We start from the raw sequence: 54,142 nt of genomic DNA, 5'->3' as shown, positions 1-54,142 counted from the left end.
TATAATAACCGTTATAATGATGATATATTCGAAATTGTAGTTTCTTATCTAACTAATTTGGTGGAAAATCGTTTATAATTCCCAAATTTTAAGCAGCTTTTAACGCTTCAATTATAGCAAATATAAAATAGTAAATCACTTTTTTTGCGACCCAAATCTTTATATAAGAGATATCGCTACCAAGTGGCGAATAAAAACTAATAGGAGAATACCATCCCTTAAAATTTAAGCATACTGTCAGAGAATTTATGAATTCTTGATAACGACAAAAAAGGATTGACAACATTCCCGTTAACTGAGATGGTGTAGGTCAAAGTCCAATTGATTGGGGGGGGATTAAAATGTCAAGGTCTATATTTTTAACGCCCCAAAAATCGGAGAAGCTCCACGAGGCCTCGATAAGGGTCCTCGTGCGGACCGGCGTAAAGCTTGACCACGAGGAGTCTGTGGACCTCTTTTTGAGCGCAGGCGCGACAATGGACGACGAGAAGAAAGTCCTTATACCGAGAAAGCTGGTGGACGAGACGATCGAGAAAGTCAAGATCGTAAGGGTGGGGAATGGGGGGAGGGGGGGCTTCTTGCTCTACGACAGGGACGGCGAAAACCCGATCAATATCGAGATGGGCAAAACTTGCCTGCGCAGTCCGTCCGCCCTAAAGGCGCGTGAGAAGATTATTGAATCGTATGAATGGATACTTTTTGTGGGGGGGAAGGCGGCCGTGCGCTTTGAGATATAAGCAGATACTGCTCGACGATAGATACCCTAACATAACGTCGCTCTTCAAAGGCACGGCCGCAAACTAATTATCAAAGAGATGTCCGATGATGCGATCTATCTTTCAAAGGCCTTTCCGGAGATTGCCAACGGTTGCAACGACAAAAACAGCTATGCTCTCAATCATTGGACGTCTCCTATCCAACCCCGATGCCGAACAAAATTCCGAACTGGTAGACGATCACGGTCACAAGATAGGCGAGAACCGTCAATGCGGCGAGCTGGAACAGGGCCCACTTCCAGGAGTTGGCCTCCCTTTTGGTGATGGCGATCGTGGCCATGCAAGGCGCGCTGACGAGGCAAAACAGCATGATGCAGAAACCGATCAGTGGATTGTAGTTGCCCTGCAGTTTTTCCCTCAGCGTTTCGGATTCCTCATCCGCCTCCCCTATCGAATAGACGATCCCCATCTGGGCCACGAAGACCTCCTTTGCGGCGAAGGCGCCGATAAGGGCCGTTCCGATCTTCCAGTCAAAGCCCATAGGCTTCAGGAAAGGCTCCATGCCGTGTCCTATTCGGCCCGCGATGCTGTAGCGCAGCGAGGTCTCCGCCTCCTCGTTGTCGATTGTCCTCAGAAGCTCAGACTTCTCCTCTTCGGTCGCATCTCCTGCCTCGACCGCGAGGCGCTCCTCCTCGAAGCGGGCTACTCCACTCTCATTGAGTCCTGGAAACGTGGTCATGGCCCAGAGGATTATCGAGATGCCGAGGATTATGGTGCCCGCCTTTTTCAGGTAGAGCCAGGCCCTCTCCCACATGTGAATCAGAACGCCCTTTATCGTGGGCATCCGGTAGGGCGGGAGCTCCATCACGAACGGCGCCGATTCCCCCTTAAATAGCGTGCTCCTGAGTATCTTCGCGCTGACGATTGCCAAAAGGACGCCTGTGACGTAGATGATCCAGAGCATCGGGGCGTGCCAGACCTGCGGGAAGAAGGCGGGGATGATAAGGGCGTAGATCGGAAGCCTTGCGCCGCAGCTCATCAGGGGGGCCACGAGCATCGTGGTCAGCCGGTCGCGGCGGTTCTCTATGGTCCGGGTCGCCATTATCGCCGGAATCGTACATCCGAATCCGATGAGAAGCGGGATGAAGCTTTTGCCGTGAAGCCCGATCTTGTTCATCAGCCGGTCCATGATGAACGCGGCCCTGGCCATGTAGCCGGAGTCCTCTAATATCGCTATAGCCAGAAAGAGAAGCAGGATATTCGGGAGAAAGACCAGCACGCCGCCGACGCCCCCGATGATCCCGTCCACGAGAAGCGATTTCAAGACGCTCTCGGAGCCCGCCGGCCACCATCCCACGACCACATCGGAAAGCCAGCCGAAAAATCCATCGATCCAACCCATGAAGGGATCACCGAGGGTAAAGGTGAGCTGAAAGACGAGATACATCAGGCCAAAAAATATCGGAATCCCGAGGAGTCGGTTTACCACGACCGTGTCTATCCTGTCCGACATCGTGTGGCGGATCTCGATGGTGGAGCGCACCGCCTCCTGGCACGCGCCGGAGATGAACCCGTACCTGCTCCCCGCGATGTCGGTCTCGGGGTGATCCCCGATGAATTTCTTGATTCGAGAGACGCTCTTGTCTACCTGGTCGAGGACTTCCTTCGAGTCGATAATCGATCGCACGTCCCCGTCGTTCTCGAGGAGCTTGATGGCCAGCCAGCGGGCATTGTATCCTTCCGGCCGCGTGCCGTTAACCTTGATCATCGAAACCAACTGGCCTATCTCCTTTTCGATTTCACGGCCGTAGTCGAGCTTAAACTCACCTGTCTCTTTATCGGGGGAATCCGCCCTCTTGACAATTGCGTCGAGAAGCTCCTTCATTCCCTTTCCCTTGTGTCCAACGGTGTTGACGATCTGAAGCCCGAGGAGACCGGAGAGCTTTTCGACGTCGATCTCGTGCCCGCGGGCTCTGGCCTGGTCGCTCATGTTAAAGGCGAGGACCAGGGGCGCCCCCAGCTCCATCAGCTGCACAGCCAGGTAGAGGTTTCTCTCGAGGTTAGACGAGTCGACCACGTCCACGATGACGTCCGGCTTCTCGTGGATGATGTAGTTTCTGGCCACCAGCTCGTCGGCGGAATACGCGGTCAGGCTGTATGTCCCGGGCAGGTCGACTATCTGCATCTCCACATCTCCGTAACGACGAGAGCCGTCCTTGCTCTCCACGGTAACGCCGGGGTAGTTGCCGACATGCTGCCGGGCCCCGGTAAGGTTGTTGAATATGGTGGTCTTGCCGGAATTCGGGTTTCCGACAAGGGCTACCGTGATTTTTCGTTTCATGATTCTTTTATCCTCCTGTAATTAAAGGATCAATATTTTAGCAAAAAGTTTAGTAAGAGCAAAAATTATTAGGCATAACTAAACTTTCTTGCAAAAAAAACGCCCCATAGACTGTGAAGAGATCCATAAGGCTCCCCTGTATTCGCGACCGAAACCGGCCCCGTGACTTTGATCTTTATCCATTGGTTCGCCGCCCTCCGGCCGTATGAAATGCTACAGGCTCTCAACTTCGATGTCCTCCACCTCGTCCTTGCGAAGCGAGAGATGGTAGCCCCTGACCTTGATATCGATCGGATCGCCCAGGGGGGCCACCCTCTCTATCTCGATCACAGCCCCGGGAGTAACCCCCATCTCCACAATCCGCTTATTCGCCTCATGGTCGGACTTTACGCTCAACACCTTGCACTTTTGGCCCGGCTGCAGATCTCTCAGACTTATCTTTTCCATAGTTTTTGCACCTCCTTTTAAATTTCTTTTCTTGACTTCGTTCAATGTGCGCTCAATGCACTCGTCACAGTTATCCTGGATACGGCCGTAGTCACAGCTGTACCCGTATCCGGTAATCCATTTTGAGCCGGCCCTCGGGCAGAGCTCGATAAAATCGGCAAACTGGATGAACCGCTCCAGTATGATCTTCGGGATCGAGTGCTCCATCTGACAGGCCGCCTTGTCGGCGTTTTTTTCGTCCACAGCCAGGACATTTACGAAGAAATCGCGCAGCACCTCGTGGCGACGGATCACGTCCTTTGCGGCAACTCTCCCCTCCCTGGTAAGGGTGATGACGTCATAGGGAGCGTAGTTTATCAGCTTCTTTTCGGCCAGCGACCGAAGCGCCCCCGTCACCGATGCGTTGGTGACCTTGAGCCGCTTTGCGATCTCCTTGGGCCTCACCGCCTGTTTTTCTTTCATGATATGGAAGATGGCCTCGAGGTAATCTTCCATGCTGGCCGTCAACGTTCCCGAATACATACTATTTCCTCGAATGTTTCATAAATTTAGTAATACCTAAATATATATGGCATGCCTAATATTTTGTCAAGCTTTTTTTGCAAAAAAATAGATTTTTTCCCGATGGTCTGGAGGTTTCACATCAGAAACCGGGGGAAAAGAATCTAAAACTAACGTGTCGGCCGTGAAAAGGAGCCGCGAGAGGCCAAAATTGCGGGCAGAAAGGGAAATCCGCGTAGATCGAGTCAGGTAAAACAGGATGCAACCCTTGCTGACTTCAGGGCATCAAGGGTTTTTTGGATAAGAGAAATATCAAGCACTTTAGGAAATGGCCGGCGGTACGTTGAATTTTTAAGCGCAAACATGCTAAAGCAAATTGACAAGTCTTGTCCAAAGGGGGTAAACTATGCCATCTTGTGCCTGTGGCTTCCCTGGGCTTAATAAAATCAGGAGGTGAATAGACATATGTTTTCAAAAGAATGGTTTTTATATGTTTTCGGGCGATGGCTTATTGTGTCCGGAATTGCGGGGGCGTTGGTGCAGTACCTCTTCTCCGACCTTCTCGGCATCCATACCATCCCGGCGTTCCTTTTGAACCAATTTTGCCTGGCCTGTGTATTCTGGTACGTGGACAAATTAATCTTCAAGAGGCATCTAAGCAAGGGGCTTTCCGATTTCTTCCACTTCCCGAGGATAAAGACGGCCTACGGAATAAGGGAACAGTTTGACAAGGTCGATCAGGAGTTTAACGGTTTGAGGACGAATATAAAGGGAAACGAAGAAAAGCCCGAGATGTGGCTCAACGAGTTTGTGGATTTTGAGCACTCCGTCGAGATGATGGAGAGAATCTTAAGGGAGAGGAAGATCGATGTTGACAGGGAGTATGAAAAGGTCAGGAGGGAGAATCTTGAAAAGGGGTATTACCAGATCGAGGAGGCAAAGAAAAAGGCCGGCAAAAAGAGGGACTTCAGGTTCTTGGATGTCTTGAAGAAGGAGGTCCTCCTTGCCGACGGCGCAATGGGGACATACATACGGAGCAAGGTTGCCGACAACGCAGTCTGTATAGAATCCCTGAACCTGACCGACCCCGAAACGGTGGAGAAGGTGCACAGGGAGTATATAGAGGCTGGTGCTAAGATCATAGAGACAAACAGCTTTGCCGCAAACAGGTACCAGCTCGCCAGATACGGCCTGGACAAGGAGGTGAGGAAGATAAACCTTGCGGCGGCCGAGATCGCCAAGAGGGCCGCCGCCGCGTCCGGGGTTTTCGTGGCGGGGGCGGTGGGTCCACTGGGGGAGCTGATAAGCCCCTACGGCAGGCTTTCCTTAGTCGAGGCACACAACGCCTTTCGCGATCAAATCCAGGCCTTGATTGACGGCGGCGTCGATGTCGTGATGCTGGAGACCATGTCGAGCGTCCTGGAGGCGAAGGAGGCGGTTCTCGTTTGCAAGGAGATGACGGATATACCGATAGTCTGTCAGCTTACATTTACCGAGGAGGGGGTGACCGTTTACGGAGACGAGCTTGCCGGGGCGTTCGTGGAGCTGGAGAGGCTCGGCGCGGACGTCGTCGGCCTGAACTGCTTTCTCGGACCGCAAAAAATGTTAGAGCTTCTGAAGTCCCTTCCCGCTTCGTTTGCAGGGATGATCTCGGTTCAGCCGAACGCCGGTCTTCCGCGGTATAAGGACGGCACCAGCGAGATTTCGGAGAGTCCGGAATATTTCAGAGAGTACGCCCGGCAGTTCAGGGATCTTGGGGTGAATATAGTGGGCGGCTGCTGCGGCACCACCCCGGCCCACATAAAAAAGATGGCCGAGGTCGTGTCCGGCCCCCCCGTAAAGAGGGGCGGGTTGTAAAGCCTTTGACGGTGCCGGGCCGCCCTTCGTGATTCGCGCCATGTTATTGTTGGTGGGAAGAAAAGGGGAGGGGGGAATAAATTCCACCCTTGAAATCGTTGGTGGAGCTTGAACGGGATTGCTGCCTGTGATCTCGTGGTTTCTAAAAAGCCAAATCTTGACGGGCAAGCATCATCATTAATTTATCACACGGCTACTTCCCACCGTATTTCATAACAAAATATCCCTCCCTTCCCGCAAGTGACGTCTTCAGCACGTCGGGGCCGAACGTTATGTCCCCGAAAGCGCCGTGGTGGGCGGGGATGTAATTATTGTTGCAGCCAACGCACGGCACAGGAGGCGCGACCTCGAAGAGGGGACGCTCGGGGCGAAACTTGTTTATGTCATGGACGGAGCCACCGAAAAACGAAAATGTTTTGCCTAGACTCGGAAGGGGGTAATAGGCCTTCGTCGGCTTGCCTTTATCGAAAAGCATGGTGTCAAAAGGGCCGGTGAATGGGGCGGGGTAAAAAGCGATGAGTTCACCGTTCGGACCGATCCCTTCAACGTCATAACCGCCAAGGTCAATCTCTTTTGCCGTCGAGCCCGAGACCACAAGGTCGAAGCTCCGAGGAGAGTCATTGGGCCTGTAGCCGTCTATGCGGATATGCAGGAAGTCATGATTGCCGCGCGTCCTGATCTCGGAGTAGATCGCCTTCGTGACCGAGTCGAAAAACTCGGGCGAAATGTCGCCGAGCTCAAATCTATCGCTTGCAACCTTGCCGTCGGGGAAAATGGAAAAGACCGATAGCGACGCGTCGTCGAGTACCGTTAAGAAAAGGCGATCGCCGGCCGCTCCTTCGGATGTGGCGACAACTCTTCCATCCCATTTATCTTTATTCCAGGAGAAGACGACGGGGGCTTTGGATACGGCGTTTGCCGTCGGAGGTCTTCCCGATAGATCAACATATATTATTTTACACTCATTCAGTATCTGCCCCTCCATTACGCCGGTTGCAATGAAGGCGCCGGAGTCGATCGGAAATATCCTCTGAATTTCGTATCCTCCTTCGTTGTCCGATGGATTCAATGGATTTGATTTAAGATACTCATACAATGCCAGTTTCAGCTGGTCGGTGGTTTTGACAATTCGATCCGCATCGTGAAATGGATCGAAGGATATCGCGGGAGTTTTGGTCACATGGACGATGATCTCTTTTTGTCCGAACGGGGTGTAAAGGAGCAGGGTGTGATCGCCCTCGGAGAGGGTGAGCCTGAAGAGGTGGTGGTTGCCCCCGCTCGAGACGGCGTAGGGAGTTCCGTCTACAAAAAGCTCGGCAGACGAGGAAGACATGTGGACGTATGATTTTGGGGAGATGAGGAACAGGAGCGGATTGACCTCCAGTCCTAAGGACCATTTCGCCGCCACGCCGAGAATCGAAAAATCCGTCGGCACGACCATATCCGGTCCCGGATAGACGATCTCCACACAGCTTCCGGGAAGAATGGGGCGCGCGCAGCCGACGGCGGCGAGTATAATTATGATGAAAAATAATATACAGAGTGAGATGACAATGATTTTTTTCATATCGTGATTCCTTATATTAAGTGAAATTATACCAAAAATATCCTGAATGATGTAAACAGTCAATTAAAAAAATGAATCGCGAGGTGATTAGGGATTTTTAAAAATGTCCAAAATTTTATGCCGTATTTTAATGCTGTAAGGTCACGGACACAAAAGTGGCCACAAGCCAAAGCTCGTAATCCCTGATAACCATTGGTGGAGCTTAAGCGGGATCGATACACGTGACCTCACGACCGCCGGTCATGTGCAGGGGTGTCAGCCTAAGTTATTTAAATAACGCTAAAAATAGGCTAACCCCCCTGTCTTTATTCAGAATAAACGTTTCGATTTGTATCGGTTTGTTTTGCTCTATTTTGCTTTATTTTGAAGTGCTCCGGTCACATTTTGGTCACACACGGAAAAAAAACATAAAATACAACATGGTTCAATCTGATGATATTATCAAGGCACAGCGCTCCGAATGCCGGGATTTCGTTTTTTAGCGCTTTTCATAAAGGCAATGGGGCTAATCCGGCTTATTATTGTCAATGAACAATTTTAGTATCTAAAATCGGTCGAGTTGCTCTTTTTTGGTGGTTGTTATTCTTTTTCAGCCAGGCAATAGAGTTCTTCGGCGATCCGATCGGTACATTTCCCATCCAAGAGGATCCATCTCCTCTCGTCTTCTTTTTTCATTTTTATCCGTTTCCCGACTCCGGAATTTAGATGGTGGAGGGTGGCGGCAAGTTTGTCTATTTCTCGAACGATTTTCACGCCCGGCAGATTATCGTATATATCGTATCCGAGGCTGTAAAAATCCACAACCACCGTGGGCGTTCCGATACCCACGGCATACATAACGGTGGTGGAAAAAGTCGCCACGAAGACGTCCGCAATGGGCAAAAGCTCGTATATGCGTCTTCCGGCTATAGTCGCCCGATACTTTTCGGACAATTTTCTATAATCTTCGAGATTGCTTCTGGGATGAAGCGAGAGGACAACCGACATGTTGGAAAACTTCATAAACGTAGAGAGCAGAAACTCTATCTCCTTCCAGTGCTTTTCCCAGCTCATAATCTCATGCTCCGCCAGCTGAGGGACGGCACAAAGCAGGACTTTATCTCTCTCCGAGAGTCCCAACTCCCGAAGAATTACCTCCCTCTTATCCTTTTGTGAAGCACAATATACAGCGTCCATCGAGGGTTTTCCCGTTAATACCATCTTTTTCTCGGGCACTCCCTGTTTTTTGAACAGGTCATAAACAAAGCCATTTTCCACGGCGACAAGCGTTGCCTCGCCACCGCAGATAGACCAGGGTTGATCGGGAAAGACTCCCACAATTCGACTAGCGAGCGCCCAGGAAACCGGATGGGCCAGCATTTTTTCCCCCTCGTATTCATACACCCAGGTGGGGAAAAACCTGGAGGCCAGACGGTTCTTTATCGATTTCAAGGAATAGTTTCTTTTGTAATCCTTTTTCAGCAGACGTATCTTGGCGGTGCCCATAGGTGTAATCAACGAGAAGGGAACGATCAGGCTTGGGATGTTATATCTATTGGCCACCTTGATGAATGGCGGCTCTACGCCGGGGAGGGTATCGCTGATAACAACAAGGCCGAAGATCCTTTTTTGTCTGTATAAGAGGTGTGCCTCAAGGATTCGATAAATATATTTAAGGGTTTCCCATAAGATTTCCGGCATGAAAAAACGAAAAAAACTCTTCATCCTCTTCTTAAATTGCCCGCTTTTCCCTTGCGGCGAGGACTCCATTTTTGAGGTATCTTCAGCCTTTTTTTCGTGCCTTTTTTTTTCGTTCTTGAAGCGAAACCTAAAAAAGTCCCACAGGCTGTATACCTCCATCCCGCTTTCTTTTACCATCGCGGCATCATCCCGGGAAAAGGCGCTTGATCGCAACAGGAAGAGAGGGGCATAAATACCATCTTCCACAAGCTTCAAAGCGATCGGCATCATTTCCAGAAGGGATATTCTGTGGAAGGGTATAAAGAGAATGTGGGCTCTCTTTTTCATATCATCTGAATATAGTATTTCTATATTTTTTAACAGACTATGTCGTAAATCGATCTTCTATAAGGGCATAGATCTCTCCGACCACCCGCTCGGTGCATTTTCCGTCGAGGACGAGCCATTGACCGGCTGACTTTTTCTGAGAAGCGGCCAGAGAATCGTAATAGATATCGTCCATAAAAAGCTTTTTGAGGGAAGGTCCCAGTTGATCCCTGCGATTGACTATCATAACGCCGGGGGCCCTGTTATAAATATCGTGATCGAGGCCGTAAAAGTCCACGACCACGGTGGGCTTTGCCATCCCCACAGCAAACATCACAGTCGTGGAATAGGTGGCGACAAAAACGTCAGAGATGGGCAACAGCTCATAAATACGCCTCCTTGCGATAACGGCGCCGTACCGTTCGGCCACGGGCGTGTAGTCGGGTGGATGGCTTCTGGGGTGGAGACTCAGCACCGTGGCGACGTTGGGGAGTTTGGAAAACGTGTAGAGCAGAAATTCGATCTCCCACCAGTGTCTCTCCCAGGAGGTTAGCTCATGCTCGGCGAGTTGTGGGACGGCGCAAAGGAGTATTTTTTTATCGCCGGCAATCCCCAGCTCCCCCCGGATTACGTCCGGGTCTCCTTGTTTTAGCGTTTCATATATATAATCTGAAGAGGGCTTCCCTGTAACAACCATTTTCGATGGGGTGACTCCCTGTTCGATAAGGATGTTTCGGAAAAATTCGTTTTCCACCGCCATCCGGGATGCCCGCCCCCCGCCGATGGTCCAGGGATTTTCAGGCAAAAGGCCCAGTACCCACCCCGAAACGGCCGCCTGAAAGGGAAAAAAGAAAATATCCCTCCCCTCATAGTTATGGATTATCCGGGGGAATAGTATTTTAGAGACTATTTTTTGGAAGGAGCGGCCGACGAAAAACTGTTCAAAATTTTCCTTGATCATCCGGTTCTTGACATCCCCCCGTGGAGAATAGAGGGAAAAGGGAACAATGAACGTAGGGATTCTTCGCTTGTTTGCAAGCTTTACCGCCACCGCCTCCCATCCCAAGACCCTGTCGGAGATCAGCACGACGGCCGCGACATCCTTCTCATTGAACAATTTTTTTATCCTGTTTTGCATCTGCAAAAATTTTTTCGTATTCGCCATTATCCCCCAGATGGTGGTCGGCATGATCTTGTCTCGAATGGCGCGCTTTATGGTAATGTAGAGAGTCTCTTTTATCTGCCGGTACCTGGGCATGGTCGATTCCCTGTCATAGATCTCCATACCCGCCTCGTCAAGCTGCCTAAAATGCTCCTCTTTAAAAAATTGTACCTCCATCGGAAATATCGACCAGCACAGATAGAAGAGGGGCACATAATTGCTGTCGGCGAGAATCTTTTTTGCCGTAGGCATCATCTCCTGAAGGGCAATGGCGTCGAAAGGTATAAAGAGGATATGTTTCTTGGTCATTCTGTTTTTTTGTCTGCTATTTATTGCGGTGATGGGATTGTATCTGATCGATGACCCTTTCGATCTCGGAATCGGTAATCGCCACTGAACAGGGGAGCGTCAGGCCGGTTTTGTAAAGATATTCAGATACCGAACAGTCTGAAGCTGTGGCTCCCCGGTGCGCAGGCGAAAGGTGAATGGGCTGCCAGAGCGGTCGCGTCTGTATGTTCTTTTTTGCCAATCGATTTAGAAGCGTTCTGCTGTCGATTCCGAAGGCGCCTTCGTCGAGGAGGATCGTGTACATCCAGAAGATGCTCCATGCCCAGTCCGCCTCGCCGAGGGGAGTGATCCCGGGGAGATCCTTTAACGCCCCGGTATAAATATCGGCGATATATTTTTTCTTTTCAATATACCGGTCGAGCCGCTCCATCTGGGCGCACCCCAGGGCCGCCTGGATATTGGTGAGCCTGAAATTATAGCCGATCTCGTTGTGGATGTACTCGACCGGGTCGTCTTTCGCCTGGGTGGTCAGGTACTTTGCCCTGCGGGCCAACTTTTCGTTGTCGGTAACGATCATCCCACCCCCGCCTGTGGTGATGATCTTGTTGCCATTGAAGCTGAAGCAGGCTATCTCCCCCAGTGACCCGGTCATCTTCCCCTTGTATTGTGCGCCCAGAGACTCCGTGGCGTCCTCGATCACGATCAGGTTGTACTTTTCGGCAATTTCCAAAATGGGGTCCATATCCACCGGGTGGCCGAGGATATGAACCGGCATTATGGCCCGAACCGTCCTCCCGGTCTCCACGTTTATCAGCGCCCCCTTTCTGTAGGCGCACCTTTTTTCTATGAAGTCGATGACCTTCCGGGTGTCCATCTGCCAGAAGTCCTTTTCGGCGTCGATAAAAACCGGAAAGGCCCCCACGTACCGGACGGCGTTTACGGGGGCTATAAAGGTTAGGGTCGAAACCAGGACCTCGTCATCCGGCACAATACCGGAGACCAGAAGAGATATGTGGAGGGCGGCCGTTCCGTTTACGGTGGCTACGGCGTATTTTCTTTTGACGTATCGCGCCACCGCCTCTTCAAAACGGTCCACAAACGGGCCGACCGACGAGACGAAATTCGTGTCGAGGCACTCCTTCAGGTACTTCCATTCATTCCCGCCCATCTCCGGGATGCACAGCGGGATGAAATCGTCTTTTCCCCTTTTTCTTCCAAATAATCCTTTCATCTCAGTTTCTGTATTCTTCCCTTAGATAATCTTTGATGATATTATCTTTTGCGAGACCGATTATCTCCTCTATGCCGTCTTTTACAGTATGCTCCACGGTGAATCCAAGCCGGTTTTTTATCTTCTCGAAAGAGACCCGGTAATCCCGGGGGTCTTCATCCTTGTGGACATATTCCACAATGGCGTCGGGGGCATATGGAAGTATCAGCTCCACCAGCTGCTGTTTCTGGTAATTTTCCCCGGAGGATCCCACGTTAAATACCTCCCCCTTGACCTTTTCCTCGCCCGATTTTAAGACGGAGAGGATGGCCCGGGCCGCATCCCTGACGTGAATGTAGGGCCGCCAGAATTGTTCCCCGTACACCACGAGGTGTTTTTTGACGTACATTTCCATGGCAAATTCGTTTACGGTGAGATCGAAGCGCATCCTGGGAGAGACGCCGAAAACGGTGGCGAGCCGAAGCAGGACGGGGCAAAAACCGTTAGAATCGGCTGAGTCAAGCAATGCCTTCTCGATGGCGACCTTGGTTTCCGCGTAGAGGGAGACAGGGGAAAGCTCAGAAGTTTCATCAACCAGCCGATTTGGGTCTTTCATCTTGCCGTAGTTGCTGCAGGTTGACGCGAATATAAAGCGGGATATTTCTCCCTCATTTGCGGCATCTATAAGGGAGAGAGAGGCGTCGATATTGATCGCTTTTGCAAGCTCTTTTTTTCGAGCGCAGGCGGGATCGCCCACAATGGCCGCCAGGTGAACAACCGCGTCCATGCCCGAGAGGCCCCGCTCGATGATTTTGCCGTCGCAAATGTCTCCGTAAAGAAATTCAAAACCGGGATGCGACCAGACCCCCAGCAGGGAATCGCCCCCGTGCTGCAGCAGGTCCAGAACCCTCACCCGATGGCCTGAAAAGAGGAGAAGCGGCACCAGCGTCGAGCCGACATAACCCGCCCCTCCGGTAACAAGAATGTTCATCGCCCTTTTTTCTCCTTTTTTATATCCCGTTGCGCCCTTTTGTAGTCATCGGGCTGCCCTATGTCCAGCCAGTACTCCACTATAGGGAAGCTGACGACCGTGTGCTTCTTCTGTATCAATATCTCGATAAGGTCGGTCATGTCGAAATGTTTTCCCCTGGGGATATACTGCACGACCGACGACTGGAGGAGATATATCCCCGCGTTGACGAAGAAGCTGTAGAGGGGCTTTTCCAAAATCTGTTTTATTTTGGGCCCGTCGCATTCCAGAACGCCGTAGGGAACCCGATAATCGTATTTGCTTACCGCCACGGTAAGCTCCGACCTTTGCTCCTTATGAAATCTCAGCATCGACCTAAAGTCTATCTTGGTGAGGATATCGCCGTTGATGATGAGGACCGGCTCATCGGTAGAATCTAAAAAACCCAGTGCCCCGGCGGTGCCCAGAGGCTCCTCCTCCTTTATGTAATCTATCTCGACGCCGAAGTCCTCGCCGCTGCCGAAGTGCTCTTCTATCATATCGCCCTTGTAGTACACGGCAAGGTTGACGCGGTGAATGCCCGAGTTTTTAAGCTGCTCTATTATAAGCTCCAGTATCGGCCGGTCTCCCACGGGGAGCATCGGCTTGGGGACCTTTTCCGTCAACGGGTGAAGCCTTTTCCCGAATCCTCCCGCCATGACGAGGGCGGAGAGGGGAAGCTCGTATTCCTTTACAATATCGGTCAGAAAAGCGATGTCGACGACGTGCCCGTCCTCGTCCAGAAGGGGAACCTGCCGAATTCCGTGGGTATTCATCAGGGCAAGGAGTTCTGATTTTACCGTATCGACCTGTGCGGTAACGGGCTTGGGATATGGGGAGCTTTCCCGCTCCTTCAGGAGCAAAGAGACCGGACTGGAGAGATCATATCCCGAGAGTATAGCCCGGCGAATATCCCCATCGGTGATGGTGCCAATGAGATGGGCGGAGTCGTCTACGATTAAGACAATCCCTTTTGTATTTCTATCTATCTTGGAAATCGCCTCCCGGATGCTTTTTTCGGGAGTGACTAAAAAATCGGTCAGCGTGGACATGCTTGGTTTTGTATACCCTGAAACCTTAAAAATACGATCAAATGAAAAGGATTTTATCCAATGGTATACAATAACATAAATGCCTCTGCATAGTCAACACCGATCGTCGCCCCGCGAAATCTCGCCAGCGCCCGAATGGCTCCCGGGCCCCGGGGAAGGGGGTCTTCTTGTGACTCGGTTTTGTAATACTCCATTATTTCGATCTTTTTGTCGATATACCCGGTAATATCGATAAATACGGTTGGCGAAAACGCCCCTGCGATGACATGGGGGCTTGCTTCGGTGGAGGAGAGGGACTCGAAGGTCAGCACCCTTTTGACGCCGAGATCTTTCAGGCGAAAGGGCTTGAGGACGGAGAGCACCGCCCGAAACACCGCATGATGGTCGGTGTGGATATCGCCCCCGTTGACGACATAGACAACGTCCGGTTTTACCGCGGCGACAACGTCGTCGATCTTTTTGATGATCTCGTCGAAGGGTACGCCGTCCAGGAGCGCCGCAGGAAACTTGAGGGGAAAATACTTTTTTATCCCGTAGGCTTCGGCGACCCTCTCTATCTCCGCGTCCTTTTCTTCGATGACCTTCTCTGACCATTTCGGCTGGTGGGCCCTCGTGACGATTATCCAGTAGAGCTCGTCTCGCTGGGAGCGATGCTTTAGAAGCGTTCCGCCGACACCCAGGGTCTCTTCGTCCGGATGGGCGCAAATTACAAGTACGCGCATATATTATTCCTAATAGGTTATCTTCTTTTCGATAAGCCTCCGGTCGATCTTCGTCTCCGCAAGGACTTTCGCTATCTTTTCACCGGCATGTCCGTCGCCGTAGGGGTTCTCGCAGCGGGAGACCCGGTCGAGAAAGTCCTTGTCGGAAAGGGCCCTGTTGAGGGCCTCCCTTATTTCGGAGAGATCGAAATCGACGAATATGACGTTTTCCGCATGTTCCCGGTTTCTCTGCCGGGCGCCGATATTTATAACCGGAAGCTTCAGGAGGGGCGCCTCGATGATGCCGGCGCTGGAGTTTCCCACCAGTACGTCGGCATGGCGGAGAATGTTGACGAAGATATTCCTCGGGAGCCCTTTATACGGTCTTATGAACGGATGCCGCCGGGCAAAGTCGTTTATGACATCGATGATCCGGTGGCTCCCGGCATCCGAGTTGGGATAGCCGACCAGCGTCGGGATTTCCAGCCCAGAAACCGCCTCCAGTGTTTTTTGCATCTGCATCCCCGCCTCTTCTATCTCGACGCTGATGGAATGCTGGATCACCACAAGAAGCCTGTCGCTCTCGATATCAAATTCAAGATAATCCCCTATCTCTTTTTTCGAGAGGTCTTTCGTGGTCAGGAGGCGGTCGAGGCCCGGCGCCCCCACAACGTTGACCCGCCACTCCTCTTCGCCCATATCGAGTATTTTCTTGGCGCTCCTCTCGGTTGTGGCGAAATGGAGGTGGGAAAGTTTTGTTACCGCGTGTCTTATTGAGTTGTCGATATTCCCGTCGTCGGCATGATCGCCCCCGCCGATGTGGGCGACGGGAATGCTCATGTAGGCCGCCGTAGTCGCCACGGCCAGGGCGTCTTCCCTGTCCCCCATGGCGATGACGATGTCGGGCCTTGCCCGGTCAAGAACGTCCACAAGGCCCATGATCTCGATGGCAAGGGACTTCACCCTGCCCGCCGCGCTGTCGGAATTGAGGAGCGTTTCAAATCGCCCCACCACCTCGAATCCATCCAACTCGACCAGGTCGGCGGTGTTTCCGTATAGCTCGGAGAGGTGCGCCCCCGTAACGACCAGGTTTGTTTCGGTCTCGGGACGTTCGTCTACGGCCCGCATGACGGAATAGAGGATGTCGTATTCCGAGCGGATGGCCGTGACGAACAGCACCCTCCTCTTTTTTTTCGCCCTTTCAGTAGACATCGGAATCACCCATGGTTATGTACCAGTTCCTGTAATCGTAGATATCCTTCGTATCGCAGACGGGGAGAAGCAGCCTTCCGCCCAGATAGGTAATCGGCCCGCCGTTTACAAATCCGTACTTTTCCAGCTCCCGGTGGAGGGGGAGATTGACGTTGAGCCAGGTGTTTATTTTCTTTGCATTTTTCGACCCCGCCCACCCGACGACGGCGAAGACGAGCTCCATTCCCACATCGTCATCCTCGCAGAGGATATCGACGAGGTCAACGCAGTCGGAGAAGACCTTCGAGACCGCGTATCCCCTGAGCGTCTCCTTTTCGTAACAGCCGAAGACGGTGTAGTCGTTTACCGGATTTCTTGAGAATCGCCAATCAAGGGCGGTTTTGTCCCTCTTTGCGATGACGGCATGTCCGCCTTTGACCCGCTCCCACAGGGCGTCAAACCCCTCGTCGAAACCGTTGAGCCGCCTTACGGCGTCGGACGGCTCCGGAACCGGCCTTTTATCCGCCAGGTCTTTCTGAAAGGTCGGCACTTCATAGATATCGACCCACGACAGTTCCCGCACCCGGGATCGATGTATAAGGCTGTTCGGAAAGCCCCATGCCATCACCATCTCCTTTTTCGCCATCCGGCCGTAGAGATCGTCGGCGAGGGCGGAGAAGAGCCCTTGTCCCCGATAGGCGGGGTGGGTCATGGTGGTCAGGGAAAGCCCCGTGAGATACTCCTTCCCGAAGAGCGAGATCTTAACCGGAGACACCGGATAGTGGCTGGCGAGAAGATCGCCGTCCCATGCCAGGTTTATCATGATCTCGCCGACGGGATTTTCCACAAATCGCCAGCGCCAGTATTCCGGGGCCATCTCCTTGCCGAAGGCCTCTCTGAAAAGGGAGAGGATATTCTTTTCGTCTCCCGGACGGTACGGCAGAACGTCCACTCTCTTTTCCGGCTTTTTTCCTTTTTCGTCCACGTTTAGTATATCATATCCTTCGTTATAATCTCTCCCGATTCTATGTCATGCCTTGCCTTCTTTCCGATCACCCACGGAAGGTGTTTGGGAGAGATCCCGCCGGCGGGGCGAAGCGCCGTCAGCATACCCTGGGTTATGGGCGTCCCTTCCTTGATCTTCACGGCGGCGGCGACGCTTCGCCGTCCCACGATGCGGTTTTTCTCCTCGCTTTCCCTCGGCTCCTTTACGCCGTCCCCTATCGCGCCCTCGACGCCCCTGATTTCATCCACCATCGCCTTGAGTTCCCTGGGCTCAAGCGACGCCGTGTGGTCGGGGCCGGGCATGGTCTTGTCGAGGGTGAAATGCTTTTCGACGATGCACGCGCCGAGGGCGACGGCGGCGATCGTAACCGCCGTTCCCAGGGTGTGGTCAGAGTATCCGATCGGAACCGAAAAGGCCCGCTTCATCGTCTGGATAGCGGCGAGGTTGGAGTCTTCCGGGTCCGCAGGATAGTCCGTAACGCAGTGAAGGAGTGAAACCTCCCTTGTCCCGGCCCCCATGATTGTCCTCAACGCCTCCTCGACCTCACCCAGATACGACATCCCAGTGGAGAGGATTACCGGCTTTCCCTTTTTTGCGATATATTCAAGAAAGGGGAGGTTGGTGATCTCCCCAGACGCGACCTTGAAGGCGGGAACGCCGATCTCGTCAAGAAAATCTACGCTCGGCTCATCGAAGGGGGAGGATAAAAAGATTATCCCCTTCCCGTCGCAGAGGGCCTTGAGTTCCCGAAAATTGTCGAAGGAGAGCTCCAGCCGGCGGGCCATCTCCAGCTGCGTCTCGTTCGGGTCGGTGGCCTTCTTCTGGTAATCCGCCTTGGGCGCGCTCTTGCTTATGACCCGCTCCGCCTTGAAGGTCTGAAACTTCACGGCGTCGGCCCCCGCATCGAGGGCGGCGTCAATGAGCATCTCTGCCAGCGCCATCTCGCCGTTGTGGTTGACGCCGGCCTCCGCAATGATGAAGCACCGGTTTTTGTGCCCTATCTTTCTCCCACCGATTACTATCTCATTTATTTTCATGGGCGTTTCTCAAAACAAGATCGGCGATATATATGTCCCATGGCGTATCGATGTCCAGCGACCGATCCTGGGGCATTATGTATGGATATGTATTGTCGGTAAACCACGTCGCTTTTTCGAGCAGGGCCTTTTTTTTACCAAGGTAGATCGCCCCGTTGATACTGTACGCCGGAGGAAGTCCCTGACGGCATGAAATGATCTCCTTTGATGAAACGAAATCGCCAAGCCTTCCATTTTGGTCGATCGTCTTTGTCCAGTAGGGATGGTGTTTCGTCTCCGTGACGCTGACCACAAAGTCGGCTCCTTTTTCTCTCATGATGCTTACCGAACGGTCTATGTCTTTCGTGCTCCTCAGGGGGGACGTTGGCTGGAGTGCCATGACGGAGGCCGGGTCGTACCCCTCGTTTTCCTCCAGCCAGCGGACGGCATGGATGATTGGATCGATTCCCGGGGTGTCGTCCCTGGCCAGCGCCTCCGGGCGAAGAAAGGGAACCTCCGCCCCGTATTCCTTGGAGATCTCAGCGATCGCCGGATCGTCCGTCGTAACGACAACCCGGTTAAGCGCCCCGCTCTTTAGGGCCGCCTGGATTGTCCACGCCACGAGGGGCTTTCCTGCAACAGCCGATATGTTCTTTTTCAAGACCCCCCTGGAGCCGCCCCGGGCGGGGATAACGGCAAAGACGGTTTTTCCGGTCATTGTTTTCACTGTTTCCATTGGATTAAAAAAGCCATTCGGCCTCTGTAAAAACGAGACCCACACCCTGCTCGATCACTCTGAAGTCGTCGGAAGTGACCTGAAAAAGAGAGAGGCCGTAGGCGCTGTCCATTGCGCGCCACTGGGTATCGCTCCCTATGCCGGCTCTGATTCCATAGACGCCGGGATTGAGTATTACGCTGGGGATTCGACAGAGGATTTTATGGGCGCCCGGCTCGAAATCGGGGGTCTTTCCCATGTACGCGGTGCTGAAAGAGGTCACGTTGACCAAGTCGGTGGTGTGAAATCCCAGCGTAAAACCGGGCGACTTCACCCGCTCGTAACAGACGAACTCGAGCTCGATGGTAATCGGCCTGAACATCTCCACGGTGTCCACCTTTTTTCCGCTTTCGTCGAGCAGTCTGGCGTCGATTATTCGCAGCTCCGTCTCAGTTTTTTCAGGCCTCGTTTCGACCTCTTTTACAAAAACCTTTCTCGTCCTCTCCAGTAACTCCTCGTCGGCCCGCTTGTAGTACGCCTGGACAACCTCGGTGGGGTTTCCCTCCATGATGATCTTTCCCCCGTCAAGCCATATCACCGACGAGCAGATCCGCTCCACCTGGCGGATGTTGTGGGAGACAAAAAGGATGGTCGCCCCCTTCTTTTCGAGGAGAGAGAGACGGTCATAGCACTTTCGCTGAAAGGCGGTATCGCCCACGGCCAGGACCTCGTCGACCAAAAGCACGTCGGCGTCAACGTTCATGGCAACGCTGAAGCCGAGGCGGGCGTACATGCCGCTGGAATATTTTCGGACCGGCTTGTAAAACCAGCCTTCCAGTTCCGAAAAATCCTCTATCTCGGAAAGCCTCTCGGTTATCTCCGATTTTGTAAGGCCCATGATAGCCCCCAGTATGACGGCGTTTTCCTTTCCCGTCAGCTCCGGGTGGATTCCGGCACTGAGCTCTATCATGGGGAAAATCCTCCCCGAAACTCGAATCAATCCCCGGGAATGGGGAGTAACGCCAGCCAGGACCTTCAAAAGCGTGCTCTTCCCGGAGCCGTTTTTCCCGATAACCCCGAGGATCGCCCCGCGCCTGACCTCAAATGAGATATTATCGAGGGCCAATGGACGCACGGCGTGGGCCATCTTTTTTTTACCGCCGGTAAAGAGGTCTAAAAGCTTTTTCGCCGTCGGCATCGGCGGAAGGCCGTATTGTTTTGACAATCCCTCGACCGTCACCGCCATTTTTGTATCTCTCGTCATAGGACATCCGAAAAATATCTGGACAAATAGCGAAAAAGGGGCCAGGCCACAATCCAGACGCCGACGATGGCCGCAAGCGATACCCAAAGCAGTCCGAAGTCGGGCGCCGCGTTTTTGATCAACGCGTTTCTGAACCCCTCGATGAGTCCCACCATTGGGTTGAGCTTATAAAAAAGCTGCCATTTTGCGGGAACCTTCCCCACGGGATATATAACGGGGCTTGCCAGCATCCAGACCTGCATTAAGAAGGGGAGCGCAAAGCGAAAATCGTCCTTGTATGTACCCAGGGCGGTAAACCCAAGGCTTATGCCGACACTGAGGAGAATGATGAGTATCGTTATAATCGGGACCCAGAGCACGAAGCGGCCGACCGGGACTTTAAAGAAAAACATCATCAAAAAAAGGAGCGCCAGAGAGATGAGAAAATCTATCACGACGGCGCTCACGGAGATGATCGGAAAGAGCTCTTTTGAGACGGAGACCTTGTTGATTATCGCCTTGTTCTGGGTGATGCTCATGCTCGAGCGGGTAATGCCGCCGGAAAAGAGGGTCCATGGCACCAGGGCGCTGTACGCAAAAAGGGGATAGGGTATCCCGTCGCTCGGAATATCGAGAACCCCCCTTATGAACATGAAGATCAACAGGTAGAGGAGCGGTTGAATGACCGCCCATACGGGCCCTAAGATCGAACGGCGATAGCGCCCCTTCAGCTCGCGGTTGACCAGGATTCTCAAAAGCGTAAAAAAGCGGGAGAGCCCACCACGGTTCTCTCGGGCGTCCTCATGTATATAAACAGCCCTTGAACACGGTGATTTATCGTTCATGGAAAAGGAAATCCGAAAAAGGTCTTTTGTTTACAACAGCCTGAAAGGGCGAATTATTTATAGGAAACTGGGCGCTTGTTTTCATACCTATAGAAATATCACGAATAGACTTTTGTTGTCAAGGCATTAGCCGGGACAATAAATCGTTGAAAACCGGTTCCCGTACATAATCGCCGATGGCGGGTTTTTCTTTAAGGCGATGGGGTCGAAGTTTCGATCATGGCTGTGGATTAAAGGTAGCCGAGGTCTTTTAGAACCTCGATGGTTTCATCGTCTACCGACTTTGGATCTAAAAGATTCTTCAAATTCGACATATAGATCGACTCGTAATCTTTCGCAATGGATTCGATCCTCAGGGCTTCATCTCTCCTTTTCCGGATCAGATTTCTCTTTTCTCCCGGATCCTCTTTCAGGTCAAAAACCATAGTACGTCTTTCGTTTTCATCGAATACATACTTCAGTTCACCTTGTCGAAGGGAGAAAAGGTTCATCCCGTCCCAGGTCATTTTCCCCTCGGCGATGCCGATGGGATCGTCGAGAGGCTCCGAAAGGGGAACCCCCTCCATAAACCACCCCTCTCTTTCCACGCCGAGCACATCGAAGAGAATCGTGGGCATTACGTCTATTAGTCGGGCAAGCCGAAGGCTGTCGACTCCCGTTTTTTCTCCCCCCGGATATTTGACGATTATCGGCACCCTGAGAAGCTCATCATACATTGTATGCCCGTGGTTCCAACCTCCCCGCTCGTAAAACTCGTCTCCGTGGTCGCTCAATAAAATTATCAACGAATCATCATAGATCCCTTTTTCTTTAAGGAATCCGAAGAATTCCCCCACAACCGCATCGGTATAGAGGATCTCCGCATCGTACAGTGATATATACCTCTCCACTATTTCCGGGGTAACCTCGGTAATCCCTGGGGTCCTTTTCAGCACAAAATCGTGGGTAACATTTCCCGAAATGGGAGGGCCGTTATATAAGGGGTCTATCATATCCAGATACTTCTGGGGCGGGCGGTAGGGATTGTGGCACTCGTATGTATGAAAAAACATGAAGAATTTCGTAAAGCTGTGGTTTCTCGTAATCCAGTCCCTTGCCATTTCAATTTGCAGGGGCAAATCCTTTCGTATCCCTTGGGTGGGATTGCCCATTTGATGGAATTTTTTGAAGCCTATATCGAAGCCGACGGTGTCCGATACGTAATACCCCCCTGTTATTGCGTTGGTATAATATCCCATGTGGGAGAGTATATCGGCGAGGTTCGGGATATTCTTGGGAAGTGAACTTCCGGTTATTTTATTTTTCGTGTCATAACCTATCCCGTTGGCGTGCCGGTGGGGATAAAGCGAGGTAAAAAGCGAGCTGAAGGCCGGGAGCGTCCAGTTAGACTGGGACATCGTGTTCCAGTAAAGGGTGGCATCTTTCGAGAAATTATCGATATTGGGAGAGATGCCCCGCCCATACCCGTAGCAACCCAGGTGGTCGGCCCGGAGAGTATCCAGGGCGATGATCATGATATTGGGCCGTTTATCGAAAAAACGCGTGTAGGGAAACTTGATAAAGGGCAGTAGTTTATCCCAGTTTCTGTAAGAGGAATAGGCCGCCAGGGCCGTCAGCCCCCCCGAGAGGATAAACTTCCTTCGGTTTATTTTCTTTTTATTATCCTTATCTTTTGCCATTTTCATCTCTTTTGTTTACGTTGTGAAGAATCGAAATAAGACTGTATGAGATGAACTCTATTTCGTATCGGAAAAATCTCGTTGACTTAAAAGCGGGCTTTTGTTATCTCACAGCGGCTTGGCCGGGACGCCGACTGCAGTTACTCCGTCTTCAATGTCTCTCGTCACCACGGCGCCGGCTCCTACTGTAACCCTGTCTCCAATACTTATATTTTGAAGTATCGACGCCCCCGTTCCGATATTACATCTATTGCCAAAGGTAACGCCCCCCGATATATTGACTCCGGGATTAATAATACAGTAGTCTCCAATTACCACATCATGTCCGATAGTTGTGGATAGATTGAAGTGGTTAAAGTTTCCGATCTGAATATCGGTGGTAAAATAGACTCCCGCGCATACGATATTCCCCTCTCCCATAACGATGCGCTCTTTGTCATAAACTGTATTGGGATGGACAACGTTCGGAAACGAGACCTTTTTTTGCTCCCGGAAGTTTCCCGCAATCTTCCTCAATATCTCCGGATTCCCGACGGCAATTACCGCGTCGACTTCCATTTCATGCACGTCCTCTTCGGAGCAATAAACGGTATAGGCGCCGACACTCTTACCGACGTTTCTATCGTCCGCTTCCGCGAAACCGAGGATGCGCCAAGCGGGAGTGATCCTGTTTATCTCTTTGATGACGAACGCCACCTCCCTGGCAAAACCGCCGGCTCCAAATATTATAATATCTTTCACACTCTTTTTTTAGCTATAATCGTGAAATGAGTTACCGTATGACAAGCAACTTAAAGCATAATTATACCATGTGTTTTCCCCATTTCAAAGCTATTTAGCAAAGACCTTGCTCTAAAGACGAGGCAGTATTGCGAATTAAAATTCAAAGTAAAATCGGCTCAGAAAGCGGGATATTAATGTCGGAGATTGGAAGGCTTTTATCCCGCTGCAAATGGCCTTTAAGATCAATAGTGGTTGTTGCGTTTAACACAGGAATGAGAAAAAGAGAGATTCTCAATCTTAGGTGTATAGATATTGATTTTGCTAATAAGGTTTTGCAGGCAGGAAACTCTAAAAACAATGAAAGAAGAATGGTCTATAACAACAATACCCGGTTACTAAAGGAAAAAGGGGGAGCCGAAAACCACCGACCTCCCCTTGAAATCACTGGTGGAGCTGAACGGGATCGAACCGTCGACCTCATGACTGCCAGTCATGCGCTCTCCCAGCTGAGCTACAGCCCCAAAAAATATCGGTAAAATTATCATACAGGGGGAAAAAAGTCAATAAAAAATTCTTTATCTGAAATATTATATTCAATCTATTGTATTTTTCTTGACATAAAAAGCAATGTTAAAATATAATTCTGTAAAGCCGGAGTGGTGAAATTGGTAGACGCAGGGGACTCAAAATCCCCCGGGCCTCGCGTCCGTGTGGGTTCGATTCCCACCTCCGGCACCATTTTTATAAATGATTCCGGGGACTTGTGATCTTGAGAGTCCCTTTCTTTTTTTAGGGTTGGTTGAAAATTTCGTCATGTTCCACTTTCTTGAAGGCCCTTTTCTGACCCCTCTTCGAGATAGTTCGACAGCCTCTCCATCGCCTTTCTGACATCGTAATCGTCAACCGTGTTGTATCTGAGGAACATCTCCGTCGTCCTGTGACAAGTGATGTCCATGATCACCGTCAGATCGACCCCTGCCTTTCGCATATTGGTGTTGAAGGTGTGTCTGAGATCATGAAAGACGAAGTTCTCGATCCCCGCCCGCCTGCACGCATTTTCGAAGGCCTTCCTGATGTCTTTAACCGGCTCGCCGTTGTTGCGGGTGAAAACAAAGCTGTGCTTGATGCTTCTCACTCTGCTTAGCTCTCTGAAAATGGAGAGGAGCTTTGATATACTATTGGAGGTTATTGTGTTTACAGAGAGATGGCGAAGGGGGTATAACACTATCGGGCCGGACAGCGCAACAGGCTATAACCCATCGGCTCGGGAGACAATACTTCCATGGTCTTCGGTGGGCTTGTCTTTGGAGTCAACTGGGTCATATTTGACCTGTTTGCCCTGATATTTATCCAAGTCCCGATAATAGACCTGTTGTATCGATCTATCGTTGACGCCCTTGCCGTTATGATAGGGGCATACCTATCTGTTTTTTTTCCAAGAAAAAGGGTAGCTTGAAAGAGACGCGATCATGCCGATATCCATCTCGGGGGCCACTCGATTAGCTACTCTCGGCACACTCCGGCTCTTCACAGGAAGACCTTCCAAGTCTTCCTCATCTATCGCTTTCTTTATGTCGTAGTAGTGTTGACGGCTGATGCCCGGTTTCCGACGGGCATCGCCGATGGTTCCTAACTTTTCTCCCAATTCCACTATGTTCAACTTCTGACGTATGATATACTCTCTGTGAGTGATGGTCCTTCCTCTTTTTGTTAAGATGTTTTTTCCCATTGTCCATCTTAATAGGAAGTCCATGACTTGTCACTTATTAACACATCACCTGTCAACACTTTTAGTGACTATGGTAGATAATTGCGACATATTTTAACATTGATTCAAAGGAAGCAGTTAATAGTGAATCAATGCAACCAAGATTTTTAGGATTGGCATTAATTGCACGAAAAAATGGTGCAATGAGTGGGATGGGATATTTTCTGAACTTTTCTTGTATTTCTAAGGCATCAAGGCCAATTATTGCATTTATTGACATACCGACAATCTTAATAAAATAATCGTATTATTTAGGGCGAACCCCTTCTTTTGATAAAACATTAATTGCTGAATAAGCATATTCAACCGCAGATGCAAGAGTGACTACGATGACTATCCATGATAGAGCATAGACAGTCCACTTCCCGATGAATCCCCAGTATAGAGGGCCAATAATTATAATGATGGTCCCGGTTCCTTGAACTATAGCCTTGATTTTTCCGCTTAACTTGGCGGAGACCGACTTGCCTCTCTGTGCTAAAATAATCCTGCTGTATGCTACGATTATATCTCGTATGGCCATGGAAAGAGGAACGAAGGGCAGAACAAAACCTATGACGGCAAAAGTCCAATAAATAATCAATCGTGATATACTATCGGCAAATGGATCAAACATAGAGCCCCACTCACTGACAACCTCTAACTTGCGGGCGAACATGCCGTCAAAAATATCAGAGAGCTCGGCGATTCCGAGCAGTGCTGCGCACAGGAATATGACAAAGACAGATCGAGTAGTATAAATCAGAATGAAAGACACTCCAATGGTTATTGGGACTCTGGCGAATGTGACTAATTGAATCAATAGGAAATTCGAGTTTTGTTTTAAAGAAGTGTCCTTTGACATTTTACACCTCAAATAATTTGGGCTTTTAAGAAGATAATGTTCCTTTAAAGAAGTTGAAGACGGCTTCATCGGATGTCCATACACTTTTTCCGTCCCAGGCCAAGTCCTCTACTCCTTTCTCCGGAGCAGGGTATTGTAGAATTGTTGCTTTTCGAGAGTTCCTGGTTTGCTTAAGTTTTTCTAAATCAATCTTATTTAGTATATCAATTCCGAACTTATTCTCGGATTCGTATAAAAAACCATCGATAAATTCAAGTCCCTGACTGAATCCTTCATTTTTATATTCAAAGACAATCCATTTCTCGGTAGTGCCGTCTTTAAGGGCGTTGTCCATCTGTATAAAAATTGTACGTCTGGTATTCATGAAATCGGATATGACAAGGTACTTTTTACCTTCCCATGGGAAAAAAGCAGCATGCGCTTGTCCCCTTAAGAGTTGTTTCAAAACTTCCAATGAGACTTACTTCTCCTTTGGCAAGAGATTCTTCCAGTCTAATACAATAAGTCTTATTACTGATATAATCTACCCCCCACAATATTTTTCCATCCTATGCCAGACCGCTTGTAAGTACCGCCCCTTTCGGCATATCAAAAAACCTTTTGATCTCCATATTAGACGGATCGATCTCATATACCCTTGAATTTTTATTTTTCCAGGTGTTGGCAAAAATAATTTTCCCATCCACCCAAGTCATTTCTTAAGTTGTATAGCCCATATCACCAATGGGGGTTGCTCCTTTATCCTCCCAGCTAACCATACCGGCAAGACTATCTTTCTGCTTTATAAAAAGGGTATTTATTCCAAAATAGAATATAAGTTAAAATAAAACTGCAATCAATAACAAAAAAATGCACAGAAAAAGTGTCATTTTCATCCCCAAATAATTATTAACATTAGAATATCCTGACAATGAAATTTGTTTATAACTCTTTCTAATAGTCTTATAGTTTTCGATATTACTTTCCAGGCTAATCATTTATTTTCATATTATCAACAATAGACCCTTAAAACTACATATAATAATTGTTGAAATTTATCCCGGTTATCGTACTTAATTCAATTGTAATTGTCAATAAAAATTTATTAGAAGAAAAGGGAAAATAGTAGAGGCTGTTCAGAATTCAGTTACAATGTAATGGAGTCCTTAAAAAGTAGACAAAGGAGATAGTTGGATATGAAATGATGCTGTTCTCCAGATAAGAAAATAGAGGCAATGCTAAAAAAGAAGAGGAATCTCGGTTCGGAGTTTGAAGTGAAAATTGCATAAAATTGTCTTAGTCGCAAAAAAGCGTTGACGACTGATGCACTCCTTCAGACGGGCATAGCCGATGTTCCCTGAATTTTCTCCCAATTCCACTATATTCAATTTCCGAAGTATGATGTACTATCCTTGAGTCATGGTTTTTTCTCTTTCAATTAAGATGCCTTGAATCCAATCTGCCTAAAAAAGGAGTCCATGACTCGTCGTTTATTAGCTCATCACCTTTTTAACACTTTCATGATCGGGGCAGTTTAATTGTAGTTTTTTAGTCATAGTGCTTCAACTTTCTCTATCGATATTCATCCGGCCTTACCATTCTGATTAAACGGACTGCTAATCAATTGGCCGCAGGTTTGAGCCTTCTCGGAGGCGCTTATGTAAGACTCGGGTAGGGACGGCACAACTCCCGCTTCCTTTTTGATTCCCATATCCTTGATTATATTTCGGAGATTTATCACTCTTTGTAGCGTAAGAAGCCGAGGCCGAAACGGAAATCTCCCGCAATCAAAATTATTCATTTATTACAAGATTAGTATAAATTTGAATAACAAAAATATGGGCAAGGCGGGCGATTTCTCAACTTATTAGCTGAAAAATCAATATTTATATCGCATTTGTATAAGTATCTATGCCAAAAAGAGCAATCTCATTTAAGGACTGCTTGTGTTTTTGCCAATTCCATTATAAAATATTAGAGAGGCGTCAAAGTTCCATTAATTTCCACCGCTCACTATGTTAGCTGCGTGAAATTTTTTAAGATCGACCAATCAAATACTAGAACTGTAAGATCCTCTTTAACTATTTTCTCAAAGACGCCTATATATACGGGATTTGATTCGTAGAGAAAATTAGTTCAAAAGTAAATGATATTCACAACTTTTCAAAACTAAATAGACGAGGTAATTACCGATGAAAAGGAAAATTCTTTTTTTCATATTCATGTCGACAATAATGGTGGAAATTGGCCTGATTATCACAACATGCTCGTTGGAAAACGATAAAGTAGAGCTCGGCGCGATTATCGCCCTTTCCGGCTCGGCTTCAAACCACGTTGATGTCAGGGACGGTATGCTCCTTACCGTTGACGAGATCAACAAGCGGGGCGGAATCAACGGGAGGAAGATAAGCCTTGTTGTGCGAGACAGCGAATCTGACCCGAAAATTGGTCTAAAGGCATTTGAAGATATAGAAAAACAAGATAGACCTATAGTGTATTTCTCAACGCTCAGCACCGTTTCAACAGCGATCTCGCCGCTGGCCGAGAAGAATAAGGTGGTTCTCATGGGGCTTGTTGTATCGGCGCCCGACATCACAAAAGACAAAGAATGGACTTATCGTTTTTACCCTACCTCGGAGGACGAGGCAAACTCCGCACTTTTTCTCGCGAAATATTTGAAGGTCAAAAGACTCGGGATACTTTATCAGGACGAAGTATATGGAATATCCATAAAAGAAATATTGGAGGAAAAATTCAGGGAAAAGGGTGGAATTGTGGCAGGTGAACCGTTTGCTGTCAAAAATCCCGATTTTTCGGGAGCGGTTGAGAGGCTTATGGATGTTGATGCGGTATGTATTATTGGTTATGCGGGTAACATGGTTCCAGCAATAGAAAAGCTCAGAGAGTCCGGGTACACCGGTAAAATTATAGGAACCTCGGGTGTTGCGGGTCTTGCGGAGACCAGGCCTGAAATTAACGGTGTATACATAGTTACACCGTCAATTTACAATGAAGACTATCGCTATGTAATGGAGCTGAAGGAAAAGTTCGAGTCCCAATACGAAAGAGAGCTGACGCATCATGTCGCCACCGGCTACGAAGCAATAAAGCTGATAGCGGGTCTCCTTGAAGGCAAAGAGCTGTCGCGGGAAAATGTAAGATCTGTATTGGAAAAAGGGTTTGTCTTTCCCTGTGTGTTTGGCGATATAGAAGTCATACCTGGGGAAAATGATGCATATGTCCCTCTTTTTCCTGCGTATGTGAAGAACAATAAGATCGAGTATCTCCAGTAGAAAGTGAGGATTTATTAATGCGAATCAGCATAAGAGCACAGATTATTACCGGATTTCTTATCCTGCTTGTCCTCATGGGCGCTCTCTCCTATTATATGATCTCGAATACAAGAAGGTCGCTTATGAACTCCGCAGGATCCGACCTTATGTTTTTCGCCGACGAAAAATTAGACGACATCGACAACCATATCAATTTTCATCTGGAACAGCTCCAATTATACACCCGGCGCAACTACCTTCGCGATGAAGTGGAGCGGTCAAACAAGGTCTTTGACGCCGATCCGAAAGTGGAGCCGCTCATTAAGAGGAGGGAAGAGGAGATCGGGAGATCAAATGATGGTTTTCTCTCTCCATTGTCAAAAGAGATCATCAACAGCGATTTCTCCATTCAATTAAGAACCGATCTCATTGAGTATCTAAGTGAAATCCACGGCTACTCCTCTTTTTCAAGGACCACCGTTACAAACAGGTACGGGGCGGTAATTGCTTCAACATCCCGCTTTGGTAAATATGATTACAAAGAAGATGATTGGTGGATTGCCGCGCGTGAAAACGGATTCTCATTAAGCTCCGTCGTATACGACGAGGGTATCGAAAAATATACTGTCTACCTGGCCACGCGAATCGAAGACGGTAAAGGCAATTTCATCGGCGTTATAAGAGGCGCGCTCGATATTATGGGGATAGCGCATAATACGGAGGTGGGAAAATCGCGATACGAAACGATGGAGCTTAAACTATTAACAACGGACGGAAAAGTGATCTACACAACCCAACCTTTTGTTCCCTTTGAAGATATTTCGGACAGCCTTTTTTTTAAGACAATGAACAAAAAAGAAGGCTATTTTACGTTTCGAGAGGCCAAGCGGGATTTTCTAATCTCTTACATAAAAAGAGAGAGCCTTGGATCGTTAAAAAGTATTGAACTCATTCTTGTCATAGAGGCCGATTTAGGTGAGGTATTACAGCCTCTTTATGCATTAGAGAGACAGATGCTTTATTTCTCGTTATTAACTTTGCTGGTTGGCGTCGTAGTCTCTTTATTTGCATCATATTACGTTACCAGGCCGATCAAGGAATTGACCGATTTCTCCAGGGCTGTGACAATTGAAAACCTGAACAAGCCGGTTGACAAATCGCTCACCGGGCTGAAGAGCGAAATAGGATCGCTGGCTTCATCCTTCGACCGGATGATACGTGATCTCAGAAAATCCCAGCAGAATCTCATTCAGCAGGAGAAATCAAGGGAGAGAGAAGCGACGGCCGCCGTCATGATTAACACGATTACGGAATCGGCGGTGCTGCTGGACAGGCAGGGCAAGGTAATTTTGGCCAATGACACTATATGCGAAAGACTCGGCGTTTCCAGGGAAAAACTGGTGGGATCTTACATCTACGATTTTCTGCCGAAAAGAGTTGCAAAGACGAAAAAATCAAAAATTGACGAGGTGTTTCGTACCGGCAAGCCCGTAAATTTTGAGGATCAGCGGTTTGGGAAAAACAGCATTAACAGCATATACCCTATTTTTGATGAAGAAGGCGCGGTTGAAAATGTCGTCATGTTCGGGTACGACATCACCAAGCGAAAACAAATCGAGAAAGAGCTTCAACACAAGAACGAAGAGCTTATCAAAAAGAGTGAAGAGCTCGTCAGGTCGAACAGGGATCTTGAGCAGTTCGCCTATGTCGCATCCCACGACCTCCAGGAGCCTCTAAGGGCTGTGTCGAGCTTTTCCCAGCTCTTGTCTCAAAGATACAATGATAGGCTCGATAAAGACGCCCAGGAGTTCATTGGGTTCATCGTGAATGGCTCCGTGAGGATGCAACAGCTGATTAATGACCTCCTGTCATTTTCGCGGGTAAGCACCCGCGGGAAACCGTTAGAGCAGACCGATGCCAATTCGGTTCTCGGGCAAACGATGGTCAATTTGTCTGCCACGATAGAGGAAAACAGGGCCATTATCACCAACGAAGAACTGCCGACCGTTATGGCCGATGCCTCTCAGCTTGTCCAGGTCTTCCAGAATCTTATTGGAAACGCTATAAAGTTCAAAAGGGGAGATCTCCCCTATATTCATGTTTCCGCTTATGAAGAAGACGGCAGCTGGGTCTTCTCGGTCAAGGACAACGGGATCGGCATTGAACAGGAATATTTTGACAAGATATTCGTGATTTTTCAGCGCCTGCACGGAAAGGACGAGTACTCCGGGACCGGGATCGGCCTTGCAATATGTAAAAAAATTATAGAGCGGCACGGCGGAAAGATTTGGGTTGAGTCGGAACCCCAAAAAGGCTCAACTTTTCATTTTACCATACCCCAGTAAGGAGGGAAAATCATGAGCACTGTAATCTACAAACCTGTTGAGATCCTCTTGGTCGAGGATAACCCGGCGGATGTGCGGATTACCGTTGAGGCGCTTAAGGAGAGTAAAATAAAAAATAATCTCAACATTGTAAATGACGGGGTTGAGGCCTTGGATTTTTTAAGAAAAGTGGGGAAACATGCCGAATCTCCGAAACCCGATCTCATTCTCCTTGATCTGAACCTCCCCAAGAAGGACGGACGCGAGGTGCTAAAGGAGATAAAGGAAGACCCCAAACTGAAAAGAATCCCGGTTGTGATCCTGACCATCTCAAAGGCGGACGAAGATATTATCAGGACCTACGATCTGCATGCAAACTGTTATATTACAAAACCGGTTGATATGGAACAGTTTGTCAAGGTCGTCAAGTCCATCGAGGACTTCTGGTTTACTATAGTAGTATTGCCGGACGGAAAATGAAATGAAAAAACCAATACGGATATTATACATCGAGGACAACCCCGCCGACGTCAGGCTGGCAAGGGAGATGCTGTCGGAATCGCCGGGGGAGTTTCACCTTGAGACCGCAAACCGCCTCTCCGAGGGATTAAGAAAGCTTTCCACCGAAGAGTACGATGTGGTTTTAACCGATCTTGGTCTCCCCGATTCAAGCGGATTTGAAACATTTTACAAAGCGTATTCTGTTGCACCTCAAACTCCGTTTGTTATCCTGAGCGGCCTTTCCGACGAGAATCTGGCGATCCAAGCGGTGAAAGACGGCGCGCAGTCGTATCTCTTGAAGGATAAGATCAATCCGTTTTTTTTAAGGGATACGATCAAACACTCCATCGAGCGGTGCAGGCTTCTTGTGGAATTAAGAAAAACCGCAAGCAATCTAAGGGAGCGCGTCAAGGAGCTTAATTGTCTCCATGAGATATTAAAAATAGTCGAAAAGGAAGATGCGGACGTCGAAGACCTAGTCCAAAGAATCGTTGATACAATACCCCCCGCCTTTTTAAATCCGGAAAACACCGTTGCGAGGATAAAAGTTGGAGACAGGGAGTTCAGGTCGCGGAATTTTAAGGAAGCCAAATCCTTATTGTCCGAGCCGATATTACTATCGGGCGAACAGTTAGGAGGCATAGAGATCCACTTGTTGGAAGATACGACCAAAAAAGGCGCAGAGCCTTTTTTGGAGGAGGAGCGCAATCTCGTAAAGACCATCTCGGAGCGGATCGGGAGGATCATAGAGCGAAATAGAGCGGAAGATAAGTTGAAAAAAAGCGAGGAGAAGCACCGAAGGCTCTTCGAGACCATGGCCCAGGGGGTGGTTTATCAGGACAGAGAGGGAAAGATCACCTCGGCCAATCCCGCCGCGGAAAAAATTCTCGGTTTGACCCTCGACCAGATGACGGGAAGGACCTCGATAGACCCCCGCTGGAAGGCTGTACACGAGGACGGATCGGATTTCCAGGGAGATACTCATCCCTCGATGGCGGCGTTGAAGACAGGAAAAGCGGTTGAAAATCAGATAATGGGTGTATTCAATCCATCGGATGATGGGTATCGATGGATAGATGTAAACGCGGTCCCAATTTGCAGTCCGGATGAAAAAGAGCCCTATAAGGTATATACAACTTTTACCGATATCACGCAATTACAGAATTCAAGAAATCATATAAATCATTTAAACCGCCTCTTGAGCTCGATCAGGAACATCAACCAGCTTATCGTTAAGGAGAAAGACAAGGATGTTCTCCTTAAGAAGGTTTGTGAGATACTTGTAGAGGTTTCAGGGTATTTCTTTGTATGGATAGGTTTTATCAATGAAGAGCACAAGAAGGTGGTCCCGATCGCTAAGTGGGGATTTGACAATGGATATCTGGATAATATCACAATTACATGGGATGGCGACGTAACGGCAAAGGGGCCCACGGGGACGGCAATTAAAACTAAAAAGACGTGCGTATTTAATGACCTAATGAATAATCCCGATTACGACCCTTGGAAAGAAGAGGCGGAAAAGAGGGGATACAAATCAGCTGTTTCTGTTCCTTTCGTTTATCAAGATACCCTTTATGGCACGCTGAATGTCTATGCAGACACTATTAATTATTTTTGCGGCGATGAAATCGCACTTCTTGAGGAAGCGGCTCAGGATATTGCCTATGCGTTGTCTTATATAGATAAGGAGGAGATACGAAGACAGGCGGAGATAGACCTCAGGGAGAGCCAGCGAAAGCTTTCCACTCTCATAAGCAACCTCCCGGGTATCGCATACCGGTGCAAAACTGATGAATATTGGACGATGGAATTCATCAGCGAAGGATGCTATGAAATTACGGGTTATGGCCCGGAAGATTTCATTGATAACAAAAATGTTTCATTTGGCAAAACACTTAACCACCCCGATGACCAACAGTACATACGGGATGAGATCGAAAATGCCCTTAAAGAAAAACGTCCCTATGAGATCACATATCGAATCATTTCAGCTGATGGCCGGGAAAAGTGGTTATGGGAGAGGGGGGTAGGAGTCCCTTCGGGGGAGTCCGATGAAATAGTCCTTGAGGGCTTCATTAACGACATCACCGCGCAGAAAACCGCCGAAGAAAAGATATTGTATCTCAAGCAGTTCAACGAGAACGTTGTCAACTTCATGGTTGATCCAATAGACATCATCGACGAATCTTACAGGATTGTTTTTCAAAACCGGGCGGCCAAGGAGCGCTTCGGCAATGGAGAAGGAAATATCTGTCACGAATTCTATTTAGGCATCGACGCTCCATGCAATGGATGTACCAATGTGAAGACCATCAACGAGCACAGGCAGTTTATAAAGGAAACGATCCTTCCTGACGGTTCAATATTTGAGATTCACACCACCCCAATTCTTATGCCTGAAGGACACTACTGCTCGATGGAGATTATGAGGGACATCACCGAGCGAAAACGGGCCGAGGATGCGCTAAAAAAAAGCGAGGCTTCACTTAATAAAGCCCAGAAGGTCTCACATGTTGGTAGTTGGGAGTGGAATATAAAGGAAGATCGGGTCAAGTGGTCTGATGAAATGTATAGAATCTTCGGGATTGAAAAGGAGAATTTTACCGGAAATCTCGAAGATGTGATTAAAAGTGCCATTCATCCGGATGACAGGTCGGCGGTCGAGAGTGCCAACATGTCCGTTATAAACGATAAAAAATCGTTGCCTCTCGAATACAGGGTCGTCTTGCCTGACGGAAAAGCGCGTGTAGTCTGGGCTGAAGCGGGCGAACTTATTCTGGACAATGGAGGCAACGCTTCGATCCTCACTGGTATCGTTCAAGACATAACCGAACGTAAGCGGGCGGAACAGGAGATCGGGGAGAGCGAGGAGAAATGGAGGGGTTTGTTTGAGAACTCCATAGAAGCTGTTTTTACAGTGGACCTAAAGGGGAACTTCACATCGATGAACGACGCCCTCGCAGAAGTTATGGGTTATGAGAGAGAAGAAATTATAGGGAGCAACTTCAAGAAGTTTGCTGACCCCGAAGAGATAGAATATGTTTTCAATGCCTATAATAACCTCTATAGCACGGGCGAGCCGGTAAGAAATCTTGTCTATAAGACCATAAGAAAAGATGGTGAAGCGCGCACTCTGGAAGTGTATTTAAACCTCATTCGTGAAGGCAATAAGATAACGGGATTTCAAGGGATTCTGAGGGACATTACCGATCGAAAACGGGCCGAGGAGGCGCTGCAAAACAGTGAAGCCCAGTTGTCCAATGCGTTGCGTATAGCCCGGGCCGGCAACTGGGAATACGACGTCGCCGGCGACACCTTCACCTTCAGCGACAATTTCTACACCATTTTCCGCACCACGGCCGAAGAAATGGGCGGGTACCGACTGTCTTCGGCCGACTATGCGCGCAGGTTCTGCCATCCGGACGATGTGGACATAGTAGGCGGGGAGGTGAAGGCGGCTATTGAGACCACCGACCCGAACTTCAGCCGTCAGCTCGAACATCGAATACTGTATGCCGACGGGGAAGTCGGCCACATCGCGGTGCGCTTCTTCATCGTCAAAGACGGAGAGGGTCGCACGGTAAAGACCTACGGGGTCAACCAGGACATTACCGAGCATTATCGGGCGGCGGAGGAGCTTAGAAAAAGCGAAGAGAAGTATAGGACAATAATTGAGAACATCGAAGACGGGTACTTTGAGGTCGATGTTAAAGGGAATTTTACATTCTTCAATGACTCGATGTGCAGGATTCTTGGATATTCCGAAGCCGAGATGCTCGGTATGAATAACAGAGATTATATGGATGAAGCGACGGCCGCGGAAGTCTATGAAGTATTCAATGAGGTTTTCAAGACTAAAAAAGCAAAGAGGGTATTCGATTGGGAACTGATCAGAAAGGATGGAAATGGGGTTTTTGTTTCTACATCAGTTACCCCCATAATGGACAAAGAAGGAAACGTGATTGGTTTTAGGGGAATAGCGCGAGACATTACCGAAAAAAAGAGGGCCGAAGAAGCCCTGCATGCCTCCGAGACGCGATACCGGCGGCTCTTTGAGGCCGCCAAGGACGGAATACTGATCCTAAATGCCGACACCGGAAGGATAGAGGATGTAAATCCTTTTATAAAAATATTGCTGGGATATTCCCACGATGAGCTTTTGGGAAAGGAGCTGTGGGAGATAGGAGTTTTTAAAGACATCGCGGCAAATAAAGAGAATTTCCTCGAACTGCAGGAAAAAAAATATGTCCGCTATGAAGACCAGCTGCTTCAAACCAAGGGCGGTAAGGAAGTTCATGTTGAGTTCGTCAGCAACGTCTATTCTGTCAACCATAAAAAAGTAGTGCAATGCGATATCCGCGACATCACAGAGCGCAAGAAGGCAGAAGCGACGCTTGTGGAGAGCGAGCGGATATTGAATTCAACCGGGCAGATAGCCGCGATTGGTGGATGGGAACATGATCTCGTCACCGGAAAAGCGGTTTGGACTAAAGCTCTCTATGACATAATAGAGATACCATATGATGAGGAACCGCCTGGCGTTGATGAACACCTTGACTTCTACCCTTCACGTGATCGGGAGATTCTCTTTGAGGCATATAACAAGGCCATCGAAAATGGAACGCTCTTTGATCTCGATCTGCAAGTTTATACTTCAAAGAAAAAGCTCATCTGGTGTCGTGTCCGCGGCGAGCCCGTGTATAAGGACGGCGAGTGCGTTGGTTTGCGGGGCATATTCCAGAATATTACCGAACAGAAACGGATAGATGATGCCCTCAAAAAGAGCGAGGAGAGCTACCGCTCCCTCGTGGAAAATATCAGTAGTGTAATTTTTAATCTAGATGTCGAAGGAAATTTCACTTATATCAGCCCGAGGGTGAAAAGTGTATTAAAATACGACATAGAAGATCTGATGGGCAAATCATTTCATAGCTTCATACATCCCGATGATCTCCCGCTTTTATTGGAGAACCGCGAAAAGGTCTTGAAGGGTACTAGTGCTAGTTCATCTCTTGTATTTAGGGCCATTGATAAGGATGGCAATACAGTATTTGTCAATTCATCTGGCCGTCCCACAATAAAAGATGGAGAAATAGTGGGTGTAACCGCAATCATAAACGATGTCACCGAGCAAAAGAAGATGGATGATGCCCTCAAGAAGAGCGAGGAGAGCTACCGCTCCCTCGTGGAAAATGTCAATGACGTGATTTTCAACATAGATGCGGAGGGAAACTTTACATATATCAGCCCAAGGATTGCCGATATATCAAAATATGATCCGGAAGATCTAATGGACAAGCCTTTTTCCGACTTTATTTATTCCGATGATCTTCCATTGTTGTTAGAGAGCCGAGAAAGAACACAAAAAGGTATTATAGAGCCTTTTGAATACAGGGTAGTTGATAAAGACGGCGCCATAATTTTTGTCCGCTCTTCAAGCCGTCTCATCAAAAAAGACGGCGAGGTAATGGGAATGACCGGAGTTATAACCGACATCACCGAAAGAAAGAAGCTGGAAGGACAGCTGATTCAGGCTGAAAAATTATCGAGTCTCGGCGGCATTCTCTCCGGGGTCGCCCACGAGCTCAATAATCCCCTCACTTCAATAATAGGAAACGCCCAGATACTTATGCGAAGGGACATTCCATCCGATATTAAGGACAAGCTCGAGGTTATAATGAAGGAGTCAATCCGATCCTCCAAGATCGTGGGGGGGCTCCTCGCTTTTGCGAGAGAACACAAATCCGAGAAGAAGATGGTAGCAATAAACGACATAATCTTCGAGTCTTACAGACTGAGGGAATATGAGCTTCGGGTGGATGATGTTAAAATGAACTTGAATCTCAGCGAGGATATTCCGAAGACATCGGCCGATCCTTATCAACTCCAGCAGGTTTTCATTAACATGATAAACAATGCCCATGACGCCCTTGTCGAGAAAAACGGGGGGACTTTGGACATCTTTACTCTTCACAAGGGAGACAGGATTGTAATCGAGTTCAAGGACGATGGTATTGGTATTCCAAAAGAGCACCTAAAAAAGATATTTGATCCTTTCTTTACGACAAAGGAGGTGGGGAAGGGAACGGGCCTTGGGATGAGCATCGTGTACGGGATAATAACCGACCATAACGGGACCATAGATGTAGAGAGCGAGGTGGGAAAGGGGACCAAGTTTATTATCCAACTGCCGATTACTCAAGAAATAATAAGAGAAGAAGAGGAGGAATATACCAAAGCGGTAGAAAAACCGGAGGGGAAGATAAGAGTCCTTGTAGTGGAAGACGAAGAATCGCTGAGGGATTTTTTGGTCGAGGCCTTGGAGGTTGAGGGTTACATTGTGGAGATGGCAAAAAGCGGTGAAGAGGCGATCGAGCTTATAAAATGCAGAGACTATGATATCATAATCACCGACATGAAAATGCCGGGTCTAACCGGCGAGAGCATCTATAATTATGTTAAAAAAACCAACCAGGCTTTGACCGAAAGAATGGTTTTCATTACCGGGGATATACTTGGAAAAGAGACACAGAATTTCTTCAAGGTTTCCGATGCGAAATTCATAGAAAAGCCTTTCGAGATTGATGAATTACTTTCTGTTTTAGTAGAGCTGTTGGTAGAAAAAAGGAATATTCATTGATTTGGTAAAATTTAAAGAAGGAAATAAGATTATGAATCAATTAAATATAGTCCAAGATAGTGAAACTGTATTATCAGGAAGCTTCAAGAGGGGAAATTTCATTGATCTTCTAAAAAGCTTCGGAGATGGCCAGCTTTCTGGAAACTTTTATGTCAGCTCTAAGGATGGAGACGGATTTATTGTCTTTTACAAAGGTTACATTGCCGTAGTTTTTTCACACGGAATGTATGAGAGCCTCAGGGATGATCTAATAAAAAAGAATATTTTAGATGAAAGCGATATCAAGGAAATACTCGAGCTCCAAAAAAGAGAACCTAAATATATTTTTGAGTCGAAACTTGTAAAATCGGGAAAAATAGATAAACAATTCCTATATGATACAATGAAAGAGAACAGCCTGAAAGTTTTAAAAAACATGTTATATTGGGATGGCATATACAGGTTTTATAATGAAGACTTCTCGGATGTTCCAAGCGATTTACTTATTGACATTAAATCAATTCAAAAACAGGATGAGCGGTATTTAAAAGATGTCAGCAGAGAATTATCTGAAAGCAGAATACACAGCACTCTTTTCACGAGAGTCTTGGATTTGGCCGATGAAATCGACAATATTTCAAATATCAGGAAAACATACGATAACGTGTCCAAGAAAATCAACAGCTTTTTGCCGAAGGAGATTGTCATTATCATAGAAGAAGATCCAACAATGAGCGCTTTTTTGTCGGATGGACTTACACGATTTAACTATGACGTGGAAAATTACGGGAATAATCAAGAAGCATTCAAAAGAATAGAAGAACTTGAAATGAAGAATATTCCCGCCGTTGTCGTATTGGACCTTTCCTTGAGAGAGCTCGAAGATGAGAATCAAGGCTATACGGATATGGACTTCTTGCAGGGCATTAATGAAAATTTTCCCCACATACCTGTAGTAATAATTGCTTCGATCAATGATCCCAAAATAAAGATGAAGTGCCTTTTTATTGGAGCATCCTATTTTATTATCAAACCGGATGTGGAGTCTTCAGGGAAAGGCGTTTCTCACCCTGATCTGGACTTGTTTGTTGAAGAGATTTCTTATTACATTTGGAACGTCATAAAGACCAGGAGACTTTTTCTTGAAAGGGAAGAGATAACTTTTGCGGAAGAGGAAATAATAAACTATTTATTGACGGATGAGAGGTTTTTGCCGGAAAGTGAAAAAAATGTATTTAATATGAACATCCTGGTTGTTGACGACGAGCCGGAAATAAGAAAGGCAATCAAGGATTACCTGGGCGATGAAGGGTTCTCAAATATCGATACCGCTGAAAATGGTGAGGAAGCGGTAAAACAATTTGAAGAGAGCGGCCATGATGTCGTTATCGTTGACATTGTTATGCCGAAAAAGAACGGGATCGAAGTATTAAGAGAGATAAAAGCAAGATCGCCGGGCTCTCAAGTAATCATTATCACCGGCAATGCAGATAAAAATTCCGCCATTGCGGCGGTAAAATGGGGCGCCTTTGATTATATAGAAAAACCGTTTGACTATGCCTTAATTTCCAGAGCCGTAAAGAAAGCATCGGAAAAGAAATTGTTATTGGATAGAGTCGGGTTGAACAGCATCCCTTGAAATGGTTGCATCTGAAGAAATTGGAGGGATGGGTAAGGAGTGATTGTTTGAAAGAATACATGTATAAATTCATTTATTGGGGGATGAATAAGTTGGTTCAAGTAGCTGATCCGGGCTGTTTTTAGTCGAAAATAGATATTTGAGGTGAAAGATGAAAATACTGATAATCGATGATGATCCTGGCGTCAGAAAATACCTGGAGGAAGTGATGGAGCTCATGGGGCATTCCGTCGTCAGCTTTAAAAACGGCTATGACGCTATTGACTATTTGAGGGAGCATGAGGCCAGCCTTGCATATATTGACGTAAAATTGCCCGGGATTGATGGTTTTCAAACACTTAAAAAGCTTCGAGAGATAGATCCAAAGCTATCGGGTGTGATCATCTCGGGGGATAAGGTTGAAGACCTTCTCGAATCCCCGGCAAAAGAAGGAGTGTACATCAGCCTGACAAAACCTTTCGACGTAGAGCAGATCGAAGAGATAAACAAGGCATATGAGAATATTCGAGGACCTCTGGAGTTTATATATGAAAATCCCTATGGATTGGACACCGACAAGCTGGCTCAGGCAAAAATCCTCATCGCAGATGATGAAAAGGAAATAATAAATGTAATATTTACTGTCCTCGAGGACGAGAAATTCTGTTGTTTGGATACGGCACTTGACGGCGATGAGGCCATACTGGAATTTGATAAAAAGAGGCATGATTTAATCATCACCGATATTATGATGCCCAAAAAAAATGGAATAGATTTGTTACGACATGTAAAGGCGGTTTCTCCCAACACTCAAGTGATCATTATTACGGCAAATGCGGACAAAGACTCGGCGATCACGGCAGTCAAGCTGGGAGCGTATGATTATATTGAGAAGCCTTTGGATCTCTATGTACTTTCAAGGATTGTTAAGCGTGCCATTGAAAAGAAACTCTTTCTTGACAGGGATTGAGACGGGAAAAACCGCGTCAGTCATAAGTTTTCCTGGTCACAAAAGGAGCTGACGATGCATATTAACAATATTACGGCTTTCATCTCATATCTTCCCTGAAATTCAAGGCCATGTAGAGGTTGAAGGCGACCTCCGGGGGAAAGAGGGCAATCCTGTCGCCCTCGTTGACCGTGTCCTCGAAGACGGCGACCCTCCCGTTTCTCATGATCATCTTCACCCTCTCTTTCGGGATGCCGAGCCTGAATACGATGTCTTCGATCCCAAGACCCTCTTCAACGCTCATCTCTATGACGCCCGGGGGGTCGCCCGGGCCGTACTTCCTCAAAGATGCGAACAGTCTTACCGTTATATCCGCCATATCAGTTACTCCATCTCTCCTTCACTTTTTAGACTATAACTAAAAATGAGCATACGAGTCTCTTGAAAGCGACCCCTTTATCCGCCCGCCACGGGCGGAAATATCCCCACCCGGTCGTTGCTCTTTAAGCTTGTCGTCGAATCCCCGTGGACGCCGTTTACGAAGATGATCTTCTTTACGTCGGCGGGAAGACCCAGAGAGGCAACGATGTCCCCCACGGTGGACCCGTGAGGGACATCCATGAAAAAAGAATTTTGCGCCTCCTCTGGCGTGTGCTTCCTGAATCCCGCGAAGAGCTTGACCTCTACCTTCATCGGTTTCCCTGAATATGAAAGGCCGATCGATCCTGCCCGTGTCCTCATAAAAGAGACGGGCTTAAAGGGGCTTTCAAATCGGTCAGAAGTTGTATACCTGATCCAATTCCTTGTCCGTAACCTCGAAGACCTTGTTGTGGGGGGCCAGCTTTTCCTTGTAGAAGAAATCCGGGAGACGGTCGTCGGCGCTGGTAAATCCGGCCTTCTTGTTGAACTCCCTCTCGATCTTCAGGATCTTCATCCCCAGGGCGCCCACGTCATCGGCGGTGAGGTTCAGCCCGTACTGGGCGTTTAACATCTCGTAGACCCCCTCGAATCCGGACGGTATGTCCAGTACCGCAAAGGCTATGAAGAGACACAGTCCCGCGGTGTCCACGGCCGCGGTGGCTATCTGGAGGTTCCTGGAGGTATCCACCTGCCCCTCAGGCTTCAACGGGTCGACCTCTCCGCCGACTTTGAGGACGTTGGGGGCTATGGCGTATCCGGCCGTGTGGTCTCCCCCCATGGTTGAGGTGGCGTAGGTCACGCCGATTCCCATTATCGGCCTTGGGTCATATGCCGGAAGTCCCTGGCCTTTGACGGCCGGCACCCTGGAGACGTTGTAGGCCTTTCCGGTGGCGACCACTCCGTTGCCGAGTATCATTGCCAGCTCCGTTCCCTTGGGAACCTCCTTGAGGAGCTTGATGGCTCCCTTGGCGTCGCCGAATTCAAGGACCCCGCCCTCCATTGCCACGGCCATCGCATCCCCCCACTCGATGGTGTCGAGGCCGTAGTCGTCGCAGAGCCTGTCGATCTGGGCTATAGCGTCGAGGTCGTCGATACCGCAGTTGGCGCCGTTTGCCCATATCGTCTCGTATTCGGGGCCCTTCGTGAGGAAGTTCCCGTCCTTGTCGTGATAGCTCCTGGAGCACTGGATGACGCACCCGGGCATACAGCCGTGCTTGATCTTTCCGCCCCGCTCGAGGATCAGGTCGTGCTGCGTCTCGCCGCTGATCTTTTCCACCCCCTCGAACCTCCCCTCGGAGAAGTTCCTGGTGGGGTAGCCGCCCGCCTCGTTGACGATGTTGGCGAGGATGTTTGTGCCGAACGTGGGAAGGCCCTCCGAGGTGACCGAGTGCGTCTTGAGGGCGTCCAAAAGCTTCTTCGATGCCTTCTTGAATCCCTCAGGGTCAACCGCCTTGGGGAGTCTCCCCCCGGTGTCGTCCACGACGATGGTCTTGAGCCCCTTCGAGCCCATGACTGCTCCGACGCCTCCCCTACCGGCGTGCCTGGTGGGGCGGTTGTCGCGGTCGTTCACGGCGATGGACGACCCCTTAAGCAGCATCTCCCCCGCCTGGCCTATGGAGATGTAGCCCATCTTCTCCCCGTACTCCTCGGTCAGCTTGGCTACCGTGTCGTAGTTACCGAGGCCCTTCAGCTCATCGGCCGGCTCAAGCTTCCCGCCGTCCTTGGTGAGAACGAGCTTGTAGAGTCCCTTTTTCTTCGGCTTTCCTGAGACGATGACGGCGGCGATTCCCATCCTTCCGAACTTGGTGCCGACAACGCCGCCGGCGTTAGCCTCCTTGATTGTGCCGGTGAGGGGGCTCTTGCACCCCACCGACAGCCTCCCCGCGTTGGGGGCGGAGGTGTTGTTCAGAAGCCCCGAGGCTATCACGAGCTTGTTCTCCGGCCCGAGGGGATCGCACTTCGGCGGCACCTCAGAAGCCACGATAGTCGAGGTAAGTCCCCTTCCTCCCAGCCCCTGGTATTCCTTCGGGACCGGCTCCACCTCTACGGTGAGGTCGTCCATGTTCACTCTTACTATCTTTTCCATAAAAACCTCCTTGAAAGATATTTACACAAAAATTGTTTGGCGATTGGCGTCTGGCATTTTTGACCTCAAAAAAAAAGGAAGAAACGACCGACGCAATCGAATCGATTACATCGGTGATTCTTCCTTTGCAAGCACGGCAGGGTAGAAGATTACTCCCATACCCCTATCGTCCCGTCAATCCACTGAGGATCCGTGGGATCGGAAGATACTATATAAAATGAAAACTGTCAGTTATATAGGTGTCGATTCATCTCCCGCTATGAAAAAACAATAAAAAAAGGAAGAAACAATCCGCATGAGAATATGCTCATGCCGGTGATTCTTCCTTTGCAAACGCGGCAGGGTAGAGAATTGCTCCCATACCCCTATCGTCCCAAATATCCCGGTGGGATGGGTGGGATCGGAAGTGCCTATTGTGGTGGTATTTCTATTGATGAGATATTATCAAAATATTTGCAGGGATGTCAAGGAATTTCGGGTTGTCGGGCGGTTAAAAATCGAGTCAAAAAGGGTAACCGATTTTTTATAAACTACGGTCTATCTCGCGCAAAAGGAGGTCTTTTCCCTACATCGATGGGAAGCGGCAATCGTCATAAAAATAAAGAGATACTACTTTCAGTAGTTTATCTTGAATATGTCCCCGAACAGCAGCGAAAGCTTCAGCTTTCGTCTGATGTTGCAGATAATGTATTGTCGCCTGTTCAAGACGTAATGAAAGAGCTGCCTCATAAATCCGAAGATACGCTGAAGCCTCAAGTAAAAGATATAAATACCGTTTGGACTCCTGTAGTTCGCGGACGGGGCATATCCCAGTCTCTTCATTGTCTCCGCGCAGAGCGATTCTATAAGCGATATCTGCCGTCGAGACAAGTCTGAGCGCCAGGCATCCAGCCTTTGCGGATCCGGCGGTTGTCCGATTTTTACGTTAATTTTATTGTAAAATTTGCTGTATTCTTTCGTTTTTGTCTTATCCTGATCTAATATCTCCCGCTCAAAATTGACTTCGATAAATCTGCAGATACCCTTCAGGGTCTCTTCGGGGTCAGTGATTAGACTCTCATATCTTACTTCGAGGGTATCCTCCGGGTACCTTTTCTTCAGCGAAAGCCCCTGGTTTACATCCCTGTTCCATCTGAAGGATCCGTAATAGGCATTGCTCCTATGCACATCCGAATTGATTAGGGAGTTGACCACCGCCCTGGGATCTCTTATGACGTGGATAAACCTTGAATCGGGATAGGCCGTTTTAAGGAGTTCGCCGTGCCTTATGAAGCGGGGGGTCTTCTGTCCCCATATGACTTTGCCGTTCTTCTCCATATAGAGCTCGTGAATCCTGTCGATCAGGCCCTCTGGTGTGGAGCAATCGTTTAACATGTTTGGAGTAATTTCAAGCCCCCACTCGCCTATTTCGTGCTCCCTTACGATAAGCTCCTTCAAGGTCGATAATGGCTTTCGGTCCTTGACCGTGAGGTAATCGATGACAAAGAGGGATTCGAGAGGGATCGCTATCTTGGAGTGGCGATTGAGAATATTTCTGAGAAGGGTTGTGCCCGATCTCCCGCAGCCTACGATAAAGAACGGTGATATCATAAACGGTCGATTCAATAATCAGGTTAGTTCGTTACTTTAAACGGTTGTTATATCTGTGTGATTTGATGATTTGAATTATAGTTGGATATACATAATATATCAAGTGGATTAATATTTGAAGTGGGATGGCTTTTCCCAATACCCCCGGGGGGATCGGTTATTTTCCCTCCTCCATGTCAAAAAGCATGGCAAAGAGCAGGAACTGGAGTCCGATGATAATAAGAAGGGACACAAGGACCGCCCGGGACCCGGTGACATGATACCCGCTTAAAAAGAGCTTGTCGAAAATCAGGTAAAGACCGCCTAAAATGCCGGCCGGGAGCAGTATAAATCCGAAATAGTAGAAAAAGACCAGGGGATGAAAGTCCAAAAAAATATACCTGAATTTCAAACGCCAGAAGAAGTTCCTTATCAACATGGGGGATACGCGAAGCGCGTAGCTCAGCCCCTTTATCTGCGACTGTCTCTCGCCAGGCAAATATATTGCGGTCCTGGGGACATCCACGATCTTATAGCCGTATGCGTTCAGCCTGATCAGAAAATCCATCGGGTAACCGTACTTTTTCCAGGCCCGATTCCAATCGATTGTGTCGATGGCCCTTTTGGTGATGGCCGTATAGCCGTCGACCACGTCCATCGTTTTATAGTAACCCGAGGCGATCTTTGTCAGTGCCGTGATGATCCAGTTCCCGATGAGTCTCGTCTTCGGCATCTTTTCCAGGGTGTCTTCAAGGCGGCTCAATAGAAACCGGTTCCCCTTTGCGTAGTCCACCTTTCCCTCGATGATGGGATCCAGAAAATTCTCTATTTCACTTAGGGGCATCTGGTTGTCTCCCCCCACCACGACGGCTATATCACAGCCGTCGTGAGACGACTTGAGATAACCCGTGATGATGGCCCCGCCGGGTCCCTGGTTGATCTCATGCCGTAGAAGATCTATCCTCGGATCGGCCTTCGCGCATTCCATGACCACGTCGTTCTGATTGTCCGGGCTGCAGTCGTCGACAACATATATCTTGTCTACTATATCCGGAACGGCCTCAAGGGTGGGCCTTATCAGCTTTTCTTCGTTGTAAGCCGGGATAACCAGAGATATTTTCTTGTCCTTGTACATCAGTAAAAACCCTTGATACAGCTCACTATAACGCCCGCCTGCTCCTCTGAAAGTTCGGGATAAAGGGGAAGGCTCAGAACCTCATCCTGATACCTGCTTGCCACGGGGAAGTCCGAGGGAGTGTGGCCGAGGTAGCCGTATGCGGGCAGGTTGGGAAGGGCCGTGGGGTAGTGGATTCCGGCGGATATGCCGTTGTTTTTAAGATGCTCCCTTAAGGCGTTCCTCTCCTTGGCCCTGATGACGTAGACGTGATAGACATGCTTGGCGTAATACTCCTCGACGGGCCTGATAATGTCGGGCACATCATTAAGCATCTCTCCATACAGCCTTGCGATGTTCCGCCTCTTTTCGGTCCATTCCGCAAGGTGCCTCAATTTGACATCGAGCACCGCGCCCTGGATGCCGTCCATCCTGCTGTTGACGCCCTCGAACTCGTGGTTGTACTTGCCGATACGGCCGTGGTTTGCCGTCTTTCTCGCCCTCTCGTTCAGCTCGTCGCTGTTGGTTACGATCGCCCCCGCATCGCCGTAGGCGCCGAGGTTTTTGCCCGGATAGAAGCTGAAACAGCCCATGTCTCCGATGCCCCCCACCTTTCGTCCCTTGTACTCGGCGAAGTGCGCCTGGGACGCATCCTCTATCACAAACAGGTCGTGTTTTTTGGCGATCTCGATTATCGGGTCCATATCCGCCGGGTGACCGTAGAGGTGTACCGGCATTATCGCCCTTGTCTTTCCCGTTATCTTTTCCCCGATCCTCTTCGGGTCGATGTTGTAGTTTCGTGGATCTACATCGACGAAGACGACCTTAGCTCCCGTCATCGTTATCGATTCCGATGTGGCGATAAAGGAGTTTGCCGCCGTGATCACCTCGTCGCCCGATCCGATTCCCAGCGTCTTCATAGATATGAAGAGGGCGTCGGTCCCGTTCCCGACGCCGATACAGTGCTTGCCCCCGATTTTGGACGCAAAGTTCTCCTCGAAGTCGTTTACGTATTTCCCCTTTATAAAGGCCGTATCGTTGATGACTTTTGAGATTGCATCGTCAATTTCGGTTTTTATCGACAGGTATTGAGCGGTCAGGTCTACCAGTGGAATTTTCATTTGCCCCTTCGTAGGATTCATCGGGATATTTAAAGACTTAAAGACGCTTAAAAAGTTTAATGAAATGGTATCGAAACGGCTTCCAAGCTATGGTTTTCATCTGACAGGGCGATTACGGATCGCCCTTTATAGGTTGCCCAAGCCTAGCGCTTTTTCATGCCGTAAAATCAAAGATAGATCCGCTCTCCCTTGTTCGAGAGCGATCGCGTTGCGCCCTCCAGTATCTTTGTCACCATAAGCGCGCTTTCGCCGTCCGAAACGGGCTTCCCGTTGTTTATGATGCAGTTGATGAAGTCTCTTGCCTCCAAGGAGAGGGGCTCGGTAAAATCGATGCTCGGAATCAAGAGATCGCCGGCCCTGTGAATGAGCTGGAACTTCCCGAAATCATCGTATGACCCGAGCGACCTTTCCATGTTGACCTTATCGATCCCCTTGTCAAATATCTGTATCTTGTAATCGGCGACGTCGTCGTAGACAACCATCTTTTTGCTCCCGACAACCGTTATCCTGCGAACCTTATTCGGATCAAGCCAGCTTATGTGCACGTTGAATATGGTTCCATTTTTGAATTTCACCGTCAAGAAGACGACGTCTTCAACTCCTTCCTGTATATATGCCTCCCCGATGGCGCTTACCCACTCGGGCTCACTGTCAATCAGGAAAAGGGAGATGGAGACGTCGTGCGGGGCGAAGTTCCACATTGCGTTTATGTCCGACCTTATTCGCCCGAGGTTCAGCCTCTGTGAGTAGATGTAGTGTATTTCGCCAAGTTCCCCTTCATCTATCTTCTCTTTCAATTTGTGAACGGCGGCGTTATAGAGGAATGTATGGCCCACCATCAAGACCAAATCCCTCTCTTCGGCCATTGATATTATCTCCGCCGCCTCGTCGGTTTTTAGAGAGAGGGGTTTTTCTACAAGACAGTGCTTGCCGGAAGAGAGCGCGCTCATTACGTGTTTATAATGATCGTTGGCCGGAGTGGCTATTATTACTGCATCGACCTCTTCGTCATTCAATATTTCAGTGTAGTCGGAGATGACCTTAATATCTTTGTAGTTTGATGCAACATAAATCCTCCTCTCTTCACTCACTTCGGCCACGTACTTGATCTTGACATTTTCAATCCTATAGAAGTTTCTCAGAAGATTGGGCCCCCAATATCCACAGCCGATCTGGGCGATTGTTACCTGTTGAGCCAAAAGACCTCCGATTATCACTGAAGCGATAAATTTAATTGCTGTATTATAAATACAGAAAAACGGTTGTAATGTCAATATTAATATAGGAGTAATGTGGGGCAAATGAGTTGGGTGTTGCTGCTCTTTTCTTTGTCATGCAGGCAACTTTTGTCCAATAAGTCGCCTCTTTTTATATTTTCTCTGAATTAATCAAGAATAAATCCTGTCAACTTTGCGTACCGTATTTTTTTCACCCTTAGCACTTTTGGGGAAAAGGCTTTACAATAATTATCTGTTTTGGTATATTGTAATAGCTCATAATAATAATTAGTATTATATTCGGCCGCAAGAATACTCACTTCAATTTAAAAATCTCAAGAATAAGGTCGATAAAAAGGCATTAGAAGAGTTACAAGAATTCTATTCCTTAAATCTGTTGCGATTGGGAATATTTGGCAAATTTATTGTTAATATTCTTCAATATATTATCACGTATGCCAAATTGCTTAAAAACAAATAGTGACATAAATTGTACTTAAATATATAATAAGGTAACATGAACGCAATTCATCGTAATATCTTTATAGCGCTTTTATAAAATGTATATTTTAAGTATGTAACAGTATCTATCAATAGAACTCGATCTTTACAAAACCATCAACATTGTATCTTTTCCATGAAGTGAAATGGTTTTTTGGCGGATAACATGAAGGCCGAAGAACAATCAAAGCAGTTAAACGTTTTGCTTATTGAAGGTAATAATGATGATGGGCTCTCCTTTTCCAAGGCGTTAAATGACAGCCAATTTCCCTTTAAAGTGACCGAATTCAATTCACCATGCGATGCCCTTAATTTACTTCGCAAAGATCCTGCTTCATTCGATGTTGTTGTTGCCGAATTCATCTTGCCCAATATGTCGGGTCTCGATGTTTGCAAGAAGATTATTAATGAGGGGATCAATCTGCCCTCGGTAATCTTGGCGGATGTCGGCTCTGAGGATGTTGTGTTCGAGGCGCTGATGATGGGGGTCGATGACTACATCATTAAGGACCCGGACGGGGAGTATTTAAAATTACTCACACCGGTTCTATGGGGAGTTGTAAACAAATACAATGACCGACTGGCAAGAGAGAGGGCTGAAGAGGCGTTAAAAGAGAGCGAGGAGGAAAACCTCCTTTTGGCAGACAATATCGTTGAATATGTCTTTAAGACGGATATGGAGCTTGGCATGACTTTTATAACAGAGTCATCCGTCCACACAATCGGCTACACGCCCGATGAGATGATAGGGATGAAGATCTGGGAGTTATGTTCGGACGAATGCCACGAAAAGTTTGAAGAGATAGTGGCAGAAGAGCTCTCCAAGGGGCAGCATAAAGCCGGGAGGACTATTGCGGTCAACCTCATTCATAAGGACGGCAGGGAGGTACCCTCGGAGTTAAATATCAGGATTATATATGACGAGGATAAAAGGCCGACCGGAGTTCAAGGATCCGTTCGTGATGTTACCGGGCAGAGGATTGTAGAGGAGGCTCTAAAGGAGTCCGAGAAGAGATACAGGATGCTTGTGGAGCAGAGCGATGATTTGATATATATCTCCGATTTCGAGGGGAATTTCAAGTTTGTAAGCAGCGCCGTCGAGAAGATTATGGGGCTGCCGAGGGAAAGATTGATGGGCAAGAATTTCACAGAGGTTATGACTCCGGAGTCCCTCAAGCGGGCATCAGAATTGATAAAAAGGCAGCTTAATAGAGAGGATGTGGGCAGTTTTGAGATGGAGTTTTACGACAAGGACGGAAACATAGTTACGGTTGAGACAAAGGAGAAATGGGAATGGGAAGATGATAGGGTGGTCGAGATTCACGGCATCGGCAGGAATATCACCGACAGGAAGCGTGCGGAGAAGGCCCTCATAGAGAGCGAGGAGAGGTTTCGGCTTGCCGCCAAATCCACGGGAGACCTCATTTACGAATGGGATGTTTTGACGGACGTCTTGGATTGGTACGGGGATATAGACGCCGCGCTGGGTTATGAAAGCGGCGAGTTCGGAAGGACCCTCGATGCGTGGCTTGAATTGATAAATCCGGACGAATCTAAAATGCTTGAAGATATGATAAGGCGTCACAGAAAAAAGGAGGGGTCGTTTTCTGTGGAGTATCGAATAAGGAGAAAGGACGGCTCCTGGAGGTATTGGATAGACCGCGGGACTGTAATGTTGAGTGATTCGGGAAAACCGATAAAGCTGATAGGCGCGTGTACGGATATAACTGAGAGGAGATTGGCGGAGGAGGCCTTGAGGAAGAGCGGGCTGCAGCTGAAAAATATCCTTTCATCCTCGGCTGTAGGCATAGGTCATGTTAAGGACAGAAGGATTGTCTGGCAAAATGAAGCAATGTCGGATATGTTCGGATTTAAAAGCGAGGAGGAATATTTAGGAAGAGAAGCCTCTTTTTTTGTCGCCTCGATCGAAGAATACAGGAGCATTGAAAGCAAGATTCTTGATGAGCTTGGATCGAATGTATCTTTGGAGATAGACGCAAAGTTGAGGCGGATGAACGGCACTTTATTCGACGGCCATATGAGGATAAGCCCCATTGATCCAAAAGATCCGAGCCAGGGAGAGATCGTCAGTATACTGGATATCACCAAACGAAAGGCCGCCGAGGAGGCGCTGAAGGAGAGCGAGGAGCTCTACAGGAATCTGTTCGAGACCGCCCTCGTCGGCATTTGGAGGGTAAACATTGAGGACGGCAAGTTCCTCCGCTCCAACCTTAAATGTGCGGAATTGGTCGGAGTGAAAACGGTTGACGAGTTGGTGAAAAATTACAAGGTGTCCGACTATTTTCCCCCCGACAAGAGGAAAGAGTTCTTTAAATTACTAAAAGAGAAGGGTGAGATATCCGGTTTCGAGACGCATTTCACCCTCAAGGACGGACTGAAAAAGTATGTCCTGATATCGGCAAAGTTGTTCCATGAAAAGGGCTATGTAGAGGGCGTGATAATTGATATCACCTGCCGCAAACTGGCGGAGGCGGCGCTTAAGGAGAGCGAGGAGAAATACAGGAACCTGTTTGAGAACTCTATCGAGCCCGTATTTACCGTGGACCTCGATGGAAATTTTACGTCGATAAACAGGGCATTTGAAGAGATGTGTGGTTATAAAGCCGGGGAGATGATAGGGGGAAATTATAGAAAATTCGGAGATGCCGAAACAGTGGAAAAAGTTTCTAAAGCTTACAATCTTCTCTATCGCACCGGAGAACCTATAAAAAATCTCAATTATAAAATATTTGATAAGAACGGTGAGGAAATAATAGTAGAGAGTTGTGTCGATGTAATTCGTAAGGGAGAAAAGATCGTCGGTTTTCAGGGATCGATCCGGGATATAAGCGATAGAAAAAGGATAGAAGAACAGCTGTTCAGGGCCCAGAAGATGGAGGCCCTGGGCACATTGGCGGGGGGTATCGCCCACGATTTCAACAACATCCTCGCCACGATCTTGGGGTACGCCTCATTTTTGAAAAATAAGGCAAGTAAATCCGATCCCTTTTACGAGGGGCTTTCCACCATCGAGAGTTCAGCCTTGAGGGCGTCTGATCTTACCTCCCAGCTCCTCGCATATTCGAGAAAGGGAAAGATCGAAGTAAAAACGATCAATATCAATAGGATTGTACAGGATGTCTATAACTTCATTGTAAAAACCTTCGATAAGTCCATAAAGATAAAGATCAAGATGGAAGATGGTCTGTATGCCGTCGAGGGGGACGAGTCCCAGTTGAATCAGGTCATAATGAACCTCGCCATCAACGCAAGGGATGCAATGCCCGACGGTGGTCTCCTTGAAATCTTGACATTTTCGGAGAGCGTCGAAGAGGAGATCGAAATGCGTTATTTTAATCTCAAGCCTGGAGAGTACGTCTGCCTGAAGTGTGTAGACACGGGGATTGGGATGGACGAAGAGATAATCAAGAGGGTTTTCGAGCCGTATTTCACAACGAGGGGAGATAAGGGCGGTACGGGGTTGGGAATGAGCGTTGTTTTTGGTATAATAAAGGGGCACGATGGTTACATCGACATCAGCAGTGCGCCGGGCGAGGGAACCGAGGTCAAGGTCTATTTCCCCGCGTCTAAAAAGAAGGAGGATTTACGTTATAGAAAATTAGTAGGGACAAAGAGCGGTTCCGAAACCCTCCTTGCAATTGACGATGAGAAGACTATACTATCTATGCTTAAGGGCGCTTTGCCGGATTACGGCTATAAGGTATTTTCCGCAAATTCCGGAGAAGAGGGGATAAAAATCTACAGAGAAAATAAGGACGAAATTGACCTCATAATTCTCGACATAAAAATGCCCGATATGGACGGGAAAGCCGTTCTTGATGAGATGATGAAGATCAATCCCGATGTCAGAGTGCTTCTTTCCAGTGGATTCAACGAAGAGGATCAACATCTCGATCTCCTGGAGAATGGGGCGGTAGGTTTTATAGGAAAGCCCTTTGTCTTGGATAAGCTTTTAGAGACGATGAGAAAGGTGCTTAATTAATGTAGTTTTTCTTTTGCGGTTGAAATAATTGTGTGAAAGGTGTTTGGAATGGCAATACGTGTATTTGAGGGTAAGGTTGTGGTTGTAACGGGCGGGGCCAGCGGAATCGGACTCGCAATCGCAAGGGAGTTCGGCGAAAACGGCGCCAAGACAGTCCTCCTAGACCTGGACAAGAAAACCCTCGACGGTAAGGTAGAAGAGCTTAAGAGGAACAAAATCGACGCGATGGGGGTGGTCTGTGACGTGACAGACGAGGCGGGATGCAGGGCGGCCGTCCGTAAGGTAATCGAAAACTTCGGAGGGATCGATCTCCTCGTCAACAACGCCGGCATCACCCAGAGAAGCGGTTTTCTGAATACGGAGGTCTCAGTTTACCGAAGGGTGATGGATATAAATTTCTTCGGGTCGGTTATCTGCACAAAGGCGGCGATTGAAAGCATTGTCGAGCGAAAGGGTATGATCATCGCCGTGACGAGCATTGCGGGGCTCGCCCCACTCCTCGGGCGAACCGGCTACGCCGCCAGCAAGCACGCAATGCACGGTTTCTTTACCTCTTTAAGGACGGAGCTGAAAAGATACGGCGTCGATGTGATGATAGTGTGTCCCGGATTTACAAAGACCAACCTGCAGACGAGGGCCTTAGACGGCGACGGCACGGTGACGAAACACCCCCAGTCGACCACCGGCAGGCAGTATGAGCCGGAGGAGATAGCCAAAGCAGTCTACAGGGGCGCGGTGAAGAGAAAAAGGCTCCTCGTTTTGAGCCTCGTCGGCAAGTTTACCCACCTCTTGAACAAGGTGGCCCCCGGGCTGTACGAGCGGATCATGGTAAGAAAGATGAGCTCGGAGCTTGATAGATAATGGGGGTGTCGAAGTTCGATAAGGGGATTGCGGCATAAGTGCAGATCGGGAGGGGTCGGTAGGGGAGGGGGGGGGGGGGGGGGGGGGAAAGGGGGGGGGGGGGGGGGGGGGGGGGGGG

38 protein-coding genes, 2 tRNA genes, 1 pseudogene and 1 riboswitch are annotated in these 54,142 nt (G+C 48.4%); of the genes and pseudogenes, 12 read left to right on the top strand and 29 right to left on the bottom strand.

The window, feature by feature from the left end:
* The first annotated feature begins 341 nt into the window (after nt 1-341).
* A complete protein-coding gene (locus JW984_06305) occupies nt 342-737 on the top strand; it encodes a trimethylamine methyltransferase family protein (protein MBN1572794.1) in 396 nt (131 codons plus the stop codon).
* Nucleotides 738-912: 175 nt separating this feature from the next.
* On the opposite strand, the gene feoB is transcribed toward JW984_06305, so the two are convergent.
* Both feoB and JW984_06295 read right to left on the bottom strand, forming a co-directional pair.
* Nucleotides 913-3,057: a ferrous iron transport protein B gene (gene feoB, locus JW984_06300; GenBank protein MBN1572793.1), complete on the bottom strand. Its 2,145-nt coding sequence runs from the start codon at nt 3,055-3,057 to the stop codon at nt 913-915.
* 213 nt (nt 3,058-3,270) lie between these two features.
* Nucleotides 3,271-4,026, bottom strand: coding sequence for a DtxR family transcriptional regulator (locus JW984_06295; protein MBN1572792.1), 756 nt, complete (start codon nt 4,024-4,026; stop codon nt 3,271-3,273).
* Nucleotides 4,027-4,470: 444 nt separating this feature from the next.
* Here JW984_06295 and JW984_06290 point away from each other — a divergent pair, with 444 nt between their 5' ends.
* Nucleotides 4,471-5,862: a homocysteine S-methyltransferase family protein gene (locus JW984_06290; protein ID MBN1572791.1), complete on the top strand. Its 1,392-nt coding sequence runs from the start codon at nt 4,471-4,473 to the stop codon at nt 5,860-5,862.
* A 193-nt stretch (nt 5,863-6,055) separates the two neighbouring features.
* Here the strand turns inward: JW984_06290 and JW984_06285 are convergent, their stop codons facing one another.
* The 15 genes from JW984_06285 to JW984_06215 all read right to left on the bottom strand — a co-directional run bounded on the left by JW984_06285 (nt 6,056) and on the right by JW984_06215 (nt 23,273).
* Nucleotides 6,056-7,429 carry a hypothetical protein gene (locus JW984_06285; protein ID MBN1572790.1) on the bottom strand — a complete coding sequence of 458 codons (1,374 nt, stop codon included), beginning with the start codon at nt 7,427-7,429 and terminating at the stop codon, nt 6,056-6,058.
* 579 nt (nt 7,430-8,008) lie between these two features.
* Nucleotides 8,009-9,436, bottom strand: coding sequence for a CDP-glycerol glycerophosphotransferase family protein (locus tag JW984_06280; GenBank protein MBN1572789.1), 1,428 nt, complete (start codon nt 9,434-9,436; stop codon nt 8,009-8,011).
* A gap of 37 nt (nt 9,437-9,473) precedes the next feature.
* The gene (locus JW984_06275) at nt 9,474-10,886 is read right to left on the bottom strand and encodes a CDP-glycerol glycerophosphotransferase family protein (GenBank protein ID MBN1572788.1); all 1,413 of its coding nucleotides are present in this window, start codon (nt 10,884-10,886) and stop codon (nt 9,474-9,476) included.
* A 16-nt stretch (nt 10,887-10,902) separates the two neighbouring features.
* Nucleotides 10,903-12,096 carry a LegC family aminotransferase gene (locus JW984_06270; protein ID MBN1572787.1) on the bottom strand — a complete coding sequence of 398 codons (1,194 nt, stop codon included), beginning with the start codon at nt 12,094-12,096 and terminating at the stop codon, nt 10,903-10,905.
* A 1-nt stretch (nt 12,097) separates the two neighbouring features.
* A complete protein-coding gene (locus JW984_06265; protein MBN1572786.1) occupies nt 12,098-13,066 on the bottom strand; it encodes an NAD(P)-dependent oxidoreductase in 969 nt (322 codons plus the stop codon).
* Nucleotides 13,063-14,136 (bottom strand): nucleotidyltransferase family protein, encoded by a 1,074-nt coding sequence (locus JW984_06260; protein MBN1572785.1) that lies wholly within the window; start codon nt 14,134-14,136, stop codon nt 13,063-13,065. The genes JW984_06265 and JW984_06260 overlap by 4 nt, the downstream gene beginning before the upstream one ends.
* Nucleotides 14,137-14,189: 53 nt before the next feature.
* Complete coding sequence (locus tag JW984_06255) at nt 14,190-14,858, bottom strand: PIG-L family deacetylase (GenBank protein MBN1572784.1); 669 nt, start codon at nt 14,856-14,858, stop codon at nt 14,190-14,192.
* A gap of 9 nt (nt 14,859-14,867) precedes the next feature.
* Nucleotides 14,868-16,049 carry a UDP-N-acetylglucosamine 2-epimerase (hydrolyzing) gene (gene neuC / locus JW984_06250; GenBank protein MBN1572783.1) on the bottom strand — a complete coding sequence of 394 codons (1,182 nt, stop codon included), beginning with the start codon at nt 16,047-16,049 and terminating at the stop codon, nt 14,868-14,870.
* Nucleotides 16,039-17,013: a GNAT family N-acetyltransferase gene (locus JW984_06245; protein MBN1572782.1), complete on the bottom strand. Its 975-nt coding sequence runs from the start codon at nt 17,011-17,013 to the stop codon at nt 16,039-16,041. Before JW984_06245 ends, neuC begins: the two co-directional genes overlap by 11 nt.
* A 2-nt stretch (nt 17,014-17,015) precedes the next feature.
* A complete protein-coding gene (gene neuB, locus JW984_06240) occupies nt 17,016-18,071 on the bottom strand; it encodes an N-acetylneuraminate synthase (protein MBN1572781.1) in 1,056 nt (351 codons plus the stop codon).
* Nucleotides 18,058-18,768: an acylneuraminate cytidylyltransferase family protein gene (locus JW984_06235; GenBank protein ID MBN1572780.1), complete on the bottom strand. Its 711-nt coding sequence runs from the start codon at nt 18,766-18,768 to the stop codon at nt 18,058-18,060. Before JW984_06235 ends, neuB begins: the two co-directional genes overlap by 14 nt.
* Before the next feature lie 22 nt (nt 18,769-18,790).
* The gene (locus JW984_06230; protein ID MBN1572779.1) at nt 18,791-20,029 is read right to left on the bottom strand and encodes an ABC transporter ATP-binding protein; all 1,239 of its coding nucleotides are present in this window, start codon (nt 20,027-20,029) and stop codon (nt 18,791-18,793) included.
* A complete protein-coding gene (locus JW984_06225) occupies nt 20,026-20,853 on the bottom strand; it encodes an ABC transporter permease (protein MBN1572778.1) in 828 nt (275 codons plus the stop codon). Before JW984_06225 ends, JW984_06230 begins: the two co-directional genes overlap by 4 nt.
* A 230-nt stretch (nt 20,854-21,083) precedes the next feature.
* A complete protein-coding gene (locus tag JW984_06220; GenBank protein MBN1572777.1) occupies nt 21,084-22,532 on the bottom strand; it encodes a sulfatase in 1,449 nt (482 codons plus the stop codon).
* Nucleotides 22,533-22,640: 108 nt separating this feature from the next.
* The gene (locus JW984_06215; protein ID MBN1572776.1) at nt 22,641-23,273 is read right to left on the bottom strand and encodes an acetyltransferase; all 633 of its coding nucleotides are present in this window, start codon (nt 23,271-23,273) and stop codon (nt 22,641-22,643) included.
* A 176-nt stretch (nt 23,274-23,449) separates the two neighbouring features.
* On the opposite strand from JW984_06215, the pseudogene JW984_06210 reads away from it, so the two are divergent.
* Nucleotides 23,450-23,629 (top strand): annotated as a pseudogene (locus JW984_06210) (tyrosine-type recombinase/integrase).
* Nucleotides 23,630-23,700: 71 nt separating this feature from the next.
* On the opposite strand, the gene JW984_06205 reads toward JW984_06210, so the two are convergent.
* Nucleotides 23,701-23,776, bottom strand: a tRNA-Ala gene (locus JW984_06205).
* Between the two features lie 129 nt (nt 23,777-23,905).
* Here JW984_06205 and JW984_06200 point away from each other — a divergent pair.
* Nucleotides 23,906-23,993 (top strand) — tRNA-Leu (locus tag JW984_06200).
* A gap of 73 nt (nt 23,994-24,066) precedes the next feature.
* Here JW984_06200 and JW984_06195 read toward each other — a convergent pair.
* The 4 genes from JW984_06195 to JW984_06180 all read right to left on the bottom strand — a co-directional run bounded on the left by JW984_06195 (nt 24,067) and on the right by JW984_06180 (nt 26,321).
* Nucleotides 24,067-24,495, bottom strand: coding sequence for a site-specific integrase (locus tag JW984_06195; protein ID MBN1572775.1), 429 nt, complete (start codon nt 24,493-24,495; stop codon nt 24,067-24,069).
* A gap of 180 nt (nt 24,496-24,675) precedes the next feature.
* Nucleotides 24,676-24,984, bottom strand: coding sequence for a hypothetical protein (locus JW984_06190; GenBank protein ID MBN1572774.1), 309 nt, complete (start codon nt 24,982-24,984; stop codon nt 24,676-24,678).
* 286 nt (nt 24,985-25,270) lie between these two features.
* Nucleotides 25,271-25,867 (bottom strand): CDP-alcohol phosphatidyltransferase family protein, encoded by a 597-nt coding sequence (locus JW984_06185; protein MBN1572773.1) that lies wholly within the window; start codon nt 25,865-25,867, stop codon nt 25,271-25,273.
* A gap of 25 nt (nt 25,868-25,892) precedes the next feature.
* Nucleotides 25,893-26,321 (bottom strand): hypothetical protein, encoded by a 429-nt coding sequence (locus JW984_06180; protein ID MBN1572772.1) that lies wholly within the window; start codon nt 26,319-26,321, stop codon nt 25,893-25,895.
* A gap of 1,717 nt (nt 26,322-28,038) precedes the next feature.
* Between JW984_06180 and JW984_06175 the strand changes: the two genes are divergently transcribed.
* From JW984_06175 to JW984_06150, 6 genes are all read left to right on the top strand, one after another.
* Complete coding sequence (locus JW984_06175) at nt 28,039-29,139, top strand: amino acid ABC transporter substrate-binding protein (GenBank protein MBN1572771.1); 1,101 nt, start codon at nt 28,039-28,041, stop codon at nt 29,137-29,139.
* A gap of 17 nt (nt 29,140-29,156) precedes the next feature.
* Nucleotides 29,157-31,463: a PAS domain-containing protein gene (locus JW984_06170; protein MBN1572770.1), complete on the top strand. Its 2,307-nt coding sequence runs from the start codon at nt 29,157-29,159 to the stop codon at nt 31,461-31,463.
* A gap of 12 nt (nt 31,464-31,475) precedes the next feature.
* On the top strand, nt 31,476-31,922 hold the full coding sequence (locus JW984_06165; GenBank protein ID MBN1572769.1) for a response regulator: 447 nt from the start codon (nt 31,476-31,478) through the stop codon (nt 31,920-31,922).
* A gap of 1 nt (nt 31,923) precedes the next feature.
* Nucleotides 31,924-38,586 carry a PAS domain S-box protein gene (locus JW984_06160; protein MBN1572768.1) on the top strand — a complete coding sequence of 2,221 codons (6,663 nt, stop codon included), beginning with the start codon at nt 31,924-31,926 and terminating at the stop codon, nt 38,584-38,586.
* A 1-nt stretch (nt 38,587) separates the two neighbouring features.
* Nucleotides 38,588-40,204 (top strand): response regulator, encoded by a 1,617-nt coding sequence (locus JW984_06155; protein MBN1572767.1) that lies wholly within the window; start codon nt 38,588-38,590, stop codon nt 40,202-40,204.
* Between the two features lie 151 nt (nt 40,205-40,355).
* Nucleotides 40,356-41,153, top strand: coding sequence for a response regulator (locus JW984_06150; GenBank protein ID MBN1572766.1), 798 nt, complete (start codon nt 40,356-40,358; stop codon nt 41,151-41,153).
* A 79-nt stretch (nt 41,154-41,232) separates the two neighbouring features.
* On the opposite strand, the gene JW984_06145 is transcribed toward JW984_06150, so the two are convergent.
* From JW984_06145 to JW984_06115, 7 genes are all read right to left on the bottom strand, one after another.
* Nucleotides 41,233-41,511, bottom strand: coding sequence for a MoaD/ThiS family protein (locus tag JW984_06145; protein MBN1572765.1), 279 nt, complete (start codon nt 41,509-41,511; stop codon nt 41,233-41,235).
* Between the two features lie 77 nt (nt 41,512-41,588).
* The gene (locus JW984_06140; GenBank protein ID MBN1572764.1) at nt 41,589-41,825 is read right to left on the bottom strand and encodes a MoaD/ThiS family protein; all 237 of its coding nucleotides are present in this window, start codon (nt 41,823-41,825) and stop codon (nt 41,589-41,591) included.
* An 82-nt stretch (nt 41,826-41,907) separates the two neighbouring features.
* The gene (locus JW984_06135; protein ID MBN1572763.1) at nt 41,908-43,638 is read right to left on the bottom strand and encodes an aldehyde ferredoxin oxidoreductase; all 1,731 of its coding nucleotides are present in this window, start codon (nt 43,636-43,638) and stop codon (nt 41,908-41,910) included.
* A gap of 104 nt (nt 43,639-43,742) precedes the next feature.
* Nucleotides 43,743-43,854: riboswitch (molybdenum cofactor riboswitch) on the bottom strand.
* A 399-nt stretch (nt 43,855-44,253) separates the two neighbouring features.
* Nucleotides 44,254-45,228, bottom strand: a complete 975-nt coding sequence (locus JW984_06130; GenBank protein ID MBN1572762.1) for a sulfotransferase — start codon at nt 45,226-45,228, stop codon at nt 44,254-44,256.
* Between the two features lie 157 nt (nt 45,229-45,385).
* A complete protein-coding gene (locus tag JW984_06125; protein ID MBN1572761.1) occupies nt 45,386-46,342 on the bottom strand; it encodes a glycosyltransferase family 2 protein in 957 nt (318 codons plus the stop codon).
* Nucleotides 46,342-47,442: a DegT/DnrJ/EryC1/StrS family aminotransferase gene (locus JW984_06120; GenBank protein ID MBN1572760.1), complete on the bottom strand. Its 1,101-nt coding sequence runs from the start codon at nt 47,440-47,442 to the stop codon at nt 46,342-46,344. The genes JW984_06125 and JW984_06120 overlap by 1 nt, the downstream gene beginning before the upstream one ends.
* 167 nt (nt 47,443-47,609) lie before the next feature.
* Nucleotides 47,610-48,641, bottom strand: a complete 1,032-nt coding sequence (locus JW984_06115) for a Gfo/Idh/MocA family oxidoreductase (protein ID MBN1572759.1) — start codon at nt 48,639-48,641, stop codon at nt 47,610-47,612.
* A 685-nt stretch (nt 48,642-49,326) separates the two neighbouring features.
* Between JW984_06115 and JW984_06110 the strand changes: the two genes are divergently transcribed.
* Nucleotides 49,327-53,163: a PAS domain S-box protein gene (locus JW984_06110; GenBank protein ID MBN1572758.1), complete on the top strand. Its 3,837-nt coding sequence runs from the start codon at nt 49,327-49,329 to the stop codon at nt 53,161-53,163.
* Nucleotides 53,164-53,211: 48 nt separating this feature from the next.
* Nucleotides 53,212-54,024 carry an SDR family oxidoreductase gene (locus tag JW984_06105; GenBank protein MBN1572757.1) on the top strand — a complete coding sequence of 271 codons (813 nt, stop codon included), beginning with the start codon at nt 53,212-53,214 and terminating at the stop codon, nt 54,022-54,024.
* The last annotated feature ends 118 nt before the right edge of the window (nt 54,025-54,142 follow it).

The organism is Candidatus Zymogenus saltonus, from assembly GCA_016929395.1.
Classification (GTDB): Bacteria; Desulfobacterota; Zymogenia; order Zymogenales; family Zymogenaceae; genus Zymogenus; species Zymogenus saltonus.
Note: the sequence above shows the minus strand (reverse complement) of the source record. Positions and strands in the feature narration are given on the sequence as shown.

Excerpts from the sequence above, each read along its gene's own strand:
- JW984_06305 (MBN1572794.1), top strand. The coding sequence starts at position 342 with ATGTCAAGGTCTATATTTTTAACGCCCCAAAAATCGGAGAAGCTCCAC.
- feoB (MBN1572793.1), bottom strand. The coding sequence starts at position 3,057 with ATGAAACGAAAAATCACGGTAGCCCTTGTCGGAAACCCGAATTCCGGC.
- JW984_06295 (MBN1572792.1), bottom strand. The coding sequence starts at position 4,026 with ATGTATTCGGGAACGTTGACGGCCAGCATGGAAGATTACCTCGAGGCC.
- JW984_06290 (MBN1572791.1), top strand. The coding sequence starts at position 4,471 with ATGTTTTCAAAAGAATGGTTTTTATATGTTTTCGGGCGATGGCTTATT.
- JW984_06285 (MBN1572790.1), bottom strand. The coding sequence starts at position 7,429 with ATGAAAAAAATCATTGTCATCTCACTCTGTATATTATTTTTCATCATA.
- JW984_06280 (MBN1572789.1), bottom strand. The coding sequence starts at position 9,436 with ATGAAAAAGAGAGCCCACATTCTCTTTATACCCTTCCACAGAATATCC.
- JW984_06275 (MBN1572788.1), bottom strand. The coding sequence starts at position 10,886 with ATGACCAAGAAACATATCCTCTTTATACCTTTCGACGCCATTGCCCTT.
- JW984_06270 (MBN1572787.1), bottom strand. The coding sequence starts at position 12,096 with ATGAAAGGATTATTTGGAAGAAAAAGGGGAAAAGACGATTTCATCCCG.
- JW984_06265 (MBN1572786.1), bottom strand. The coding sequence starts at position 13,066 with ATGAACATTCTTGTTACCGGAGGGGCGGGTTATGTCGGCTCGACGCTG.
- JW984_06260 (MBN1572785.1), bottom strand. The coding sequence starts at position 14,136 with ATGTCCACGCTGACCGATTTTTTAGTCACTCCCGAAAAAAGCATCCGG.
- JW984_06255 (MBN1572784.1), bottom strand. The coding sequence starts at position 14,858 with ATGCGCGTACTTGTAATTTGCGCCCATCCGGACGAAGAGACCCTGGGT.
- neuC (MBN1572783.1), bottom strand. The coding sequence starts at position 16,049 with ATGTCTACTGAAAGGGCGAAAAAAAAGAGGAGGGTGCTGTTCGTCACG.
- neuB (MBN1572781.1), bottom strand. The coding sequence starts at position 18,071 with ATGAAAATAAATGAGATAGTAATCGGTGGGAGAAAGATAGGGCACAAA.
- JW984_06235 (MBN1572780.1), bottom strand. The coding sequence starts at position 18,768 with ATGACCGGAAAAACCGTCTTTGCCGTTATCCCCGCCCGGGGCGGCTCC.
- JW984_06230 (MBN1572779.1), bottom strand. The coding sequence starts at position 20,029 with ATGACGAGAGATACAAAAATGGCGGTGACGGTCGAGGGATTGTCAAAA.
- JW984_06225 (MBN1572778.1), bottom strand. The coding sequence starts at position 20,853 with ATGAACGATAAATCACCGTGTTCAAGGGCTGTTTATATACATGAGGAC.
- JW984_06220 (MBN1572777.1), bottom strand. The coding sequence starts at position 22,532 with ATGGCAAAAGATAAGGATAATAAAAAGAAAATAAACCGAAGGAAGTTT.
- JW984_06190 (MBN1572774.1), bottom strand. The coding sequence starts at position 24,984 with ATGGGAAAAAACATCTTAACAAAAAGAGGAAGGACCATCACTCACAGA.
- JW984_06185 (MBN1572773.1), bottom strand. The coding sequence starts at position 25,867 with ATGTCAAAGGACACTTCTTTAAAACAAAACTCGAATTTCCTATTGATT.
- JW984_06175 (MBN1572771.1), top strand. The coding sequence starts at position 28,039 with ATGAAAAGGAAAATTCTTTTTTTCATATTCATGTCGACAATAATGGTG.
- JW984_06170 (MBN1572770.1), top strand. The coding sequence starts at position 29,157 with ATGCGAATCAGCATAAGAGCACAGATTATTACCGGATTTCTTATCCTG.
- JW984_06165 (MBN1572769.1), top strand. The coding sequence starts at position 31,476 with ATGAGCACTGTAATCTACAAACCTGTTGAGATCCTCTTGGTCGAGGAT.
- JW984_06160 (MBN1572768.1), top strand. The coding sequence starts at position 31,924 with ATGAAAAAACCAATACGGATATTATACATCGAGGACAACCCCGCCGAC.
- JW984_06150 (MBN1572766.1), top strand. The coding sequence starts at position 40,356 with ATGAAAATACTGATAATCGATGATGATCCTGGCGTCAGAAAATACCTG.
- JW984_06145 (MBN1572765.1), bottom strand. The coding sequence starts at position 41,511 with ATGGCGGATATAACGGTAAGACTGTTCGCATCTTTGAGGAAGTACGGC.
- JW984_06140 (MBN1572764.1), bottom strand. The coding sequence starts at position 41,825 with ATGAAGGTAGAGGTCAAGCTCTTCGCGGGATTCAGGAAGCACACGCCA.
- JW984_06135 (MBN1572763.1), bottom strand. The coding sequence starts at position 43,638 with ATGGAAAAGATAGTAAGAGTGAACATGGACGACCTCACCGTAGAGGTG.
- JW984_06130 (MBN1572762.1), bottom strand. The coding sequence starts at position 45,228 with ATGATATCACCGTTCTTTATCGTAGGCTGCGGGAGATCGGGCACAACC.
- JW984_06125 (MBN1572761.1), bottom strand. The coding sequence starts at position 46,342 with ATGTACAAGGACAAGAAAATATCTCTGGTTATCCCGGCTTACAACGAA.
- JW984_06120 (MBN1572760.1), bottom strand. The coding sequence starts at position 47,442 with ATGAAAATTCCACTGGTAGACCTGACCGCTCAATACCTGTCGATAAAA.
- JW984_06110 (MBN1572758.1), top strand. The coding sequence starts at position 49,327 with ATGAAGGCCGAAGAACAATCAAAGCAGTTAAACGTTTTGCTTATTGAA.
- JW984_06105 (MBN1572757.1), top strand. The coding sequence starts at position 53,212 with ATGGCAATACGTGTATTTGAGGGTAAGGTTGTGGTTGTAACGGGCGGG.